Annotated in this window: 54 protein-coding genes (2 of these 54 running past the window's edge); 23 read left to right on the forward strand and 31 right to left on the reverse strand. The window is 61.6% G+C overall.

Going from position 1 to position 57,671, the window contains the following annotated elements; all coding sequences use genetic code 11:
• The 4 genes from otsB to BM348_RS22580 form a co-directional block, all read right to left on the reverse strand.
• On the reverse strand, positions 1-664 hold the 5' portion of the coding sequence (gene otsB, locus BM348_RS16535) for a trehalose-phosphatase (protein WP_092906563.1). Its footprint begins 188 nt before the window's first position; the window shows 664 of its 852 coding nt (coding positions 1-664); the start codon lies at positions 662-664; the stop codon falls past the left edge of the window.
• A gap of 2 nt (positions 665-666) precedes the next feature.
• Complete coding sequence (locus tag BM348_RS16540; RefSeq protein ID WP_092906565.1) at positions 667-2,352, reverse strand: alpha,alpha-trehalose-phosphate synthase (UDP-forming); 1,686 nt, start codon at positions 2,350-2,352, stop codon at positions 667-669.
• Positions 2,353-2,573: 221 nt separating this feature from the next.
• On the reverse strand, positions 2,574-3,782 hold the full coding sequence (locus BM348_RS16545) for a Cdc6/Cdc18 family protein (RefSeq protein ID WP_092906567.1): 1,209 nt from the start codon (positions 3,780-3,782) through the stop codon (positions 2,574-2,576).
• 1,428 nt (positions 3,783-5,210) lie between these two features.
• The gene (locus tag BM348_RS22580; RefSeq protein WP_139231219.1) at positions 5,211-5,393 is read right to left on the reverse strand and encodes a hypothetical protein; all 183 of its coding nucleotides are present in this window, start codon (positions 5,391-5,393) and stop codon (positions 5,211-5,213) included.
• A 762-nt stretch (positions 5,394-6,155) separates the two neighbouring features.
• Between BM348_RS22580 and BM348_RS16555 the strand changes: the two genes are divergently transcribed.
• Positions 6,156-6,713, forward strand: a complete 558-nt coding sequence (locus BM348_RS16555) for a TlpA family protein disulfide reductase (protein WP_092906571.1) — start codon at positions 6,156-6,158, stop codon at positions 6,711-6,713.
• Between the two features lie 6 nt (positions 6,714-6,719).
• Positions 6,720-7,391 carry a cytochrome c biogenesis CcdA family protein gene (locus BM348_RS16560; RefSeq protein WP_245779511.1) on the forward strand — a complete coding sequence of 224 codons (672 nt, stop codon included), beginning with the start codon at positions 6,720-6,722 and terminating at the stop codon, positions 7,389-7,391.
• Between the two features lie 404 nt (positions 7,392-7,795).
• Here the strand turns inward: BM348_RS16560 and BM348_RS16565 are convergent, their stop codons facing one another.
• Positions 7,796-7,969 carry a DUF5786 family protein gene (locus BM348_RS16565; protein ID WP_092906575.1) on the reverse strand — a complete coding sequence of 58 codons (174 nt, stop codon included), beginning with the start codon at positions 7,967-7,969 and terminating at the stop codon, positions 7,796-7,798.
• A gap of 652 nt (positions 7,970-8,621) precedes the next feature.
• Here BM348_RS16565 and glmS (BM348_RS16570) point away from each other — a divergent pair.
• Positions 8,622-10,436, forward strand: a complete 1,815-nt coding sequence (gene glmS, locus BM348_RS16570; protein WP_092907206.1) for a glutamine--fructose-6-phosphate transaminase (isomerizing) — start codon at positions 8,622-8,624, stop codon at positions 10,434-10,436.
• Positions 10,437-11,083: 647 nt separating this feature from the next.
• Positions 11,084-11,293: a DUF7563 family protein gene (locus BM348_RS16575; protein WP_092906577.1), complete on the forward strand. Its 210-nt coding sequence runs from the start codon at positions 11,084-11,086 to the stop codon at positions 11,291-11,293.
• 97 nt (positions 11,294-11,390) lie between these two features.
• Here BM348_RS16575 and glmM read toward each other — a convergent pair whose 3' ends face one another.
• The 3 genes from glmM to BM348_RS16590 form a co-directional block, all read right to left on the reverse strand.
• Positions 11,391-12,704, reverse strand: a complete 1,314-nt coding sequence (gene glmM / locus BM348_RS16580) for a phosphoglucosamine mutase (RefSeq protein WP_092906579.1) — start codon at positions 12,702-12,704, stop codon at positions 11,391-11,393.
• Positions 12,705-12,936: 232 nt separating this feature from the next.
• Complete coding sequence (locus BM348_RS16585; RefSeq protein ID WP_092906581.1) at positions 12,937-13,947, reverse strand: lipid II:glycine glycyltransferase FemX; 1,011 nt, start codon at positions 13,945-13,947, stop codon at positions 12,937-12,939.
• A 1-nt stretch (position 13,948) separates the two neighbouring features.
• Complete coding sequence (locus BM348_RS16590; RefSeq protein ID WP_092906583.1) at positions 13,949-15,568, reverse strand: alkaline phosphatase family protein; 1,620 nt, start codon at positions 15,566-15,568, stop codon at positions 13,949-13,951.
• Positions 15,569-15,791: 223 nt separating this feature from the next.
• On the opposite strand from BM348_RS16590, the gene BM348_RS16595 reads away from it, so the two are divergent.
• From BM348_RS16595 to BM348_RS16620, 6 genes are all read left to right on the forward strand, one after another.
• Entirely contained in the window at positions 15,792-16,910 is a 1,119-nt protein-coding gene (locus tag BM348_RS16595) for a DegT/DnrJ/EryC1/StrS family aminotransferase (RefSeq protein WP_092907208.1), read from the forward strand.
• A gap of 252 nt (positions 16,911-17,162) precedes the next feature.
• Positions 17,163-18,323: a sugar phosphate nucleotidyltransferase gene (locus BM348_RS16600; protein ID WP_092906585.1), complete on the forward strand. Its 1,161-nt coding sequence runs from the start codon at positions 17,163-17,165 to the stop codon at positions 18,321-18,323.
• Position 18,324: 1 nt separating this feature from the next.
• Positions 18,325-20,130, forward strand: coding sequence for a glutamine--fructose-6-phosphate transaminase (isomerizing) (glmS, locus tag BM348_RS16605; protein ID WP_092906587.1), 1,806 nt, complete (start codon positions 18,325-18,327; stop codon positions 20,128-20,130).
• Positions 20,131-20,257: 127 nt separating this feature from the next.
• Positions 20,258-21,511 carry an NAD-dependent epimerase/dehydratase family protein gene (locus tag BM348_RS16610; protein WP_092906589.1) on the forward strand — a complete coding sequence of 418 codons (1,254 nt, stop codon included), beginning with the start codon at positions 20,258-20,260 and terminating at the stop codon, positions 21,509-21,511.
• Position 21,512: 1 nt separating this feature from the next.
• Complete coding sequence (locus BM348_RS16615) at positions 21,513-22,466, forward strand: NAD-dependent epimerase/dehydratase family protein (protein ID WP_092906591.1); 954 nt, start codon at positions 21,513-21,515, stop codon at positions 22,464-22,466.
• A complete protein-coding gene (locus BM348_RS16620) occupies positions 22,463-23,476 on the forward strand; it encodes an NAD-dependent epimerase/dehydratase family protein (RefSeq protein WP_092906593.1) in 1,014 nt (337 codons plus the stop codon). The genes BM348_RS16615 and BM348_RS16620 overlap by 4 nt, the downstream gene beginning before the upstream one ends.
• Positions 23,477-23,671: 195 nt before the next feature.
• Here the strand turns inward: BM348_RS16620 and BM348_RS16625 are convergent, their stop codons facing one another.
• The 5 genes from BM348_RS16625 to BM348_RS16645 all read right to left on the reverse strand — a co-directional run bounded on the left by BM348_RS16625 (position 23,672) and on the right by BM348_RS16645 (position 28,522).
• Positions 23,672-25,498, reverse strand: a complete 1,827-nt coding sequence (locus BM348_RS16625) for an ArnT family glycosyltransferase (protein WP_092906595.1) — start codon at positions 25,496-25,498, stop codon at positions 23,672-23,674.
• 124 nt (positions 25,499-25,622) lie between these two features.
• Entirely contained in the window at positions 25,623-26,663 is a 1,041-nt protein-coding gene (locus BM348_RS16630; RefSeq protein ID WP_092906597.1) for a lysylphosphatidylglycerol synthase transmembrane domain-containing protein, read from the reverse strand.
• A complete protein-coding gene (locus tag BM348_RS16635) occupies positions 26,660-27,499 on the reverse strand; it encodes a polysaccharide deacetylase family protein (RefSeq protein ID WP_092906599.1) in 840 nt (279 codons plus the stop codon). Before BM348_RS16635 ends, BM348_RS16630 begins: the two co-directional genes overlap by 4 nt.
• Complete coding sequence (locus tag BM348_RS16640) at positions 27,492-27,845, reverse strand: DUF2304 domain-containing protein (RefSeq protein WP_092906601.1); 354 nt, start codon at positions 27,843-27,845, stop codon at positions 27,492-27,494. Before BM348_RS16640 ends, BM348_RS16635 begins: the two co-directional genes overlap by 8 nt.
• Before the next feature lie 2 nt (positions 27,846-27,847).
• Positions 27,848-28,522, reverse strand: a complete 675-nt coding sequence (locus tag BM348_RS16645; protein WP_092906603.1) for a glycosyltransferase family 2 protein — start codon at positions 28,520-28,522, stop codon at positions 27,848-27,850.
• Positions 28,523-28,687: 165 nt separating this feature from the next.
• On the opposite strand from BM348_RS16645, the gene BM348_RS16650 reads away from it, so the two are divergent.
• The gene (locus BM348_RS16650; RefSeq protein WP_092906605.1) at positions 28,688-30,232 is read left to right on the forward strand and encodes an alkaline phosphatase family protein; all 1,545 of its coding nucleotides are present in this window, start codon (positions 28,688-28,690) and stop codon (positions 30,230-30,232) included.
• A gap of 30 nt (positions 30,233-30,262) precedes the next feature.
• On the opposite strand, the gene BM348_RS16655 is transcribed toward BM348_RS16650, so the two are convergent.
• The 4 genes from BM348_RS16655 to BM348_RS16670 form a co-directional block, all read right to left on the reverse strand.
• Positions 30,263-31,636, reverse strand: a complete 1,374-nt coding sequence (locus BM348_RS16655) for a DolP-mannose mannosyltransferase (protein ID WP_092906607.1) — start codon at positions 31,634-31,636, stop codon at positions 30,263-30,265.
• A 145-nt stretch (positions 31,637-31,781) separates the two neighbouring features.
• Positions 31,782-32,231, reverse strand: a complete 450-nt coding sequence (locus BM348_RS16660; RefSeq protein ID WP_092906609.1) for a GtrA family protein — start codon at positions 32,229-32,231, stop codon at positions 31,782-31,784.
• The gene (locus tag BM348_RS16665; protein ID WP_092906611.1) at positions 32,221-33,027 is read right to left on the reverse strand and encodes a glycosyltransferase; all 807 of its coding nucleotides are present in this window, start codon (positions 33,025-33,027) and stop codon (positions 32,221-32,223) included. The genes BM348_RS16660 and BM348_RS16665 overlap by 11 nt, the downstream gene beginning before the upstream one ends.
• Before the next feature lie 267 nt (positions 33,028-33,294).
• Entirely contained in the window at positions 33,295-34,965 is a 1,671-nt protein-coding gene (locus BM348_RS16670; protein WP_394328109.1) for an ATP-binding protein, read from the reverse strand.
• Positions 34,966-35,187: 222 nt separating this feature from the next.
• Between BM348_RS16670 and BM348_RS21480 the strand changes: the two genes are divergently transcribed.
• Positions 35,188-35,358, forward strand: a complete 171-nt coding sequence (locus BM348_RS21480) for a hypothetical protein (protein ID WP_175507228.1) — start codon at positions 35,188-35,190, stop codon at positions 35,356-35,358.
• Between the two features lie 91 nt (positions 35,359-35,449).
• Positions 35,450-35,674, forward strand: a complete 225-nt coding sequence (locus BM348_RS16675) for a hypothetical protein (RefSeq protein ID WP_092906615.1) — start codon at positions 35,450-35,452, stop codon at positions 35,672-35,674.
• Between the two features lie 145 nt (positions 35,675-35,819).
• Here the strand turns inward: BM348_RS16675 and BM348_RS16680 are convergent, their stop codons facing one another.
• Positions 35,820-36,962 carry an AI-2E family transporter gene (locus BM348_RS16680; RefSeq protein WP_092906617.1) on the reverse strand — a complete coding sequence of 381 codons (1,143 nt, stop codon included), beginning with the start codon at positions 36,960-36,962 and terminating at the stop codon, positions 35,820-35,822.
• Positions 36,963-37,055: 93 nt separating this feature from the next.
• Complete coding sequence (locus tag BM348_RS16685) at positions 37,056-38,402, reverse strand: cytochrome P450 (RefSeq protein WP_092906619.1); 1,347 nt, start codon at positions 38,400-38,402, stop codon at positions 37,056-37,058.
• 134 nt (positions 38,403-38,536) lie between these two features.
• Here BM348_RS16685 and BM348_RS16690 point away from each other — a divergent pair, with 134 nt between their 5' ends.
• Together BM348_RS16690 and BM348_RS16695 are read left to right on the forward strand one after the other, a co-directional pair.
• Positions 38,537-39,196, forward strand: a complete 660-nt coding sequence (locus BM348_RS16690; protein ID WP_092907210.1) for a helix-turn-helix domain-containing protein — start codon at positions 38,537-38,539, stop codon at positions 39,194-39,196.
• Between the two features lie 68 nt (positions 39,197-39,264).
• Positions 39,265-40,251 carry a hypothetical protein gene (locus tag BM348_RS16695; RefSeq protein ID WP_092906621.1) on the forward strand — a complete coding sequence of 329 codons (987 nt, stop codon included), beginning with the start codon at positions 39,265-39,267 and terminating at the stop codon, positions 40,249-40,251.
• A gap of 216 nt (positions 40,252-40,467) precedes the next feature.
• On the opposite strand, the gene BM348_RS16700 is transcribed toward BM348_RS16695, so the two are convergent.
• Complete coding sequence (locus BM348_RS16700; RefSeq protein ID WP_139231220.1) at positions 40,468-40,671, reverse strand: hypothetical protein; 204 nt, start codon at positions 40,669-40,671, stop codon at positions 40,468-40,470.
• Positions 40,672-40,837: 166 nt separating this feature from the next.
• Between BM348_RS16700 and BM348_RS16705 the strand changes: the two genes are divergently transcribed.
• Complete coding sequence (locus BM348_RS16705) at positions 40,838-42,007, forward strand: hypothetical protein (protein WP_092906625.1); 1,170 nt, start codon at positions 40,838-40,840, stop codon at positions 42,005-42,007.
• 79 nt (positions 42,008-42,086) lie between these two features.
• Here BM348_RS16705 and BM348_RS16710 read toward each other — a convergent pair whose 3' ends face one another.
• The 3 genes from BM348_RS16710 to BM348_RS16720 form a co-directional block, all read right to left on the reverse strand.
• Positions 42,087-42,743 (reverse strand): hypothetical protein, encoded by a 657-nt coding sequence (locus BM348_RS16710; protein WP_092906627.1) that lies wholly within the window; start codon positions 42,741-42,743, stop codon positions 42,087-42,089.
• Positions 42,740-43,369 (reverse strand): hypothetical protein, encoded by a 630-nt coding sequence (locus tag BM348_RS16715; RefSeq protein ID WP_092906629.1) that lies wholly within the window; start codon positions 43,367-43,369, stop codon positions 42,740-42,742. The genes BM348_RS16710 and BM348_RS16715 overlap by 4 nt, the downstream gene beginning before the upstream one ends.
• A gap of 66 nt (positions 43,370-43,435) precedes the next feature.
• Positions 43,436-44,569 carry a metal-dependent hydrolase gene (locus tag BM348_RS16720; protein WP_342714188.1) on the reverse strand — a complete coding sequence of 378 codons (1,134 nt, stop codon included), beginning with the start codon at positions 44,567-44,569 and terminating at the stop codon, positions 43,436-43,438.
• Positions 44,570-44,702: 133 nt separating this feature from the next.
• On the opposite strand from BM348_RS16720, the gene BM348_RS16725 reads away from it, so the two are divergent.
• Both BM348_RS16725 and BM348_RS16730 read left to right on the forward strand, forming a co-directional pair.
• A complete protein-coding gene (locus BM348_RS16725) occupies positions 44,703-44,972 on the forward strand; it encodes a hypothetical protein (protein ID WP_092906634.1) in 270 nt (89 codons plus the stop codon).
• A 110-nt stretch (positions 44,973-45,082) separates the two neighbouring features.
• A complete protein-coding gene (locus tag BM348_RS16730; RefSeq protein ID WP_092906636.1) occupies positions 45,083-46,000 on the forward strand; it encodes a hypothetical protein in 918 nt (305 codons plus the stop codon).
• Between the two features lie 27 nt (positions 46,001-46,027).
• Here the strand turns inward: BM348_RS16730 and BM348_RS16735 are convergent, their stop codons facing one another.
• The 5 genes from BM348_RS16735 to BM348_RS16755 all read right to left on the reverse strand — a co-directional run bounded on the left by BM348_RS16735 (position 46,028) and on the right by BM348_RS16755 (position 49,457).
• Entirely contained in the window at positions 46,028-46,465 is a 438-nt protein-coding gene (locus tag BM348_RS16735) for an SHOCT domain-containing protein (RefSeq protein ID WP_092906638.1), read from the reverse strand.
• A gap of 22 nt (positions 46,466-46,487) precedes the next feature.
• Positions 46,488-47,306 carry a 2-phosphosulfolactate phosphatase gene (locus tag BM348_RS16740; RefSeq protein WP_092906640.1) on the reverse strand — a complete coding sequence of 273 codons (819 nt, stop codon included), beginning with the start codon at positions 47,304-47,306 and terminating at the stop codon, positions 46,488-46,490.
• Between the two features lie 135 nt (positions 47,307-47,441).
• Positions 47,442-47,885, reverse strand: coding sequence for an arsenate-mycothiol transferase ArsC (locus BM348_RS16745; protein WP_092906642.1), 444 nt, complete (start codon positions 47,883-47,885; stop codon positions 47,442-47,444).
• A gap of 17 nt (positions 47,886-47,902) precedes the next feature.
• Positions 47,903-49,066, reverse strand: a complete 1,164-nt coding sequence (arsB, locus tag BM348_RS16750) for an ACR3 family arsenite efflux transporter (protein WP_092906644.1) — start codon at positions 49,064-49,066, stop codon at positions 47,903-47,905.
• Positions 49,059-49,457 carry an ArsR/SmtB family transcription factor gene (locus BM348_RS16755; protein ID WP_092906646.1) on the reverse strand — a complete coding sequence of 133 codons (399 nt, stop codon included), beginning with the start codon at positions 49,455-49,457 and terminating at the stop codon, positions 49,059-49,061. The genes arsB and BM348_RS16755 overlap by 8 nt, the downstream gene beginning before the upstream one ends.
• A 547-nt stretch (positions 49,458-50,004) precedes the next feature.
• On the opposite strand from BM348_RS16755, the gene BM348_RS16765 reads away from it, so the two are divergent.
• Complete coding sequence (locus BM348_RS16765) at positions 50,005-50,535, forward strand: HTH domain-containing protein (protein WP_245779513.1); 531 nt, start codon at positions 50,005-50,007, stop codon at positions 50,533-50,535.
• A gap of 348 nt (positions 50,536-50,883) precedes the next feature.
• Here BM348_RS16765 and BM348_RS16770 read toward each other — a convergent pair whose 3' ends face one another.
• Genes BM348_RS16770 through BM348_RS16780 form a run of 3 tightly spaced genes read right to left on the reverse strand, consistent with a single transcriptional unit; the run spans position 50,884 to position 54,286 of the window.
• Entirely contained in the window at positions 50,884-51,693 is an 810-nt protein-coding gene (locus BM348_RS16770) for an energy-coupling factor transporter transmembrane component T family protein (protein WP_092906652.1), read from the reverse strand.
• A complete protein-coding gene (locus tag BM348_RS16775; protein WP_092906654.1) occupies positions 51,690-53,438 on the reverse strand; it encodes an ABC transporter ATP-binding protein in 1,749 nt (582 codons plus the stop codon). The genes BM348_RS16770 and BM348_RS16775 overlap by 4 nt, the downstream gene beginning before the upstream one ends.
• Positions 53,435-54,286: a hypothetical protein gene (locus BM348_RS16780; RefSeq protein WP_092906656.1), complete on the reverse strand. Its 852-nt coding sequence runs from the start codon at positions 54,284-54,286 to the stop codon at positions 53,435-53,437. Before BM348_RS16780 ends, BM348_RS16775 begins: the two co-directional genes overlap by 4 nt.
• A 226-nt stretch (positions 54,287-54,512) precedes the next feature.
• Here BM348_RS16780 and BM348_RS16785 point away from each other — a divergent pair, with 226 nt between their 5' ends.
• From BM348_RS16785 to BM348_RS16800, 4 genes are all read left to right on the forward strand, one after another.
• On the forward strand, positions 54,513-55,298 hold the full coding sequence (locus tag BM348_RS16785; RefSeq protein ID WP_092906658.1) for a sugar phosphate isomerase/epimerase family protein: 786 nt from the start codon (positions 54,513-54,515) through the stop codon (positions 55,296-55,298).
• Between the two features lie 177 nt (positions 55,299-55,475).
• Complete coding sequence (locus BM348_RS16790; RefSeq protein WP_092906660.1) at positions 55,476-56,309, forward strand: phosphoenolpyruvate hydrolase family protein; 834 nt, start codon at positions 55,476-55,478, stop codon at positions 56,307-56,309.
• Positions 56,310-56,311: 2 nt separating this feature from the next.
• A complete protein-coding gene (locus BM348_RS16795; protein WP_092906662.1) occupies positions 56,312-56,755 on the forward strand; it encodes a cupin domain-containing protein in 444 nt (147 codons plus the stop codon).
• Positions 56,752-57,671 carry the 5' portion of a Tm-1-like ATP-binding domain-containing protein gene (locus tag BM348_RS16800; RefSeq protein WP_092906664.1) on the forward strand. Its footprint extends 307 nt past the window's final position, so 920 of the gene's 1,227 nt are visible here — the first part of the coding sequence; the start codon lies at positions 56,752-56,754; its stop codon lies beyond the right edge, outside the window. Before BM348_RS16795 ends, BM348_RS16800 begins: the two co-directional genes overlap by 4 nt.

The raw sequence follows: 57,671 nt of genomic DNA on the forward strand, positions 1-57,671 counted from the left end.
CGAACGCTAATTCGTCCGTCGTATCATCGCCGAGATAGACTACCAGCGAGTCCGCGGGGACGGACCGCCGGAGGACTTCGACCGCGTTTCCTTTCCCCCAGGGGATTCGCGGCGAGATCTCGAGGATCCGTCTGCCGCGCGAGTACGTCAATCGGCCCTCACCGACTCGGTCGAGGACCGATTTCGTTACTCGCCGGATCGTCTCGCGTCTGTCTGGCGAGTTCGACCGCCGGTGAACGGTCGCCGTCAGTCGCTTGTTTTCGACCCAACAATCATCGAACGAATCGAACGCGTCCGAGAGTTCGATACAGGAACGGTCGACGAGCGTCGAGCGTTTCCGAGCGATCGGGTGGACCGAAACCGAACCGCGACGCTGAATCTCGAGGCCGTGATTGCCGGCGAAGAGACTCGGGCCGTCGAGTCTCGAGCGGACGTCTGCGAGCGAGCGCCCGCTCACGACCGCCGTTCGAACCGTCGGATTCGATGCGAGAGACTGCACCGCGTCGACGGCCGTCGTCAGCGGGGTCGCCTCCGACGGGTCGTCGACGATCGGAGCCATCGTTCCGTCGAAATCCAGACAGAGCAAGACGGAATCCGTCTCGCGAAGCGCCGATCGGATGCGTGGCAACTGCTCGTCGACGGGTATCGGGCTGTCCTTCGACATCGTTAGACCGGCGACTGGTGTTCGTTCGTCAGTTCGTCGAGAGTGTCAGCGCCGTCTCGAACACGCTGCATCTGGGCGAACTGGTCTCGCATCCACGAATCCAAATCGGCGTCGAAGACGCGCTCGCGAAGCACCGACATCCGTCGTCGCTTCTCCCCTCGCGCCGTCGTCAAGACACGCTCGAGCGTTTCCGTGAACTGATCGGTCCTGTTGGGAGCGATCGAAAACGCGTGGGAGCCGAGCATCTCGTGTGCGCCGACGCGATTGCTCAACAGCAGCGCTCCCAGTTCGTCGACGCTGGCGGCCAGATACTCCTGTGCGACTAGATTCATCCCGTCGCAGACGGGACTCACCAACATTACGTCGGCGTTGCGGTACAATGCGCACAAATCCTCCTGTGGAAGGATGTCTTCGGTGTAGACGATCGGTTGCCACTCGTCGGTGCCAAAACGTACGTTGATCCGTTCGACTTGCTGTCGGACAGCAGACCCCAGTTGTTGATAGGCAGGAATAGTAGTTCGCGACGGCGTCGCTTTCTGGACGAACGTAAACGACCCCCGCCACTGCGGATTCCGTTCGAAGAACGTTTCGACCGCGGCGAGTCGTTGGGGAATACCCTTCGTGTAATCGAGCCGGTCGACGCCGAGTCCGACCGCGTTCGACTGGGGAATCCCGTACTCGTCGCAGATCGATTCCCAGTTGCTCGAATCTGTCTCTCGGGACATCGTCGCGTACGACGACGCATCGACGCCCATCGGCGTCGCGACGACTCGAGTCTCGTTTCCGTCGTACCTGATCGTTCGGGTAGATCGGTCAACCGTCGCGGACGGGAGGAAGACGTCGACACACTCGAGGAACGTATCCGCGTACTGATCGACGTGAAAACCCAGCAAATCGTTCCCGAGCAAACCGTCGAGTAACTCGGACCCTATCGGGCAGTGGTCGAACGTCTCCGGGGATGGCCACGGGATGTGCCAGAAGTGAGCGACCGTCACCGAATCGGGAACGCGGTCCCGGATGAGTCGCGGTGCGAAACCGAGGTGATAATCCTGTAACCAGACGACCGACTCCTCGGACGCGTGTCTCGAAACTGCCGTCGCGAACCGGTCGTTGATCCGTCGGTACCACTCGAGATCGCCCGGCCGGTCGTCTATCAGCTGTTCGAACCCGTGACAGAGCGGCCACAGTACCCGGTTGCTAAATCCGTAGTAGTACGAATCTACGGCTTGCTCGGAAAACCAGAGCCGTCGAAGCGTGTACTCTCCCTCGTCCGGCGGAACGCGCACGCAGTCGTTCTCGTCGACGACCGCCTCGTCAGCGTCGCCGTCGCCCCACGCGATCCACGTCCCGTTCGATCGACGAAGGACGGGATCCAGTCCAGCAGTGAGGCCGCCAGTCGGTTCGTCGACCGTGATCTGTCGGTCCGACGCATCGGTAGCGTCTTCCTCACCGTCCGATACTGATTCCACTCCGGATTCGTCGGGCTCATCGATCTCCTCTGCGAACTCGTGGCGATAGGGCTGGCGGTTCGAAACCACGATCAGCGATTCGGGACACACGCTCGAAAGAGACGGCAGCTGCGTATCGCGGTCGGTCCGTCCACCGGACCGATAGTCCGAGTCGATTCGGTTGGTAGTAGAGACACTTCGTCGCCCGATCGATCGCCCTCGCTTCTCGAGATTTCGCATTCGCTGAAACAGGACAGGGTCCCCACGCGTTGGTTCGCCGCCTGCAACCGCATGGTAGTCTAATAGCGCCCGATAGTAGTCAGTCTCGAGAACTGGTCAGTCGACTGGTGAACGAGTTCGTGTGCCGAGTAACCGTATGGGCGGACACCACGTTTCCGGTGAATAGAGGAGTCGGAAAAGCGGTGATCGATCCCGAGGCGAGTGGCTGCCGAGATGGACTGTTACTCGGATTCGACGGTTTCGACGAGGACCTTCTGTACTACGTCCGGATCCTCGAGCAACTGGTGTTCCGTATAACTTCCCTCGGCGCTACCCCCGCTCTGTCGGGACTGCTCGATGATATCGAGGAACGCGTGTTCTTTCAGCAGGTCCCTGACCCGCCGCAACGAGAGCGTGTCCGATCCCTCCTGCCGGCAGATCTCCTCGTAGACGTCGAAAATTCGGGTCGTCCGGAAACCGTCTTCGTCCGTTTCGTTCAACGAAAGTACCGCAAGCGCCTGCAGAACGTACCGCGAGTGTGGGGTCGACCCGCGGATGAGCTCGCGGAACCGATCGGTTTCGGCCCGCTCACGGGCCTGCACCACGAACTCCTCGCGAACGGTTTCGCTCGAGTTCGACTGGGCGATCTCACCCGCGTACCGGAGAATGTCGATCGCTTTCCTGGCGTCTCCGTGCTCTCTGGCGGCAAGGGCCGCCGCACGCGGAATGACGGAGGGCTCGAGCACGCCGTCTTTGAAGGCGTCGCTCCGGGCCTGCATGATATCTCGTAGCTGGTTCGCATCGTAGGGCGGAAAGACGAACTCGCGCTCACACAGCGACGATTTGACGCGTTCGTCCATTCGATCCTTGTACTTGATCTTGTTGCTGATGCCGATGACACCAATCTTGCAGTCCGTCAGCTTCCCGGCTTCGCCCGCGCGCGAAAGTTGCATTAGAATGTCGTCGTCGTCGAGTTTGTCGACTTCGTCCAGGATGATGAGAACGACGCCATACTGGGAGTCGAGAACCTGCCAGAGACGCTTGTAGTACGTCGACGTGCTCAACCCTTTGTCCGGGATTTTGATGTCGGTCGCCTCCGAGTTGTTCATCGAATAGGCGATCGTCTGGACGGCCTGCGTTTCCGTGTTGTCCTGTGCGCAGTCGACGTAGGCGAACTCCGCGGTGACACCCTCCTCTTTGGCGACCCGCACGAGTCGTTCGGAGATATGTTTGGCACAGAGCGATTTCCCGGTACCCGTTTTTCCGTATATCAATAGATTGCTGGGGCTTTGTCCGAAGATAGCGGGGTTGACGGCGTTCGCGAGGTCCGCAATTTCGTCGTCTCGACCGACGATACGGCCTTCCTCTGGCAGATGGTTGATCTCGAGGAGTTCTTTGTTCTCGAATATGTGGTCGTCTCTCGTAAAGAGATCGTCACCGGAACTCGACATGGGTCACTGACACCACGTTTCCGGTGAATTATCTTTACTGTTTGGATCGGATGGAATCGGTCGGCAGCGAATCGCGGATCTCGTCTCGAGGGAGGGATCGGCGTTCCCAGAGAAGGACCACCGGTGGGCGAAGCGTATTCTCGAGCGCGCACACACCGAGTTTCCGGTGAAAGGGATCGAAGGGCGGCCGATCGCCAGAAACACTGGATACGGAGATAGTGGACGATAGGTACAGCGGAGACTGACAAACACAGTGGAGATAGTTGGTGGAGACAGACACACCGTGTTTCCGGTGAAAGGCGACGAAAGGGCGGGGTTGTGATCGGCCCGGTGGATTTTGTCCACCTGACTGATCTTGTTCGTTCGTCAGATCTCATTTTCCGGCGAGTTCCGTTCGGGGGGTTATATCGGAGTAGTTCCGGATAATGGAGTGTTCTCAGAAGAAGGTGTGTTCCGCGTTAATTTCCGCAACAACCGATCGTCTGAAGTATAAAAGTTGGAGAAGAAAAGTTGGAAGAAAACAATATTGAGTGTTGGATTAAGCCGGCTTTGGATTGCTGTATCTATACTAACTCACTGTTCTTACTACAGCAAATTATTAATATTAGTAGTGAGTATAGCCCATTGATTGGATCGGTTTGAAAAGAAGACGGTAGTCGGTTTGCAGCCGTTTTCACCGGAACTTGCGCTGATCGCCTCTTGTTCGGCGTTTCATCCCGGTGTTTCTTCTCGACGTTTCCCTTCGATTTTCTCTCACTTTGTTCCGCTCTCGTTCGTGAGCAATTGTAAGTGTGATCGGATATGGGTTCTGAGCCCTTCTCGCTCGAGTTTCACAGAGAACACCTCGAGAATTGACTACTGGTACCGACCGTTCGACTATCGGTACGAATCATTCGACTACTGGTTCTGATCGTTCACACTCTCCTCGCACACCGTCTTTCCGGTGAAATACACCGCCCCCTCACCCGCCCCACCCCCCTTCAGACCCGTTTCACCGGAAACCCGGTGTGTGCGCGCTCAAGAAAAAATCACCCACCATACGCGAGTATCGTTCCTCCGTGTCGCTCTCAGCCAACCGATCCGATCGAAATTCGCTCGGGTATCGCGGGCGTTCACCGATCAGGACCGGTGTTTCACTGGAAACCCGGTGTCTTCTCTCTCGGTGCACTCTCGTCGCCGCTTCACCGGAAATCTGGTGTGTTCTCCGCCGATCACGCGGATGACCCACGCCGGCTCTCGACGATCGCTCTCTCCACCGGAAACCCGGTGTGTCGATTTCGCGCGTGTGTCGTTTACACCTCTCGCAGTATCCCGTGTCGAGTATCGGATCCTGTTACCCGTTCCACTATCCAGCGATCCGCCACAGCATCACGAACTCACACATGGATTCGTGGTGAGTTGCACCCCTTTTCAACCCTGTTCGCCCCCTCAGTAGAAGTATACCTCGAGTTCGTGTCCACACGACCGACATTCGGTTTCGGTCCCGCGGAGTTGGCTCCGGCTGTCAGATGCTGTCGCGTCGATCGTCGTTCCTCGCGGAACACTGGCGCTAATTATCGTCTCACATTTGGGACAGCCGACCTCCATCGTGGTTCGATTCACGCTCGCCATATGTGGCCGTCAGACAGCCACTGGGTTAGTTATCCCAACCGTACTTTCCGCATCGTCGCATTCGAGTTCGAAATCGGCCTGAACCGAGCGATGCGCTTCGTTTCTCACAGTTTTGAAACAGCCGCGTCTATTTCTCGCGATCTCCACAGTACCGATTCCGTATCGCGCTCGAGTCGCCGTTATTTCGCTGTTTCGTTCGCTCCTCCAAGCGCTTCGGTCGATTTCGAACAGTTACTATCGAAAATCTGACGCCCCCAAACCGGGTCAATCGTCGGTTTCGCCATCTGCTCTCAGGAGATGTCGGTCGTTACTCGTCTACACTCTCATCGCAACGAGAACGTTCGTCGATGCAACGCGTTGGATTCGAGTTCAGCGGCACGATTTGCTCGAGCTGATGGTTCACCGCCGGCGATTCCCAGTCACCCGTAACGAACCAACGAGCATTTGATACTGTGGTCGAAGGAGTATACATGGACGGACGGTCGTCTCTCGGTTCGCTGGCGAGAAGCGATATCTTCGTCCCCGGAGTACGCTTCGACAGCACCGGCGGTAACCGGCCTTCCGATAGTACCGCGACCGTCGGTAGTAGCGAGACAAGCCATCTCGAGTTTCCCCCTTCGAATCACGGTTCGAAACTGACGGTCCCAACGTCGCGTTCGTTCCCGAAACAGCGACCCCCCACATCGAAGCGATCGTCTTCGCGATTTCGAACGCCCGCATCGATTGATTCGTCCGCCGACGGCCGAACGGAGGTCGGACGCGATGCGTAGACGCGAGTTGCTCGCCGGCATCGGGAGCATCGGTGTTCTCGGGACCGCCGGTACCGCGGCAGTGTACGGCGTTCCGTCGATACCGGGGTTGACGGGCGACGAGGGCGAACGCCGTCACGATCCGGTCCCGATTCAGACCCTCGACGCGCCGGGGAGCGAATCGGGCGAGATCTTGGTTCCGAACGAAGAGCGGGTGATGTTCGTCGATCTGTTCGCGACCGACTGTATTCCGTGTCAAGACCAGATGCCGGAGCTGCGAGAAGCCCACGACCGAATCGGCGACGAGGTGCAGTTCGTTTCCGTCACCAACGAAAGCGAGGACATCGTCACGGACGAGGACGTCGCCGACTGGTGGAACGAGTACGACGGCAACTGGACCGTCGGACGGGATACGATGTCCGATTTGATCGTCCACTACGGCGCGGCGACGCCGATCGCGATCGCGTTCGATTCCGACGGCCGCCTTCACTGGGAGGAGTCCGGAAAGAAGACGGCGGACAAAATCGTCACCGAACTCGAGGCCGTTCTCAGAGCCGACAGGAGGTCGTAACTAGTCGTGATAGATCCCGCTCTGGTGTCGATGGTCGGGTTTGCGATTACAGCAGGAGTCACGACGTTCTTCTCGCCCTGTTCGTATCCGCTCCTTCCGGGGTACGTCGGATTTTACGTGAACCAGACGGAGGGCCAGGGCTCGTCGGTGTCGGGCTCGGTCCTCCGTGGACTCGTGGCTGGTATCGGGGTACTGGTGACCTTTACGGCGCTTTTCGGCGCGGCATACTGGCTCGGCCAGAACCTCCTCACTAACATCACGATTCTCGAGACGGCAGTGGGCGTCGCGTTGGTCGCGTTCGGGCTCCTCGTCGTGTTCGACCTGGCACCGTCCCTTTCGGTTCCCCTTCCCAAGCGCAGAAGCGGTCTCGCGGGATTCGGCATCTTCGGCGCGGGGTACGCACTCGCCGCGGCCGGTTGCGTCGCACCGGTCTTTATCGGCGTCGTCAGCCAGTCGATGACGATGGATCCCGTTCCGGCGATGCTGGTAGTGGGATCGTACATCGGGATCGTCGTCGTTCTGATGGTCGCGCTGACGGTCGCGACGGGCGTCGGCCTCGTCGCGAACGCCGGCTGGATCGCCGGGCACACGAAAACGCTCGAGCGAATCGCCGGGATCGTAATGATCCTCGCAGGTCTCGGGCAGATCTATCTGACACACTTCGTCAACACGTACTGATTTCCGCCAACACGTACTGATTTCCGCCAACACGCACTGATTTCCGCCAACACGTACTGATTTTCTCGCGGCTTCCACCGGTCCGCTTGGTCCTTCGGCCCATCGAGAGTTCCGACCCGTTCCGTCTTCGAGAACTGGTTCGGGACACGCTACACGGCGGCATACCACGCGGGCCCCCACACCTCGCTTCCGGTGAATTTCTCGCGTAGAGATAGCTTTCGAATCCGTTACTCTCGACCCGGTCGCGAACCCGGCTCGAGCCACAGCGCTCCCGTCTCGAACGTCTGATCGGCGTTTCTCATTGCGATGAATCACTCGATAAAGTAAATCTCGCTAGACGATGCGGCGGCTCGAGCAGATCGAACGTTTTCTCAGAATCGGGACCTCTGGCCGACCGACCCAGTCTATTCGTCGTCTTTCATCTCGCCGAGTTGCGAGATGAGTTCGTCCGTCGAAGCGTCCGATTCGACGGTAAGTTGTCCGTCGTGGTCGTGTTCGTGGACGTTTACGGCTTCGCCGTCGTCTTCATCCGTCGTTCCTTGCTGTTGCTCGGACTCGTCGTAGCTTCCAAAACCCATGACTCACCCTTCGAACCCACTCTCAAAGAAGTGCCGATTCCTGATCGGCGGCACTTCACCGGAACTCCGGTGTGGTCGACCCGTCTCGCTCGAGAGACGGCGCTCACGAAATCCGAAACCACTCCCAACGGGAGAGTAGGCTGATCGAACGGCGCTTACCGCCGATCCGGCGCTCGGTTTGTCGATCCATACTGGTCGCACTATGCAGTCGCTACAACCGTCGATCACTCCTTGAGTGGCGCTCTGTCAGCGCTCCAGTTGGTATCGCGGTCGACACGACACGCTGTCTCGTCAACCCGATTCCCGTCCGGGTTCTCTTCGAGCACCGAACTGGACCACATATCGACAGTGATGGAAACGATTCCGTTCGAATCGAACGATCGATAGGCCCGTACTACAGGGTCCGTACAGTCTGCGTTAGCGGATCTATAGTAATGGGCCATGTCGGTTTGTAGTGTATCCATGTCCGTGCCATGTTCGCATCTCGGACAGCGCTCACGGACACCTATCCGATCATGAAACGAACGACCATTGGTGGCGCTCACACGACGGGATTCGCTCTCGAGTCCCGTCTCGCTGACCGGTGCCCGCCCTCGAAATCGCAGACCCCTCCCGAGATCGACCGTCGACCCAGTTCGGAGGTGAGCGACGGATGTGTGGAATAATCGCGCGCGTCGGCGACGGAAGCGCGATAGACCCGCTGCTCTCGGGACTCGAGAACCTCGAGTACCGCGGCTACGATTCGGCGGGCGTCGCGGTCCAGAACGGCAGCGGTATCGACGTACAGAAACGGTCCGGTAAGGTTTCGGACCTGAAGCGATCGATCGACGACGTGACGCTCGAGGGCGCGGTCGGAATCGGCCACACGCGCTGGAGCACGCACGGGCCGCCGACCGACGAAAACGCCCACCCCCACACCGATCAGGTGGGAGACGTCGCGGTCGTCCACAACGGTATCATCGAGAATTACGCTCGGCTAAAATCCCGGCTCGCCGCGGAGGGCCACGAGTTCACCAGCGAGACCGACACCGAGGTGATTCCCCACCTCATTCAGTCCCACATCGACGACGGACTCGACACGGAGTCGGCGTTTCGACGCGCGATCGCGGAACTCGAGGGAAGCTACGCCGTCGCGGCGATGCGGTCAGGTGAGCACGTCCTCTACGCGGCGCGGCAGGGTTCGCCCCTGGTCGTCGGGATCGAGGACGACGGATACTTCCTCGCGAGCGACGTCCCCGCGTTTCTCGAGTACACCGATACCGTCGTCTATCTCGAGGACGGCGACGTCGTCGTCGTGGACGAAACTGGGATCGAGTACACGGACCAGGACGGGAACCCGATCGAACGCGAACGCGAAACCGTCGAGTGGGATCCCGAACAGGCCGGGAAAGGCGAGTACGACCACTTCATGCTCAAGGAGATCAACGAGCAACCGACCGCGATCGCCCAGGCGATCGAGGGCCGGATCGATCCGGCCCGCGGCGCGATCGACCTCGATGGATTCGAACCGGGAGCGTTCGAAGACATCGACGAGGTCCAGTTCGTCGCCTGCGGAACCTCGTACCACGCGGCGTTGTACGGGGCGACGGCGCTCAACAGGATCGGGATTTCGGCGACGGCGATGCTCGCCAACGAGTACTCGGTGGCGGCCCCGCCGATCGACGACGGGACACTCGTGGTGGCGGTCACGCAGAGCGGTGAAACGGCGGATACGCTCAACGCGCTCAGGAGCGCGGCGGCTGCGGGCGCCGAGACGTTGACTCTGACGAACGTCATCGGCTCGACGGCCTCGCGCATCGCTGACAAGACACTACTCATCAGAGCAGGCCCCGAGATCGGCGTCGCGGCGACGAAGACGTTCTCCTCGCAGGCGCTCATGCTCGTGTTGCTCTCACGCCGGATCGCTGCGGACCGAAGCGGCGAGCGGAGCGGGGACCGACGATCGCTTCTCGAGGCGGTCGAATCGATGCCAGAATCGATCGAACGGGTACTGGACCGATCCGGCGCGGCGGCAGTCGCTCGTCGGTACGGCGACTCCCAGTCGTACTTTTTCATCGGTCGCGGGTTCGGCTACGCCGTCTCTCTCGAGGGCGCGTTGAAGTTCAAGGAGATCACCTACGAACACGCGGAAGGGTTCGCATCGGGAGAGTTGAAACACGGTCCGCTTGCGTTAGTAACCCCGGAAACGCCGATCTTTGCGGTCTTCACCGGCACCGAAGACGAGAAAACGCTGAAAAACGCCGAGGAAGCGCAAACGCGCGGCGCCCCCGTGATCGCGCTCTGTCCGCCGGGACACGAGGCGACCGAGATCGCGGACGAGCACCTGGAAATCCCCGAAACCGACGCCACGCTGGCTGGCTTGCTTGCGAACGTGCAACTCCAGCTAGTCTCCTACTATGCGGCCACCCAGCTGGATCGTTCGATCGACAAGCCTCGAAACCTTGCCAAAAGCGTAACCGTTGAGTAGGGAACCCTGCAGTCTCGTTTCTGACGGTATCGATTATAGTCACTCGGCACACGCAGCGAGTCGTAGCCACGCACATCGAGGCGAGGACGTACTTGAACACAGCAGGACTCGAATCTACCCCCATAGACTCACGTCCACGCTGTGTCTGTGCGGGGTTTGCCGTCCTCGTTCGACGTCGGATCGCAACTGGAGAGATTCTCCCGGGAAAATCGGGCTCTCTCCGCTAGTAAGTGGCTCCTACCTGTCCATAAACGTAACACCTGATAATCGAACCAGTTCGTTCGATATCACCGGACGGGGCAGGGTGCTGGCGAGCCGCGATCGCTCGGCCACTGTTCTGTCGACTGTCCACCAACCGGCCGGTCGCCTCGTTCGCGACTCGATACGCACCCATTTCCGTTCGATCGGAACCAGCGTTCCAGCCGGCCACGCCTCGGGCTGATATCGCGGGTCCTTTCCCTTCGCACAGTCTGTGAAACAACAGATTACCCGTCGGTAATATAGAATTTCGGCCGATAGGGACGGTAGCAGTCCGGAAATACTGACACTCTTTCGGTGCGGTTAATGACACATGAAACCAACCCTCGAGCGCCCGCGCCATGTTATGCAGCCTATAGTAAATAGTATACTGTCACAATGAGTTGACGATGTCGACGGAACCAACCGAAACCAAGTGGACGCCGATGACCGCCGGCCAACAGACGACCGCCCCTCGCTGTGTCACCTGTGGCAACCAGGTAACACGTCAGTTCGCACGCGTCTTCGGGGATAACCGCGACGTCGTCCACGCCTGCCCCGACTGTTCTACGTACCGCGAAATGAAAACGTCCGATTACATCCCGAAGGAAGTCCGATAGCGAGTCGCCGACTGCGGCCGGTCTACGAGTCACCTCCGTCGAAGTTCCCGGTCGAGCGGCCGGTGTGGCGCTCTCGATACCGTCTGCAGGAACGCCGTCACTCTCGAACGAGTTGCGTCGCCGTCTCGAAGAGATCCGCGGTACGATCGGTACGACGCGCCTCCGCCGTGACACGGACGATCGGTTGGGTCCCACTCGCGCGGATCAAAAACCAGCCGTCGTCGGTTTCGACGCGGACGCCGTCTCGAGCGTCCACGTCGTCGTAGGTCTCGAGAACGCGCCGTTCGACGCGTTCCATCTGCCGCGATTTGTCGTCGGACTCGATGGCCCCGCGGCGAATGGGATACGAGTCGATCTCCGACTCGAGACTCGAGAGTGGCCCGTCGGCGGCGACGAGCTCCGCGAGTTTGCAGGCGGCGAGCGGGCCGTCGGGGCAAAGGGTCTCGTCGGGCCAGATCCACGCCCCGCTCGGTTCGCCGCCGAAGACGACGTCCGCGTCGGTCGCCCGCTGTGCGACGTAGACGTCCCCGACTTTGGTTCGAACGAGCGATCCACCGCGGTCGGTCAGCGCGTCTTCGACAGCCAGGCTGGTATCGACCGGCGCTGCGACGCGGTCTCCCTCCCCGACCTCCTCGCGAGCGAACAGCGCGAGGAGAGAATCCTTCGGGACGAAGGTTCCGGTCTCGTCGACGGCCATCATTCGGTCGGCATCGCCGTCGTGGGCGACACCGAGATCGGCGTCGCTTTCGCCGACGAGCGTCTCGAGGGACTCGAGGGTCTCCGCGGTCGGCTCGCTCGGTCGCCCGGGGAACGAACCGTCCGGCTGCGCGTTCAGGGTCCGGACCGTACACCCAAGCTGCTCGAGCACCGTCGCCGTGATCTGACCCGCGCCGTTTCCGACGTCGACGATCACCGACAGCGGTTCCCGAAGGTCGACGCTCGAGCGGATCGCCGACGCGTGCGCCGCCGTGGCTCCCGAAAGCGTCGTTCGATCGCCCGTCTCGTCCCAGTCTGCGTAGTCCACCGCGTCCGACTCGACTCGCTCGGCGATAGCGGCCCGGCGATCGGGGCCGAACGCTTTCCCCGACGGCGTCCAGAGCTTGATTCCGTTGTCCTCTGGCGGATTGTGCGAGGCGGTCACGACGACCCCCGCGTCGGCGTCGGCCCAGTCGACCGCTCGAGCGATCGTCGGCGTGGCCGCGAGTTCCCCCTCGATCTCGAGGACGTCGCTCCCGCACTCACACAGCCCGGCCGCGAGGGCGTCGAGCAACATCGAACCGCTCTCTCTGCTGTCTCGCCCGACGACGACCCGTTCGTACCCCTCAGAGCCGAGCGCACGCCCGACCTCGAGTGCCAGCGATGCCGTTACGTCCTCGCCGACGCGACCGCGGATGCCGCTCGTTCCGAACATACCTGTGTCTCTGTCGGGGCGGCCCTTACTATGTTCTGACTACTCCCTGCGTGCTGATCCAATGTGGCCGATACTCGAGCACCGGATGGAAAGACGGCCCGTCAGGGGGTGCAAAACGAGACCGATCACCGACCGCTCAACCACTCGACCACCCGACCACTCGACCGATCGACCGCTCAACTGCTCGAGCGTCTCGAGGCAGACAGGGTCAGGGTCTAGTAAACGAAGCGATTCACCTAAATTTCCGATACCGATCGATCAGGAGGTTCACGCCGTAGGATCCGTTCGTGATGGTAAACTGCGATCGAAGCTCCGGGTTGAACTTCGCCTTATAGCGGTTGATACTCGGCACACCCGCCCCGACGAGGTCGTACCGTTCGAGCCCGTTTTCGGCCCCATCCCGAATCACGTGCCAGTCCAGTACGTCATTGATCGAGACGTCGACGTCCGCGTCGGGTTTCACCCCGCCTTGCCACCGGTAGCGCGTCGTCTCCGATTCGACGACGAGGATGCCCCCGACGAATTCGCCGTCGACGCGGCAGACGTACGGTCGTATCGCGCCGTCTGGCAGCAACTGATATAGCGACCGGGCGAACCCGTTGTTCATCTGGTAGGACTGGCCTTGACTCTCGTACCGCGCTCTGACCTGGTCGACGATCCGGTCGATGTCGTCGATCGTGCCCTCTTCGACGACGTACCGGTCCTCCGGGGCGTTGCGGATGTTAGATCGCGCGTCGCTACTGAACCGATCCAGCAGGTCGTCGGTGGACCTGTCGAGATCGAGTACGTAGGTGTATCCGGGCTCGACCTCGTAGCCGTTCCAGGTGAACGGCCGAACGTCGGGAAACTCCGCCGCGACGAACTTGGTATAGACGGGCGATAGCTCCGACTCGATCCACTCGAGACAGCCCTCGAGGAACCGTTTCGTTCGGCGATCGGCCTTTCGCTGTTTGAGCTTGTCGACGTTCAATAGCGCCGGCCCGAGATAACACGACCACGAGAACGGCGCCGGCGAAAAGACGCCCGTAATCGGCCCCTTGTTGTACTCGAAGACCGGGAAGAGCCCGACGGCTTCCTGGCCTTTGAACCCCGCGAGCAGGTGCGGTGTGGTCTCCGAGTCCGCGGCCTGCAACTCGAGGGCTTCGGCTCGGAAGAACGGGTTCGTCCCCGGCGACCGTTCGACGTACCGATTCCACTCCTCTGCGTCCGTCTCCGTGTCGAGAACGCGGATATCGATACCCATCTTAGAGATATCCGAGGTCGGAGAGTCGATCTTCGACGGCGGCGTCGTCGGTCGTTGCGATCGGACTCGGCTCGTAGGCGGGGTACTCCGCTTGCTCGCCGGCGTCGACGATCGGAAGGACCTCCCCGTCCATTGCCGCGTCGATCGAGACGTCGAAAAGCGAGCAGATCGTCGGCGCGATGTCGAAGATCGTCGCCTCCGAAAGCGTCGCGCTCTCGTCGAACGCCGTCCCCGCGGCCGCGACGATTCCCGTCCGCTTGTGATTCCAGGGCTCCATCGGCTCGCCGAAGGTCTCCTTCTCGAGGTCGGCGACGATCGCGTTGTCGAACCCGGCCGGAACGGTGAGGATGTCCGGCGCGTTCCCGAGTTCGGGGCCGTGGAAGTACGTCTCACGCGGCTCGACCGCCTCGAACATCGCCTCGCCGTCGGGCGTTCGAACCTCTCGTAACTCCTCGATCAGGGCCGCTCGGAACGACTCGTACTCCGACGCCGGCACCTGCCCGTTCGGTTCGCGGCCCTCGAGGTTGATCCGTAAGCCGAGCTCGCTCTTCGAACGGACGTACACCGCCGACTCGGGGAAATCCACCTGTTCGCTCGCCGCCCGGATCATGTCGTTCGGAACGCGCTTTCCGATCGGTTCTTTCAACCCGACCGTGTCGAGCGTGTTCGCAATCCGCTGGGTTGTAATCCCGAACTTCGCGGCGACGTTCATCGCGCGTTCGACCGCACCGGGTGAGTGATCGCCTGCCTCTTCGCCGTCGAGAAGGTCGTTACGCCAGGCCTGCGACCAGTCGGGCATCCCCTCGCCGCCGCTCCGTGCGACGAGGTCCCCGCGGTCGCGGAGGAACTCGTTGACTCTGAACTCGTGGCCCTCGACCGTCCCCATGCCGTGATCGCTGACGAGCAAGACGTTCTCCGGTTCGACCGCCTCGATCGTCGCCTCGATCTCTCGGTCGACCGCGCCGTAGACCGCTTCGATCGCCTCCGTATCGCCCGGGCGTTCGTGAAACACCGAGTCGGTCTGCTGGAACTGGACGAACCCGAACTGGGGTTCGAACCGCCGACAGAGGTATCGAAACGCCTCGCCTCTGCGCTCGATCGTCTCTTCGTACCCCTCGATCTCCCCGTCGGCGTAGTTTCCGCCCTGCGGGTAGACCTGGTAGCCGCCACACTCGGCTTTGATGTCCTCGAGCACGCCGTTGGGGTGGCAGTCGGGATCTTCCGGAGCCGTCATTCCCGGTACGAGCGCCCCGTCGAACGATCGGGGCGGATGCGTGACGGGGACGTTGACGACCACGCTCGTAACGTCGTTCTCGCTCAGCAGTTCCCACACCGCTCGTTCGCGAACGTGGGTCGAATTGACGACGTCCCACTCGTAGCCGTCGAAGGACAGAAAATCGAACACGCCGTGTTTGCCGGGGTTTTTCCCGGTGTACATCGAGGGCCACGCGCTGGCCGTCCAGGGCGGGATCTGGGACTCGAGCGGGCCGCTCGAACCGTCCTCGACGAGTCGTTGCATCGTCGGTGCCGTTCCGGAATCGAATACCGGCTGCAACACCGGGAGACAACCGGCATCGATGCCGATGACGAGAAGTTTACAATCGCCGTCCGTACCTTCCATGGACACGCAGTTGATCGGTTTCGGCTTTGTTATGCGATGACTGGGTCGGCGTAGGAACCGCCTTCCAAATCGGCGTTCGCTCTATCTCGTCCCCAACATTCGCGAGTAAGCACCGCCTGTTTCGCCGGATCGAATCGGTATCCCCTCCATCACTAAGTCGGTGATCGTCCAGTACCGCGAACGTGGTGGGACGCACGCACGCCGATCGTCCGGAGGCCGATCGATGATCAGCGCGACGCCGTCGCTGTCTCTGTGGGCCCTCTCGAGCGCTCGCCCCGCGGATTTCGAGTCACTTCTCGAACAGTATGTAACCGCGTACGCTTTCTACGGCTCGGGAAAGGTCGCGCTCCGTGACGGGCTAGAAACCGTTTCGAATGCGGGACAGAACGTTCTCCTTCCGGCGTACCTCCCGGATGCCGTCGCCGAACCGATCGTCGAACTCGGCCTCGAGCCCCGATTTTACGCGATTACCGAGACGCTCGGCCCCGACGTAGACGATCTGCGCGACAGGATAGATTCCGACACCGCGGCGGTCGTCTCGGTCAACTACTTCGGCTTTCCCCAGTCCGGCCTCGAGACGATCTCGTCGATCACCAGCGAGTACGGGTGCTATCACGTCGACGACAACGCTCACTCCCCGCTGAGCATGGACGGGGACACACTGCTCGGTACCGTCGGGGATATCGGGATCACGAGCCTCTGGAAACAGCTTCCGGTCCCGAACGGCGCTCTCTTGTACCTCAATACGGATACTCTCGCGGAATCCTACACCCCCTCGAGGTACGAGGGCGTCCGCGACCGCTTCGACGCGACCGATTGTCGATTCCTCCTGAAGTCGATCGCGTTCGAGTTGTTCGATCGGAACGCCCGACTCCGCGAATCGATCGACACGCTCGTCAGCGGAAGCGGCGTCGGCCGGGTAACGGCCTCCCCGCGAGAGCGCTACGAGAACGGCAAGTCCCAACTGTCGAATCTCACACATCGGGTCTTCGTCGACGCCGACCCCGACTCGATCCGGGCCAGCCGACGGTCGAACTTCTCGGCGTGGCAGCGGGTCCTCGAGACGCGATCCGACGTCGCCCCCGTTTTCGACACGCTGCCCGACGGCATCTGCCCGCAGGTGTTCCCGGTCCGCGCCGGGGCCCCGACTCGGCTTCTCCGGCAACTCGATCGCGTCGGCGTCGACGGCGCGCACACCTGGCCGCGGCTCTCGGCGTCAGTCGAGAACGATCCGACCTACGAAACGTCGAGAAAGCTCTCTGAGACGACGGTCGTTCTCCCCGTCCACCAGCACATCGATCCAACTGCGATCGAGGCGGTCGGGGACGCCCTCTCGAGATGAAATTCAGGACGAAATCGAGGGATCGAGGTCGTGGCAGTTCCGATAGTGGTACACCAGTTTTCGAGAGTGGTACAACAGTGAGTGTTGCGTGTGCGAGAGAAGACGAGATTAGCGTGTCGAACGCGGCTTGTACGCCTGTGAGGCGTGTAATGTGGCGTTCAACGTGACGGATACGAAATATAATCCTATCATGAAAGTAAAAAGAGCGCTGCATCAGCAGGTATTCAAACCTCCATCATCCAAGCAGGTGGTATGGAAGCGGAAACCGTGTCAGCTGTCGTACTTGCAGCTGGCGAGGGACGCCGGCTCGAGCCACTGACTAACCGGCGTCCCAAACCGATGATTCCCGTTGCGAACCGTCCGATACTCGAGTACGTCGTGTCGGCGATCGCGGATGCGGGACTCGAGAAGATCGTCCTGGTCGTTGGCTATCAACAGGAGCGAATTCGGAATTACTTCGGCGATGGCGACGACTGGGGGATCGACATCGAGTACGTCGTCCAGAAGAAACAGCTCGGAACGGCTCACGCGGTCTTACAGGCCGAATCCGCCGTTTCGAATTCGTTTCTCGTCCTGAATGGGGACCGACTCGTCGACGCGTCGCTCGTCGAACGCGTTCGAAGCGAGACCGAAGGGAGCGACGGCCCGGTGATGGCGATCACCCGAACGGAACACGCGAGTGACTACGGCGTCGTGACGGTTGCGGACGATCGCGTCACGGCGATCACGGAGAAACCGACCGACCCCGTCGCGTCCGAACTTATCAACGCTGGCGTCTACGGATTCGAGCCGTCCATCTTCGACGCGATTCGATCGACGCCGACCGATCGTGGCGAACTGGCGATCACGACGACACTCGAGCGCGTCGCGGCCGACCAACCGATCCGCGCCGTCAGATATCGCGGCCGTTGGCTCGACGTCTCACACCTCTGGGATCTACTTGCTGTCAACGCAGCAACCGTCGATGACGACAGAACCCCCTCGCGGGAGGGGCGCGCGATCGCCGCAGATACGGCGATCGGGTCCGACGTGGCGATCGGTCCGCACGCGACCGTCGGCGGCAGCACCGCCATCGGGGACAACGTGACGATCGAATCGAACGCAGTGCTCTCGAACGCGGTCGTCTTTCCCGATGCGGTCATCGAGTCGGGGGCCGTCGTTCGCGACGCGATCATCGCGGAGAACGCAACTGTCGGCGCGAATGCGACTATCGCGGGCGGCAGCGCGACGATCACCGTCGACGGTACGGTCCACGACGCCGTCAATCTCGGTGGCGTCGTCGGCGACAATGCGTCCGTCGGAAGCGGCGCGACCGTCAATCCTGGGACCGTCCTTGGCGATGGGGCAACCGTCGATCACGGTCTGAACGTGAGCGGTCGAATTGAACCCGACGCGGTCGTTAGGAGGGGATAACATGTGTGGGATCGTCGGCTCAGTTGGTACCGAATCGGCCGGCCCGATCGTCTACAGCGGCCTCGAGAATCTCGACTACCGCGGCTACGACTCCGCCGGGATCGCGCTCGTCGGCCGCGAACTGACGGTCGCGAAACAGGCGGGCGAAGTGAGCGAGCTACGCGTTCCGGACGTCTCGGACGCCACCTGCGGGATCGGGCACACTCGCTGGTCGACTCACGGGCCGCCGACTGATGCGAACGCTCATCCACACATCAGTCAAAACGGCACCGTCGCCGTCGTCCACAACGGTATTATCGAGAACTACGAGTCACTGAAAGCGCGGCTCCTGAAGGCTGGCTACGAGTTCTCGAGTGACACCGACACCGAAGTAATCCCGCACCTGCTCGAGCGAGAACTCGACGACGGCCACGACCTATTGGCTGCCCTCGAACGCGTCGTCGACTTTCTCGAGGGCAGCTACGCGATCGCCGCCGTCCGCGCCGGCAGCGACCGAATCGTCGCGACGCGTCACGAGAGCCCGCTCGTGGTCGGTCACGGTGACGAGGCCGCGTTCATCGCGAGTGATGTGACGGCATTCCTTGATCGGACCCGCGACGTAACCTATCTCGAGGACGGCGACATCGTATCACTCGAGGACAACGGTGTGTCGGTGTACCACGACGGTGAACGAGTAAACCGAGCTATCGAAACTGTCGACTGGGACGCCGACGCTGCAGAGAAGGGAGGATACGAACACTACATGCGAAAGGAGATCCACGAGCAGCCATCAGCACTTCGGCAAACACTGTCCAGTCGGCTCGACGTGGATCGAGGCGAGGTCGATCTCGACCTCGACTTCCCGCAGGGCTATCTCGAGTCCCTCGAGGAGATCCAGTTCGTCGCCTGTGGCACGTCCTACTACGCGAGCCAGTACACGGCGCAGTTGCTCGAAGAGTTCGCGGATGTCCGCGCGACAGTGACAATCGCCAGCGAATACGAGTTCGAGGGCGGGCGCGATCCCTGGCGGACCCTCGTCGTCGCCGTCACCCAGAGCGGCGAGACGGCGGATACGCTCGGTGCGATTCGCCGCGCCGCCGGTGCGGGGGCGCGGACGCTCGCTGTAACGAACACGCTCGGAAGCACCGTGACGAGAGAGACCAACGATACGTTGTTTATTCGCGCCGGCCCGGAGATCGGTGTCGCCGCGACGAAGACGTTCGCCTCACAGGTCGCGACGCTCGCACTGCTCACGGTCGCGATCGGACGCGGTCGGGGGGCGCTCTCGACGGCGGATGCGCGTGATGTTCTGGAAGATTTACGCGCGTTGCCCGGAGCCGTTCAGCAGGTCCTCGACGAAGAAGAGCAGGTGCTCGCGGCCGCTCGAGAATATCAGGACTCGGACGCGTTCTTTTTCGTCGGGCGGCGGTTCGGCTACCCCGTTGCGCTCGAAGGAGCGCTGAAGCTGAAGGAAATCTCGTACGACCACGCGGAAGGGTTCGCTGCGGGCGAGTTGAAACATGGGCCACTCGCACTGGTCTCGGACCAAACGCCCGTGCTCGCTGTCCTGACGACTGGTGCGGACGGGGATGAGACGAGGAATAATCTGACCGAAGCACAGACTCGACGTGCACCGGCAATTGGTGTTGTCACAGCGGGAATTCGAACGAAATCGTTAGATTGGGCGCTCGAGGTCCCTGCAGTCGGCGTATTTGAGCCGCTCGTCGCGAACGTCTACTTCCAGATGTTTGCGTATCACATCGCGAATTTAAAAGAGCGGTCGATCGACAAACCGCGGAACCTGGCCAAGAGCGTGACAGTCGAATAAGCCACCACACTCGCGGAGGATCGTCTGTCACGGTCGCCTCGAACTCGTCGTATCGAGAGACTTTCAGCCAACCGTGATCTACTGAACAGAAGAACTATAACGACGCTTTACTCAGATTCTGAGTAACATGAGCATCCTCGTCACCGGGGGAGATGGATACCTCGGATGGCCAACGGCACTGCGTATCGGAACCAACACCGATTCCCGCGTCGTTCTCGTCGATAACTTCGGCCGACGGGACTGGGTCGAGTCAGTCGGCTCGACGAGTGCCGTACCGATCGCGTCTATCGACGAACGATTGGATGCCGCCGAAGAGACGCTCGGAGTCGACACCCTCTCGTTCGTCGAAGGGGATTTGACCGACCGAGCGTTCGTCGATGAACTCCTCTCTATTCACGAACCAGAGACCGTCGTCCACACCGCAGCACAGCCGTCGGCCCCCTACTCCCAGATCAACGGGGAGCGTGCGAATTTCACCCAGCACAACAACCTGCAGTCGACGCGGAATCTCCTGTGGGGGCTCAGTGAACATGGTCTCGAGGACACCCATTTCATCGAAACGACGACCACCGGCGTGTACGGCGCACCGGAGTTTCCGATTCCCGAGGGCGGTGCGACGATGGAGAATGCGGGGGAGCGCGACGAGGTTCCCTTCCCGGCGATGGCGGGCAGCTGGTACCACCTGACCAAATCCCACGATGCGGCCAACATGCGGTTGGCTCACAAGCAGTTCGGTATCCCGATCTCGGACGTTCGGACGGCGATTACGTACGGGACTGAAACCGAGGAAACGGCGGCCGATTCGCGTCTGTCGACGCGGTTCGACTTCGATTACCACTTCGGCGTCGTTACCCACCGATTCTGTGCACAGGCGATTGCCGGCTATCCAATGACCGTCTACGGCAGAGGCGAACAGCGGAAACCGTTCATCTCACTCGAGGACGCGGTCGAGGGGCTGGCTCGCCTGGCGCTCGCCGATCCCGATACGAGACCGTCGGATCACGTCGTCTACAATCAGGTGACGCGGTCGATTAGCATCGTGGAAATCGCGGAAACGATCGCCAACGTCGCCGCCGAGTTCGATCTCGATGTCGACGTCAAACATTTCGAGAACCCGCGAGAGGAGGACGAAACCCACAAATTGGAGATCGAGAACGACCGATACGCCGCCCTCATCGACGGACAGTCGACCACGTTCGAGGACGGCGTCAGACAGATACTCGAGACAGTACTCGAGTACGAAGACACGGTCACGGCCCACGAGGACCGATTCCTTCCCGGCGTGTTGACCAGCGACGAACCCGACGAAACGGTACTCGAGTTCGAGGATTCGGGTCCGGACGAAGACGTGCACCCGGCAGCGAACTCCGAGGAGAAGTGAGATGCGCGTTCTCGTAACTGGTGGGTGCGGGTACATCGGAAGCGCGCTCGTCCCGATGCTGCTCGACGATGACCGAGTTAGTGCTGTCGCCGTCCTCGACTCGCTCGCGTCGGGAACGCCGGCGAATCTCAGCGGCTGTATCGGCGAGACGTTGCAGTTTCGACGCGGCGACGTCAGAGAGTACGGTGACGTCGAACGTGCGATGCGCGAGGCCGATGTCGTTATCCATCTGGCGGCGATCACCGGCGCGGCCTCCACGCACGACCGTCGCGAGGAGACGTTCGCGGTCAACCTCGACGGGACGAAAAACGTACTCACTGCCGCCGGAAAGTTCGATGTCGAACACGTCGTGTTCGCCTCGTCTTGTAACAACTACGGCCGAGCGGCCAGTACGGACATCGACGAGGAAACCGATCAGGACCCGCTCAATCCGTACGCCGAGACGAAAGTCGAGGCCGAACACCTCCTCGCGGAGGCGATGGACGAATACGGATTCGACGGAACCGCACTCCGGATGAGTACGAACTACGGATGGTCGCCGGGGATCCGATTCAATCTCGTGGTGAACCACTTCGTGTTTCGCGGGCTCACCGATCGACCGCTAACCGTCTACGGCGACGGAAACAACTGGCGTCCGTTCATCCACGTCAACGACGCGGCGCGGGCGTACGCCCACGCCGCGTTGAACCCCGCGTCTTGGCCGAAGGCCGTTTATAACGTCGGTTCTAACGACGGTAATCATCGCATCTCCGAAATCGCCGAGATCGTCCGAGACGAACTCGACCGAGAGTTAGACATCACGTACCTCGAGGACGAACACCCCGGCCCGTCCTATCACGTGAACTTCGACCGGCTCGAGGAAACGGGGTTCACCACGGAGTTGACGCTTCGTGATGGTGTCCGAGATCTAGCAAATCGAATGCAACGGCGTAACACGAGGCTGATCGAGGCATGACGCTTGGATCCCGTTCTGGCAGAAAAGACGTCGACGCGTCGGAATCACCAACGATTGCGGTGACCGGTGCAGCCGGATTCATCGGCAGTCGCGTCATCCAGCGATTTCAGTCGGTCCACCCCGAGTGGACCGTCCGTGCACTCGACAATCAGTATCGCGGACAAGTCGAGTCAGTCGGTGATGTCGACATCGCACACATCGATATCAGGAACCGCCGTCGGCTCGAGACGTTCCTCGACGGCGCAGACGTGGTCCTCCATCTGGCCGCATTAAGCGGCGTCGACGATTGCCAGGAGCATCCGGATCTGGCCTACGAGGTCAACGTCACTGGAACGAACAACGTCGCCTGGTTTTGCCGAAAGACCGGTGCTGCGCTCGCGTTTCCGTTCAGCATGACCGTTCTGGGGGATCCAGAGACGTTCCCGATCACCGCGGACCTCCCTCGAGATCCGGTCAACTGGTACGGACGAACGAAACTCCTCGGCGAGCGGGCGATCGAGTCGCTCACCGACGGCTCGTTCCCGGCCCACCTGTTTCTGAAGTCGAATCTGTATGGCGACCACGTCGTCGGCGATACGGTCGTCTCGAAGTCGACCGTGATCAACTTCTTCGTCGACCGAGCGACGGCCGGCGAGTCGCTGACGGTGTACGAACCGGGGACCCAATCGCGAAACTTCATCCACGTCAAAGACGTCGCCAGAGCGTACGTCCGGAGCACAGAACGGCTCCTCGAGCAATTGGCCGCCGACGAAACGGGTACGGAGACGTACGAGATCGCGGGCACCGAGGATCCGTCGGTGATGGCAGTTGCTGAGACGGTACAGGAACTCGCAAGCGAGGAACTCGGCGCATCGACCGATGTCACACTCGTCGAAAACCCACGGAATGGTGAAACGATGGTCGAGGACTTCGCGGTCGATACGTCGAAAGCTAACGAGATACTCGGATGGGAGCCGACCCACGGAGTCGACGAATCAGTACGCGAGCTGTTACGACGAGACGCCCAGTGAGCCGGTGAATGGCCCCTCGGCCGTCACCCGTTCTACCGGCTGCGACTGGCCGAGGTCGCTATCTCTGATGGGAGTTGTACTCGTCGCGTCGGTACGCCCCGAATGCCGTGTTTCACGATGCAGTAAATAGTTGCGTTGGCTGAGAGCATCGGATGAGGGACAGTTTGCGGTCCGAGAACGGATGCAGCCACGAAGCTACCACGGCGGATTGCGATCCTCGATACACGTGCCCTCGTGTTTCAATATCGCGACGTACTGGTTCGCCCTGAGTTCCTGTTCGTCACCGTACTGGTCGCTGTGTGGGTTGATACCCAGCGCAACGAGATCGCGGACTGAACCGGGTTCGGCTCTGCTCGGGACGAAATTCGGGGGCCGGTCACCGAACTCGGCGACGATCTCGTAGTTGTACTCGCCGTCGAGCAGCGCGCGGATGTACCGTGCTCGTTCGTCGACGCGCGAATCGATGTCGTACCCCCGCTGATCGTCCGGGATATTCTGCAGATACAGGAGTTCCTTATACCCTACCTGTATATAGGTCGGACAGGCTTCGACGGTGGGATCGTCCATGCCGCGCCAGATCGGATTGATCTGCATGTCGTGCGGGATGGCGTTTTCCAGAAAGCCGTGGTAGTACGTCTCCATCGTGGCGTTGTCGTCGGCGTTATCCGACAGCCACTCGGTCGCTTCGTCCCGCGGCATCGAAGAGTACATGCCGACGCCGACGGCAGCGTAGAGCGTCGAACTGACCAACAATACGGCGACGAGGACGCGTCCGACCGTCCGTCGACGGTCGCGGAGCCGCCACAGCGAGTCGGCGAGCAACACCACGAGAAACGGTATCGTCGGTAGCAAGTGATGGACGCGGAAGTCGTGCCACGTCGAAAACAGTAGCCAGAAACACCCGAGTCCGGCTATCAGCAGGATCCGCTCGTCGAACTCCGGTGCAGGCGTCCGGATCGTCTCCGGTGCTAGTCGCCACAGGGCCGCGAGCGTTGCGAGAACGCCTCCGGTGGCCGCGACGAGCAGCGGCCAGCCGAACGCGCTGACGTAGGTGCGCAGATACCACCACCACAACGGTGCCGTCGGACCGACGGCGGTACTCGTTCGGCCCGCGCCACCGCCGATTCGCAACGCGACGAGATCGACGTGGCCGACGAGTGCGGTCGGGAATCCAAGGAAAATCGTCACGGCACCGATCCCGGCACCTTTCAGCAGGAATCTCGGTTGGGAGAGGACCTCCCGCCAGGACCCGTCGTCGGTTCGGGCCGACAACAGGAAAGCGAGGCCGAACAGCAAAACCAGCGGGGCAATCGTGAGTTTGAACGCGATCGCCGCACCGCCGGCGACGCTCGCGAGGTAGAACTGGCGGCGCCGACCGGTTCGGACGTATCGGAGTAAACACAGGACAGCGAGAACGAGACACATCGTCGCAGGGATGTCCTCGCCCCCTTCTTTCGCGAGTTTGAGAAATCCGAACGTGACGGTCAAAAGCGCCGCGGCGAGCCGTCCGGTCCATCGGTTCCGGAGCTCGGTCCCGAGTCGGTAGACCAAATAGACCGTGACGACGGCGAAAACCACGTTCGTCAGCCGGACGAAGACGAGACTCCAGGTCCAGACCCACTCCGGCGTCGACGCCCAGACCGGGTAGTGAGCGTACGTGTCGGCGGGGAAGCCGATCCCGGTGATTGCTTCGACGTTGCCGGTCAGCACCGCCGCAAGCACGACCGGCAACACCGCGATGGCGTAGACGTAAAACGTCGCCCCGAACGGGGCCCGTCCCCACGAGACGCCCTCGTGGAGGCCAGCCGGCGACGGGTTCGAGAGGACCGAACTGTAGGCGACCAGCGGATCGAGGAGGCGGTTGTGTTCGTCCCACGTGGCGAAGTTCGGAATCCGGTGCCAGAAATAAAAGCCGGCGAGTACGAGCGCCGCGAGCAGGATGTATCGGAGGTACCGATCGTTCCGGAGATCCGAGAGGAACTGGGATTTCACTGCGGCTCCGACGCCCTGCCACCACGTCATCAGATCTAGGTGATAGGAACGTATCGATAAGCATTGTGATCTCCGGTAGCCTGCCGTCGCGGGTCGTGGTCCCGCGGTGTGATCTGGAAGTCCTTCCGATTGTTACAGAGCCGGAAGTACGAGTCTATTCACCCGCATCGGTGTCGGTCGACAGTTCCGAGAGGTCGAGGTGGATCGAGGGGTACCAGCCACCCAGTGCCGGGAGATAGACGCCGAGAAAGCGGTCGACGAACACGACGGGGACGATAACGGCGTTGGGAACGCCCAGCGCGACGAAGACGACCGTCGCCGTCGCTTCGGTGACGCCGATACCGCCGGGAGTAAGCGGCAGCAACGTGACGCTGTAAGCCATCACGAGAACGAGAGGTAACAGCACTGCCGGCTGGAAGGAAACGCCGAACGCCTCGAGCAGGAGCCAGACTCGAGCGGCCGGTGCGAGCGCGAGTGCGATCGTCCAGCCGGCTGCGTAGCCCAGCCAGACGACGGGCGAACCGGAAAGCGCCCGGAAGGCCGCCGTCGACGCCGCAGTGAAGTCGACGGCGTCGCCGATCTTCGCGACGATCGCGTCGCCGACCCGGGGGAGTCGCCCCAGCGGTCGTTCGAGGGTGGCGATCAGGTAATCGAGAAGCGTCAGGTTCGTCCCGCCGAGCAGTACGACCGCGCCGGCGGCGAGATACAGGCCGGTCGACAGCGCGATCAGCAGCAGGATCTCAGTCGACAGCGCGGTCGCGGCGACGGCGATCCCGATGGTCGCGACGAGCCCGTAGAGTACGGCGTAGATCCCCGTGTGGACGCCGGAAGCCGCGACGGCGTCGGAATACGAGAGTCCGGTCTCGCTCCGGAGGACGAACGGGGCCGCGACCCGTCCCGAGAGACGCGACGGAAGGAGCTGGTTGACGAAATTGACGATCAGGTCAGTCCTGGCCGCGTCCCAAAAGGAAACCGGCTGCAGGCGGTTCAAGACGACGTGCCAGGTGTAAAACCGACCGCAGAAACCGAGCACGCTCACCAAGACGATGAGACCGACGGTGATCCCGTCGAGACGCTCGAGCAGTGTGAGCAGCCGTCCGAACCGGACCTGCGTGAGCAGCCAGGCGAGCGCCGCCAGTCCGATGCCGTACTGGACTGCAGTGACGAGGACGGCCCGGGGTGACGGACGGTTCACGGCCGATCACCGTCGACCGTGTCCGCTTCGATCACGTTCCGCGCGGTCGTGAACTCGAACGGTTGGTCGAGGATGTACTCGACCGCGCGCCGCATCCACGACCCGGTCCGAAAGTACACCCGCTTTGGGACCCCGTCGACGGCCGGGAGATCGACCAGTTCCCAGGGGTGGACGTAGAGGACGGGCGTAATGTCACGCCTGGCGAGCAGTTTCATCCCCATAACCGTGTATCGAGGACCGAAAAACCGAAGCCAGGTACCGGTCAGCGGGAGTCGGATGCCCGGACAGACGCTGGCCGGAAGTTCGCTGATCGCCGCCGGCGCGTCCGGATCGACGGCCGTCGCGGGCGACGGGCGATGGATATCGTGTTCACCGCCGTACCACCCGGGAATCCGACGGCTCGACACCACGCTCGAGTCGTACGCGTAGCCCGCGTCCGCGAGCGACCGGAAGTGATCGTCGGCGATGTCGAACGCCGGGGCCCGAAACCCGGAGACCGTCTCGCCGGTGACCGATTCGAGAACGGTGCGGGAGTCGGCCAGTTCCACCCGGCGTTCCTCGCGCCCGAGGTCCGTCAGCAGCCTGTGCGTCTGCGTGTGCGAGGCGATTTCGTGTCCCGCGTCGGCCAGCGCCGTCACCGCTTCGGGATAGTGCTTTGCTACCTCCGCGACCACGAAGCAGGTCGCCGTCGCGTTCCTATCCGACAGTGCCGCTCTGAGAAAGTCGCCGCCGTCGAGCCCGATCGCCTCCTCGGCGGCGGTTCCCGCCGCGTTGCGGTACGCCGGCGTGTGCTCGAACAACTCAAAGTCGATCGAGAAGACGGCGCGGTCAGTCATCCATCTCCTCGAGTTCGGTCCGGAGGTAGCTGACCTGTTCGTTCAGCCGCGAGAGCTTGTCGTAGAGTCTCCCGATCCGATTCAGGAGATAGGTCACGACCACGAAAAGTGTCAGGTTCGAGATAACGAGGATCGCGCGCGCTTTCAGTTCGAGTCCGAGAAGCGTCGCGATAAACTGGAAGAGATCTGGGTAGAGCCCGACGACGATGAGTCCGGTACCGACGACCAGCGACATGAGAAACAGAAAGATAGCCTCTCTCCCTTCACGAACTATATACAGGCCGTTCGCGAGGAAGACGAGCCCCACGAGAACGGCGATCACGTTGACGAACGTATACTCAACCATGGTTATCGGAAGACGAGTACGCGGAGGATCACGTCGGTCATTCGGAACGGATACAGGAGGAAGGTATCGAGCGTAAACTGCGATTCGCCCGCTTCTCTGGTCGGCATCTCGATGGAAACCTCCGTGATACGCTGGCCGTTTTTCGCGGCTTCTAGGGTCTGTTCGACCGCCCAGTGCTTGTCTGAGCGGTGCAGAATTTCCCGGAGGGCCGAGACGCGATACACTCTGAACCCACTCGTGACGTCTGTAATGTCGACGCCGCCGAGAACGTTAACGATTTTCGTGAAAAACGTGATGCCCAGTTTGCGGACGAACGAGTACTCCTGAAAACTCTCGTTGAGGTAGCGACTGGCAATGACCATATCGTGATCTTCGGCCCGTTCGAGCAGCGTCGGGATGTACTCGGGATCGTGTTGCCCGTCACCATCGATCTGCAACACGAAATCGTAGTCACGCCGAATGGCGAACTGATACCCCGTCCGGACCGCGCCGCCGACGCCGGTGTTGAAGACGTGTTCGATGACCGTCGCCCCGTGTTCACGGGCGATTGCCGCCGTGCCGTCGGTCGACCCGTCATCGACGACCACCACGTCGTCGACGTAATCGGACGTTTCGGTTACCACCTCCGCGATAGTATCGGATTCGTTATATGCGGGGATAACGGCGACTACTCGCATCGAATAGGGATCGGAGGGGGGTGTACTTATTCCTTATTCTTGATGATCTCTATGGGCTGAGAAAATGTGATTGCGTAACATTACCAGTCGATCTCTTCGGCCGAAGCGTTCAGCGTGGTGACGAAAGCGAAACGTACTAGTTCGTTGGTCTGTTTCCACAGACCGATGACCAAGACCATGGTCGTGGGTCTGGACGGTGCGAGCTGGGATCTTTTGGAACCCTGGCTGGCCGAGGGGGCGCTCCCGAATCTGGCCGCCCTCCGAGAGTCGAGTTCGTGGGCCGAAACGGAGAGCTGTCTTCCTCCGGTAACGTTCCCCAACTGGAAGTGTTACTCCTCGGGGAAGAACCCGGGCGGATTCGGTGTCTACTGGTTCGAACGGGTCGATCTGGAAGCCGGAGAGATCGAGGTCACCAACGGGAGCGATTTCGAGACCGCCGAACTGTGGGATTATCTCAACGACGAAGGGCAACGCGCCGGCGTCGTCAACATGCCGACGATGTATCCGCCCCGCGAGATCGACGGTCCCGTCGTCTGCGGCGGTCCCGACGCCGTCGCGGGCGAGTACCGTTCGATCGACGGCGGCTACGCGACCCCCGACGGGCTGGTCGCGGAACTCGAGGACCGGTTCGACTACCGCGTCCACCCCGAACCGCTCCTGTCGTCCAACGAGGAACGCGGCGACGAAGTCGACGAGATCCTCGACCTCCTCGACCTTCGGTTCGAGGTCGCGTTGACACTGCTCGACGAACGCGACCTCGAGTTCGTCCACGTGACGCTCTTTTATCTGAACGTGTTGCAGCATTTCTTCTGGAACGACGGACCGACGCGACGCGCGTGGGAGCGCATCGACGAGTGGATCGGTCGGCTAGACGACCGCGAGGACCTGAATCTCGTCTTGATGTCCGATCACGGCTGCAGTGCGACCACCACCGAGTTCTACATCAACGAGTGGCTGGCCGAGAACGGCTATCAGCAGCGTGAGACGAGCGTCGACAACGTCTTTCAGCGCGTCGGGCTGGACCGGGAAAACGTCCTCTCGGTCGCGAAACGACTCGGAGCCGTCGATCTTCTGGCGGCGGCCGTACCGGAGCGCATCCAACAGATGGTCCCACAGCGAGCGGGACTGAAACGCGACCGGAAGCTCGAGGCGATCGATCTAGCGGCCACGAAGGCGGTCGCGAGCGCGCAGGGACCGATCTATCTCAACCCCGCCTTCGACACCGAGACCGTACGCGAGGAACTGATCGCCGATCTCAGGGGGCTCGAGGACGAACACGGGCCACTGTTCGAGAACGTCTACAAGGGCGAGGAAGTCTACAGCGGCCCCTTCGTCGACGAGGCTCCGGAGGTCGTCCTCGACCAGCGCGTCGGCGTTCACGTCAACGACGGCGTCGGGGGCGGACGGATCACTGCCGGCCCCGATCGCTGGGCAGCGGAGAATACGCTCAACGGACTTTTCGTCGCCAGCGGTCCGGATTTCGAGGCCGACGGACGGATCGATCAGATCAGCATCCTCGACATCGCGCCGACCCTGTTGACCGCCCACGACTGTGCCGTGCCGACTGACATGGAGGGCGACCGACTCGACATCGTCTCCGGCGAGCCCACCACGTCGAGCCGCGAGCCGATCTCGCCGGGCGAAACGGGGCGACGGGACAACACCGTCGCGGTCGAGGACCGGCTCAAGGACCTCGGCTATATGGAGTGACCGCGACCCCGGCCCGGATGGGAGTGCCGATCAGGGCGTGAGAGCGTCACCGAACCACTGAACCGGCGGTTGTTCGAACGGCCACTGTCCGCAGGTCGATTTCTCTAACGTGCCGCCGGTCTGTTGCTCGAAGTACTTCTGTTTGTGTCCGAGCCGGTAGTGACACTGTTCGGGCTGGAGTTTCTCCCAGTAGATCGTGTCCATCGACGGCCACCCCTCCGGATCGTCCGGCAGCGAGTCGTACGCGGGGACGTCCCACTGCTCGTACTCCGCTTCGACCGCGTCTTGAAGCGGCGGTTCGGGGGCGTTCGAGACCCCGGGGGCCATGTGCCAGGCGCCGCTGGTCACGACCAAGAGGATGATGAAACCCGCGAGCAGCGAACGCTGTGAGGGCGCCGATCTGTCGGCGACGACCAACCCGACACCGAGCGACAGGAAGACGAACACGAGGACGAGTTCGATCGCCCCCTGAAACTCGAGAAACAGTTGGAAGAGATAGAGTCCGCCGCCGGCTGCCACCCACCAGTACTCGCGGTAATCGTCCGCGACTGCGAGGGTCCAGCCGTACACTGCTACCGGGACGATCAACACGCCGTAACCGATCTCGAGGACGAACCGGAGCAGCCGACCGACCGCGGTGTACCCCTCGACACCGTATACCGGTGCGAGGACGACCTCGACGAACAGCGGTATCGTATGCCCCTGGACTACGAACGGGGCGACGGTGAGTATCGTCACGGTAACGCCTCCGCCGATCGTTCGTAGCAGTCCCTCGCGCCCTCCTCGCTGGAGGCCGATCCCGACAGCCAGCAAGGCGACCGGAGCGCCGAGTTGCCAGAACCCGGCGCTCATCGCTCCGACTGCACCCGCGAGGAACGGCCGCTCGTCGACGGCCAGAAGCAACGCGCCGACGGCACAGAGGAAGGCGAAATACTTCGGTCTGATCCCGGCGTAGGGGAACGAGTAGATCGAAGCGAGCACGAACATCGTCGCTCCCGCGACGACGCTCGCGAAGCCATCACCTGTCAGCCGGTGGGTGAGCACGCCCAGCAGCGTCACACCAGCGGTGACCGCTCCAGCGGCGACGATCACGCTAAGGACGTGCAACACTGCCATGTTTCCGAAGGAGAGCGCAGCCAACAGCGTCGTCACGAAGTAGATAAGCGGCGGCTTTAAGTCCCAGATATCGACGTAGAGGTCGGCGCCGTTGAGAATCGACCAGCCCGCGTGCTGAAACAGCGCGGAATCCTTGTGGACGTAAAACGGCGACCGAGCGAACTGGACGAGCGTCGCCACCGCCACCACGAGCCCCGACCCGACGAGAAGCACCCAAAACCAGTGCGTGTCGATCCGTTCGTAGAGTTCGGATTTGCTCTTCGGGATCTGCCCAGCGTGTGCTCGCATTCTCTATCCATGCTTCACAGTATGTCGATACAAAGGTTATTATTCGGAGCCGATGAGAACATGTCGCAGGATCGGATACGGGGAGGTCGACACGAGATCCAACGAATTCACGCTGGCAGAGCGGCCCGTCGAGAGAGACGGCGAGTCAGGCCACTTGCCAGGTGTACAGACTCTCGGCGACGTAGTTGAAGACCATCCCGACGCCGATGCCGATGGCGTTCGCGACGGTCGGCCAGGCGTCGATGCCGGCCACTGGCAACGAAAAATCCGGGATTCGCACTAACAGGATGAGTACGACGAACCCGACGGTGAGTCCGACCGCCCGAACGAGGTGCGATTTCCCCCACCGCCGGAGAAATGCCCCCTGTGAGAACGTCCCGCTAGTCGTGAAGGTCCACCGGTCGTTGAGGAGAAACATCGTCGAGATTGAAAGCTCCGCGCCGACGCCTTTCGCTGCGATCCAACCGAACCCGACGACGGTCGTGAGTACCGTAAAGACGACCGTCTCGATGCCCGCTCCGACGATGCCGACCGAGACGAACCTCTTGAACCTGTCGAGATAGATCAGCGAATCGATCGTCGAGTCAGCGCTCATCGTTCTCCGGGTAGTACACCGTCGAGGCGGTGGTCGGCTGTCTGTTCGTGGCTGTGGCGTCTCTCCCGTCGACCTGTGACCGATACCGGATCGAACAGACCGCGACCGCGAGCTCGACGGTCGTCCAGAACGGATGGACAGTCGAGTCGGGGCGGTCGTTCCACTCGACGGGGACCTCGGCGATGTCGTACCCGAGCGAGCCGGCGACCGAAACGAACTCGAGATCCCACGCGAATCCCTCCTTCTGACAGCGCTCGCGGATCTCCCGCCACGCGTCGGCCCGGACCGCTTTCGCTCCGCACTGGTAGTCATAACAGGTCGTCGTGAGTAGCTTTCTGGCCACGAACGCGAAGGCGTCCCCCAGAATCCGACGACCGGTCGTCTGGTGGCTGACGATCCGCGAGTCCGGGTGGCGGCGGGAACCGATACTCACCGCCGCGGTCCCGTTTTGAATGCGCTCGACGACGGTCTCCATCGAGCGAGCGGGGACGGAGCCGTCGGCATCGGCGAACGCGAGAACGTCGGTCGAGAGGGCATCGAAGCCGTCCGCGATCGCTTTGCCTTTCCCGCGTCGCGCGTCCGCGGCGTTGACCTCGTCGGCGACGGACTCGAGCCGACCGACCGTCGATTCGGTGGGGGCGTCGATCTCGACGCGTACGGTCGAGGGGGAGAGCGTATCGCGAATATCTTCGATATACGTCGTCAAGATATCCACGTCGGGGTCGTATGCCGGGATGACGAAGCCGAGCGATGGATCTCGGGCGTTCGTTGGGTTCTTCCCGTGCGGATCGTCCATGTATCGCCGGAGTGGCTCCTTCGGTGTTAATTCTGTCGTCTATGAGTTATCGCGTCGTACTAGTAACCGGACTGGTCGTAGCTGGTCTCGGCTGATAACAGGGTCTCACAGCCGTCTTCCCGTCCGATCGGTCCCGCGCCTCTTCATCCGGTCCGAGTCCAGCAGCAAGCGACGCATGGTTCTCAGGGGTATCGACGTGACCGCTTATCGGCGATTCGCCATCGCCGTGTTCGAGCTCCTATCCTGACGATTCGACCCCGTCACAGGTTAGTCGTCCGTTCCCGTTGCAGACAGTGCCTCGAGAATCTCGGACTCGAGTTGGTACGTTCGCTCGGATGGCCGACAGAGGATGCCCTGTGTCCTGAGTTCAGAAAGCAAACTCTGAACGGCAACTGTGGATCGATCGACCCGATCCGCCACCTCGACGGTGGTTAGCGGTCCGCCCTGGGCCAGCGTTTTGACGACCCGGCGACTCGTCTCGAGCGAACAGCGCGACCGCTCGCACGCGGCGGTGAGTCGATCGTCGATCGGCGTCGTCTCGAGGAGTTCGTCGACGTCCTGTTTCTCGTCCGCAACAATGATCTGTGAGTTCGCGACGGTCAGTTCCTCCGGGACGTCAGCGTAACCGAACTCGAAATCGTCCCCGCCGGCTTGTACGATCGGTTGGTCGGAGGAATCTCCCTCGAGCGACTCGATCCGATCTTTGAGTGCTCGATTTCGCTTGGCGAGGTTTTCAGTTCTGCCGCGCTGGGCCTCGAGTTTATCCTGAAGGATGTCGATGACGTGATCTTTCTCCTCGAGTTGCGATTCGAGCTCTTCCTGCGTGGACTCGAGTTCGACGAGTTCGTCGTGTAACCGTCGGATTTCGTCGTTCGACTGGGGTAACTCCGTCTGGACCGTATCGGGATTCTGCAAGGCCTCTGCCATCTGCTGGGCGACGCTCGAGATGTCGCGTGCATTCTGCAGTTCCTCTTCGAGCTCTTCGATTCGGTCGCCGCGCTTCTCGAGGTTGCGCTCGAGTTCCTCGATCCGGCTCTCCTCTCGTTGCTTTCGCTCGGAAATCTTCTGGAGATCCCCCACCAGCGCGTCGGAGACCGATTTGAGCTCCGGCCGCTCGAAGTCGTCGAGGCCGGGCGTCGCGCCGGCGTCGAACGTCCGTTTGCGGCGGAACTGGATCTTGCGCACGTCGACGTCGTTCCAGTCGGTCTGGACGTACGCCTGTCCGTCGTCGAGTTCCGAGACGAGTTCGGAGTACTCGCTGTCGATGATCCGGCCGACGACCTTGGTGTCATTTTCCCACGTGAGACGATGCCAGACGAGCCAGTTGGCCTGCGTGATGAAGTCCTTCTTGACGTCCGCCGGTCGCTGGCTGATTCCCAGGATCCCGAGTCCGTGCTTTCGACCGCGCTTGCCGATTTTGATCAGCAACTTGCCCGTCTCGTCCATGCCGCCACCTTCGGGAATGTACTCGTGAACTTCCTCGACGACCAGCAGGAACGGTTTCTTGAGCTTCTTTTCCTTGACGAACAGCTGTCGGGCCGTCTCCCGGAGGAGTTCGTTCGCGACCTCCTCGTCTAAGTATCCCGACACGTCGAGGATAACCGGGACGTTTTCCTCGAGTGCGAGCGTCGCCATCTGCTCTGCGTGTTCCGGGCCGATCTGGATGTCACACTCCTCGTCCGCTCCGGCGTGAAGCATCTCGTACTCCTCTTTGAGCCCGTAGTACTCGCCGTCGGTGTCGACGATCAAAAGCGGGAATCCGGCCTCGAGGAGTTCCTCGGCGATCACCGACGCCGTATTCGACTTCCCGCTGCCGGACTTTCCGGTCACGAACCCCCGTCCGGTCAGCAACTCGACGACCGGAATCGTGACGTCGGTACCGTCCGACGCTTCGCCGACGACGACCTCACGCTCGTCACTCACTGCAGGGCACCCCATTCGCGTGCGCCACGTTCATTATCTGTACACTTCTGTCACGGACCCTTGAATATTCGCCTCGTGGATTTATCGTTTCTTCGAGGTGACTTGTCAACTCGAGCACGCACCGGCGCCAACGATCGCATAGTTCGGGGCTTATCGGCGAGATTTTCGCGCTAGACCGTCCGGAGAGAACTCTCGATTGATCCGCGCGCTTATTCTACCGCAAATCGAAGCGAATCTATGGTCGATGGAGAAAGCGATCAGCTGGATGCAGACAAACTGGGTACGGGAATAGCGATCGGGCTTCCGATCGGCGTCGCGCTGGGAGTCGCGGTGGACAATATCGGAATGGGAATCGCCATCGGCGTCTCGATCGGCGTCGCTTTCGGCGTCGCGTGGGGCGACTCGTAGGCGAGTCGAGCCAGTTCCGTCAGCGTCCGCTCGAGCGCGGACCATCGTCCGGATATTCAGTTTTTAATACCACAAGTACGAACGGGGCGGTATGGACGAACTGCTCGACGTTCTGGATCTCGTCGCGGACTCCGAACTCGAGGGTATCGTAACGTGGTTGTTCCGCCTTCTCGGCGTCCTCGCCGTCCTCGCCGGGATCGGCGTCCTGTTGTTCACCGATATCACCCTGCTCGTTCCCGCCGTCCTCATCGTCGTCGGACTCGTCCTCATCGCGATTCCCAGTCTCCTCCTCGAGCTAGCCGAACTCGCTGGCTAACCTCCCGAATCCCGGATCGAACCGCTCGAACGCAGTATCTTTACTGGCAGTCACCGCTCCGATCGCGTGTCGTCCGCTCGAGCGCTCGAGAAACTGCCGCGGACACAACTCTCGAGCGCTCGGTTCGTACGGCCTGTAGATACGCTCACTCGGACGACGAGTGATCGTTCCCGTCCGAGTCGACGGAACTGTCTCCCCCTCCCGCCGTCTCCGGTTCCGTCGACCGAGGCTCCATCCACTCGACCGACCGTTCTGCCTTCGTGTCGGTGGTTCGTTCTCGAGCGAAGCAATCGAGGGTGAGTTTTGCGCCGCCGAGGACGACCGGGCCGATAAACAGCCCGACGGCTCCGAAGACGATGAGCCCCCCGAAGATACCGATGACCACGATCGCGGAGTTAAACGCCGCGGTCTGCCCGATCAAGGCCGGTCGGAGGTACGTATCCGAGAACGTGACCAACAGTCCGTAGACGATCATCGCGACGGCGGCGGTCGGCCGTTGAACTGTCACGAGATAGACGGCTGCCGGAATCCAGATCCCGAACGCGCCGACGAGCGGCAACAGCGTGAGGATGAAGGTGGCCACGGTGAGAAAGATGACCGCCGGGACGCCGGCGACGGCCAGCCCGATCCCGAGCAGTATCGACTGAATGCCCGCCACGGCGACGTTCCCGACGACCGACGCCCACATGAGTTGGTCCAGCCCGACGCGCAGTTCCTCGAGGATCTCGTCGTCGATCGGCAACACCCACTGAAACCACGCGACCAATCGTTTGCCGTCCCGCAGGAGGGCAAACAGCACGAACACCGTTACCGTCAGTCCGATAAACATCTTCGGGAGGCTTCCGACGAGGCCGAGTGCGGCGTTCGTCACCTCCTGAATGCCGGAGGCGATTCGACCCTGGTTCGCCTCGTACAGCGAGACGAGATCGACGGCGTAGCCGTTGGTTTCGAACACGTTTTCGATCGTCTCCACGTTGATATCCCCCTGTCTGATAGCGCGAACGATACTCAGTGATTGTCGTGTCGCTACCGTGATGGTATAGACGAGCGGGATGAGTACAGCGAGGAAGGTCGCTACAACTACGGTGGTCGCCGCGATCGTCGGCCTGAGGTACTGCTCTACGCGGTCCTGAACGGGAAGGAGAATATATGCGAGCACGATGCCGAACAGCACGTACTGGAGGTACGGCAGGAGAACGAACACGGCGAGCAGCCCGGCCAGCAGGGCGATCGCGGTGAGGCCGGGCTGTTCGGCGATCCAGTCCGGCGTGTTCGGTGTATCGGTCATGCAGGGCATAGGGACACCTGACAGATTAGTCCATTGATACACCAACACACGCCCGTTTCTCGAGGTGCCAGTGACTGATGGATCGACCGCGACTCAGTCAGTCGATCGTTCGTGGGCGACCATCACGACGTCGTCTTTCGGTCGCGAGGTGACGGTCGGGACGACCTCGAGATTCCGGTCGGAGACCAGTTCGAGGTGGTATCGCTGGTAGATCGTCGCGAGCAGGAGCCGGGCCTCGAGCATGGCAAAGCGGTCGCCGATGCACCGTCTCGGCCCGGCCGCGAACGGGAAATACGCCAGCTTCGGAAGCTCGCGTTCCATCTCGCTGGTCCAGCGCTCGGGTCGGAACGTGCGGGCGTCGTCGTACCAGCGCGGATCTCGGTGGACGACCCACTGGCTCAGGTGGACCGTCGCCCCCGCGGGAATCTCGTAGCCGCCGACGGTATCGGGCGAGACCGCCTCGCGGACGATGGCCGGCACCGGCGGAAACAGTCGCATCGACTCCTTGACTACCTGTTCAGTATAGGTCAACTGTGAAAGATCGCTCATCTCCGGCGTCCGTCCGCCAAGCACCGCCTCGAGTTCCGCTACAAGTCGCTGTTCGACCTTCGGGTGCTGTGAGAGGAGGTACGCCGTGTAGGTCAGCGAGACGGCCGTCGTCTCGTGACCGGCGGTCAGCAGCGTGATGATCTCGTCGTGGATCTGCTCGTCACTGAGGGACGTTCCGTCGTCGTCGGCCGCCGAAAGGAGCGCCGAGACGACGTCGTCGCCGGGATCGGCCCGTCGCTCCCGGATGATGTCCTCGACGACGTCGTCGAGGGTCTCGCGTGCGTTCGCCATCTTCCGACGGGACGGGAGAGGAACTTCTTCCGGAAGGAGGACGTTCGGGAGGCTCGAGGTCGCCGGGAGGAAGGTGTCGATGGCCGAGGATATCTCCTCGAGGCGATCCTCCACGTCGGCACCCAGGAGGGCCTTCGCGACGATCCGTAGCGTGAGCTCCATCATGTCGTCGTGGATCAGTCGTCGCTCGCCGTCGGACCACCGCTCGCAGAGATCCTCGGTGAAGTCGGTCATCATCTCGGCGTACACCTCGATCCGATCGGGGTGGAACGCCGGCTGTACGAGGTGGCGGTTTCGCCGCCACTCCTCGCCCTCGCTGTTTAAGATCCCGTTGCCGGTCAGCGGCCCCAGAATCTTCTGGAAGCTCTCGCCTTTCACGTAGTTCTGGTTGTTCTGGACGAGGACGTGTTCGATATCGTCCGGGTGATTGAGCTGGTACATATCGCCCCGGATCCCGTCCCAGTGGACGACGTCGCCGTACTCGTCCGCGATTCGCGTCCTGAAATCCAGACCGTCCCGTACCATCGCTGGATCCGCCCCGAGGACCGGTAGTCCGCTCGGGCCGGGCGGCGTTTCGTCCCGTCGCGTCTCGTCTGTCATCGGTTAGATCGAGGGGCGGAACGGATTAGGATCTAATTCCTAGGATACTAGAGCCACTCTTAGGGTGCTCCGTCTCGAGTGCTCGAACGACCCATGTCCACTCGCTCCGTCGTCAGACCGGAGGTGTGCAGCCGGTGAGATACGCCACGATCGTTCTCGGGGGCGAAAACGTTCAGATATCGCCTATCCTGAATCGATTCGTCGGCTCGGACGCCGTCCGTATCGACTCCACGCGCCACATCGGACCGATCGAGGACGGCCAACACGTCGTCCTCGTCGACCTACAGGGCGATCTTTCCACCGCCGAGGACCTGCTCGCCGACTCGAGCAACGTCGTCCGTTACGACGTGACGGGGACGAACGGACGCGGCGTCGCGTACCTGCGCTGTCGGAGCATCGGGTTGATCGGCGACCTGCTGTCGATCCTCTACGCCCACGACATCGTTCTCGACTGGCCGATACACCACGCCGAAACGCCCGCCGGCCGGCGCTATCGATTCACCGTGATCGGAACCGAATCCGGAATCCAGCGCGCGATGGCGCAGGTTCCGGACGAGATCTCGATCGAACTCGAGAAGATCGGCCCGTACGGGACGCGGCCGGACCAGCGTGAGGCTGTCCTGACCGATCGGCAGTCGGACCTGCTCGAACTCGCCGTCGAGGAGGGCTACTACGAGGTCCCCCGCGAGACGACTCATCGAGCGCTCGCCGAGGAACTCGGCCTGTCGGTGGGAACGGTCAGCGATCGCCTCCAGCGAATCGAGCGCCGGCTGGTACTGGCTGCGACCGACTGACGTCCCCTCTCCGAACGCCCGAGTATCGCGTGGTTGCTTTAAGCACGCTCACGTCATCAGCTAGCACTGTGAGTTCGAATACGCTCGATGCGCTCGGACGTGCCATCCTCGAGACGCTCGACGAGGGCCCCACCTCGATCGATACCATGGAGGCGACCTTCGACACCGCTCCAGAGACGCTCGAGTCGCACTTACAACAACTGATCGACAACGCGTTGGTCCGAGAGGCACCCGACGGTAGGTACGAACTGACCGACAACGGCCGTCGGCTGTTGCGCGCAACGCCGACCGGCGAGTACGTCGACCGAACCGATATCCCCCCGCCCGTCGAGCGAGCGATCGCCTCATTCTCTCTGCCCCCGGACGAGGAGCAGGCGGTCCGAACCGCCTTCTCGTTTCTCGCCTACTGGGGCGACGCGACGACCGCAGAACTCGTCGACGGCTGTTACAGCGAATCCCCGGCGGGCTACGAGACGCCGGAGGAGTGGTGGGCCCATTGTATCGAAGACCGACTCGAGGGAGTACCACTCGTCGACGCGCCGGAACTCGACTTGGGCGACGCCGACTCATCGCCGTCGTCATCGTCCGACTCATCGCCGTCGTCATCGTCCGACTCGTCCACACCGTCGACAGATTCGTCCCCGTCGTCGCCCCGGTCGATCACAACGTCTGACTCGTCGGCGGTAACTCCGGTCGTTTGGACGTACGAACGAACGCCCGTCGTCGACCGATTCGCCGGCGGAGACGGCCGGAACATTCCCGACTCGGGACCGCCTTACGGGAGCGTCCGCCACGGCCTCGAGAGCCGAACGGGAAGCGAGGACGAACGGGCCGCCGCCCGCGTTGCGTTCGCCATCCTCTTCGAAGCGGGGACCGTGAGCGAGGCCGATCTGGTCGAGCGGGCGTACGACAACTATCCGGCGGGGTACGACTCGAGTACCGCGTGGCTGACGTGGCTCTCTGACCTCTTCGAGTCGCTCCCCGGGATCGAACGGGGGGCGGAGGCGGCCGACGAACCCGGGTGGCAGTACAGTCCAACGTTCGATCGAACGTAACTCGCCGTCGAATCATCCACAACACGCGCAGTTTCGTTCGCTTTGTCCCGACGCGATCGCTTTGTCCCGGCGCGTTCCCGTTTGTTTCGGCATGATCACCTCTTACGGGCGTACGCGCTCGAGCGAGTCGCCGGGCCCACATCTGGTAGAACGAGGAGGGTTAGTCCGTAGCCGGTAGAACAGGTGTATTTAGTCCGTATCCGTTCGAGCCGGTGGTTATCGACTCGTGACCGCTCGGTAGAGCAGCCATCCGCCAGCGACCGCGGCGATGGCTCCGCTCGCGGACCTCTTTTTGAGGCCTGTCAGCACGAGGCCGGTACCGAGTACGGTCGCGGCGATTCGTTCCCCTCGGAAATTCGCTGTCGCCTGCTCGCGTGTCGTGTCTCGCTCCTGATTTTTGAAGGCAGCTGTAAGTGACATCGGTGCCAGTCTCACCTCGTGTCGCGAGATACTGAAGCTTGGTCGTTCGGCGAGCACTTGCAACGTGGTGTCGTATTACATCGCGATGCAACGTCGGCAGAGACCTAGCTCAAATAGTAATTTCACTCTGCGATAGTGCTTTTTCTATGTGCAGTGACTGGTGGGTATGGATAGACGAACGTTCATAGCTGGAACGACGACAGCGGTTGCGCTGACGGCCGGTTGTCTCGCATCGGGCGAGAAGGGATCGGATGATAACCCGTCGAACGAGTCGGACGACGACGGAGCGGACGATTCGAGTACGCCGCTCTCAGCCGATACACAGTCGTACGCTGCCGTCGGAGGTGACAGTGTGAGTGGGTCACCGCTGGAACACGAAGTAGCCGTCATCGGCGGCGACCTTCGCTCTCCCGACGCCCCGCTGCGAGTCGAAGTGACGGTCACGAACACGTCTGACGACACACTCACTTACGGGGAGCGCCGCTCGACGCTGTTCTGGGGGAGTCGCTCGGAGAACGGCTTCACCCTCCTTCCCGAACTGGATTCGGGGACGACCAGTTCGATCCGCGAGTTCGATACGGAAGCAGAATACTGGGTCGCCACGGGTCCGTTCGTAACGACTGACGACTATCAGGTCGGCTCCCTCGAGCCTGGCGAGTCCCACTCGGAGACGTTGAGCGTGGTAGTCAGTCACCGAGAAGACCCACCCGCGGACCCGCCGGGGGAGATATCGTTCAGCACCAAGTTCCGGGCCCCAAGCGGCGTGGGTTCGGCGGCGGAATCCGAATCAGTGTCATCGAAATGGGGATTTACGCTCAGTCGCGATGCCGAGACGGGGTCGTACGTTGCCGACGGCGATGCGGCCGGTCGCGAGGTTCCCCTCCAATATAGCGTCGACGCGGTGCAAGCAGACATGCGGTCGCCGGAGGGTCCACTGCGAGTCGAGGTCTCGCTCACGAACGTGGGCGATGCCGTCGTCCACTACGGCGAGCGTCGAACGGCACTGTTCTGGGGAGCCCGATCCGAGGAGTTCGTTCTGTATCCCGACCGAGAGGTACCCGCGGACCGCTACGAGCGAGATCCTGATACCGGCCTGTGGGTCGCAACGGAGGGATTTGGGATGACGATGGACTACCAAACAGAGTCGCTCGAGCCGGGTGCGACCCGTTCTGAGACGCTTCTGGTACTGGTCCAACCGGACAAAGGGTCAGTCGGCGAGAATCTCCCATCGGAGCTGTCTTTCGAAACGACCGTCACAGTCACCCAGATCGGCGGGGAGTCCGTCGATGATCGATCCACGAACTGGAGGTTCTCTCTTCAGGCGGGCGCAGAATAACGGCCGCCTACCACGTCGGGTGACGGTCGCACGGACAGCACCGACGAAGCGATGCAAACAGTCACCGGGTGAGCCGTCGTCACTCTCTTGTAAACCGTTCGCCGATCGCCGACGACAGGTCCGTGAGGTAGACCCCGCCCCACAGCGCCACGATGATGGCACCAATCGTGTTGTAGACGACGTCCCAGAGCGTGTCGTAGACGCCGTACTGAGTGAGTACCGAACGGGTTCCGAGCCAGTCGGCGGCGATTCCGATCCCGAACTCGAGGAGTTCCCACAGCACCGCGAACGCGAGTACGAACAGCAGGATGATCACGCTGATGAACTTCGGGGGGAGATAGACGTCGTCGGAGTGTTCGTCGATCGCTCGGACCGTCGCGTAGCCGACGGCCGCGACGACTGACGCCGAAAGCGCGTGGGTCAGGTGGTCCCACCACTCCACCCCGGAGTAGAAGTTCGACCCCATCCCGGGGATGCCGACGGTCCCGAGCGCGTGGAGGAACGCGGCGCTGGTGACCCAGAGCGTGATCCGCGGGTCCATCGGGATCTCGAAGTCCCGCTCTAGCAGCGGCGGGAGCTGGGTCACGATTAGACAGACCACCGTGTTGACGATGATGCCGGCGCTCCCGCGTTCGATGCCGACGAAAAGCAGTCCGACGAGGCTGATCTCCATCAGGTACGTGAGCTGGCGCTGTCGGCGCGGGGATGCGAGTACGCTGGTTATCGCGTTGCTCATTCGCTCTCACCCCGCCGATCGTGTGCCAGTTCGTCCGTGAGTTCGGCGGGAACGCGGTCCGCCATGGTGATCTGTCGGCGGAAGTAGACGGTGAACACGACGCCGGCGAAGAGCCCGGCGATCGTCGAGTAAATCCACTCGTACATGAGCGCCTCGTTGGTCGTGATGAAGTCGGTTCCGAGGTAGACGTCGGATCCCCACCTGACGATTCCCCACAGGGCGGCGGACGCCAACGTGCCCATCACGACGAGGACGACCGCGAATCCGGGGGAGAGTCGAATCGGCGTAAACGACTGGAGTTCGACGGCTATCACCAGCGAGATCGCCGCAACCGCGAAGTATGCCCCAAATTGGCTGGACAGCAACTCGGAACCGAGTGCCAACCCGACCACCGGCAGCGCCGCCATGAGTAGGACTTCCCAGGGTAGCATGACGTAGGCCGTTCGGTAGGCGAGCGGCGGGATCACCGCCAGCACGACTAACACCAGCGCGAACAGCGACCACAGGACCCCCGTGGTGACGACGACGCCGACGCTCGCACACGAAAGCAAACCGACTAGTAGCCACGCGACGATCGCGTTTCGGCGCCCGTCGTCGAGTAATTGATCGAGCTCAGAAAGAGCCATACTGGCCGTATGAACTTTCGATATAAAATACCGGGTGACCACCTGACAGACAGACAGAACGCTACGTCAGGCCGCTACGACGATAGCAGCGGCATACACGGTCGCGTATCCGCCGAGGGCCGCGGTAATCCCGGTGAGTGCGGTGAGTGCGACGCCGAGTGACGGTATGTGACCGTCGGCGGTCGGTCCGCTCCAGCGCCGCTCGAGCGCCACCGATCGTGCACGATGTCGCAGAGTCGTCGCCCCCCACGAGAGATCCGACACGGCCGAGAACCCGGCACAGACCAACCCAACTGCCAGAATCGAGAACACGAAGTGATACGAGACCTCGAGCGTCGGCGGCGTCATCACGACCGCCGCGACGCCGTAGGCGAGACCGGCGCTCGCGCGTCGATCGACCAGTCTCGGCAGCGAGCGGTCGGTGACGCGAGCGACGGCGACGGCCGCGAGCCAGACGACCGCCAACTCGAGTGCGAACGCGCCGAGCAGGTGAGCAGTCGCGTCGTCGTGGAGCATCACCCGGCCGTCAAACACCCGAACGGAGAGCGGATAGAACAACTGCGGCGGTTCGCCCGTTACCAGGTCGCCCCACGGGTGCGAGAGCAGTCCTGCGGTGGCGGCGAGTCCGATCGTCCGGGCCGAGAAGTCCGTCGCGAATCGGGACGCCGCGGCGACACTGACGCCGGCGACGACGAACAGTCCCATCACGATACCGCCCAGCGGACCGCTTACGAGGAACGCGACGCCGACGAGTCCGGCGAGTGCGACGGCACTACCCGTCCGACCGACGGCCCGGACCCGCGGCGAGTGCGGTTTCGAGAGGGTCCAGAGCCCGAACGCGGGGCCGGCGAGCAGGGAGACGACGAGCGAGTGGGTCATCGCCCGATGGACGCCTCGAGTGGCGTCCCAGAACGTACTCGGTCGGGCGACCGACTCGGCGGACAGCGCGCCGAAATCGATCGCTACGGCGGCGTACGCGACGTCAATGTCAGGAATCGCGGCGAAGGCTCCCGCGACTACTCCGAGCGAAAGCGCGCGGCGGGCCGGCCATCCTCGCCAGTCGGCAACCAGCGTGGCGAGGGCGAACGCCAGCAGCGCGTGTCCGAGGAACACGTCGTCGTGAATATGCGTGCGGACGGCATAAGTTCCTCGCCGATTTTGAACCGTGATAGCACGCCCCGAGATAGACGTCCCTCCCATTTCTCGGGAAACAGAGGTACTGGGTGTCGAAACGGGGGAGTAGCAATCCGCGGTCAGTGACCACCTCGACGACTGCCGGCGACCGAGCATATTCAGGGGCCACTGTTAGGCACGTCGCTGGGTTACCCACCCCATGGCCGAAACCCCAGACGTCGAGACGGTCGAAACGGAAGACGAGTACATCCACGTCCGATTTCGCGATCCCGATCGGTACGACGAAATCCGGACGCCCGACTGGGCGGACAACCCAGCGGAGTCGGTTTCCGAGGGCAGTGAAGTCCGGACCGGTCGCGTCGAGAACGGCGACGACTGGGAGGTCACGAGCGTCCTGATCAAAAAGAACGTCGGCGAGGAGAAAGCAAGAGAACAGGCACGGGAGATCGTCGAGAAAATCGAATCGTAACCCGCGACGGTGTCTGGATCGCTTCTCGCCCTCGAACGCCGACGCGATTGGTCCACACCCGGCGTTTTCGTGGTTGCACCTTTTTCATCCGGCTCGGTGGCGAGACTCGTATGGACGCGTACTGGAAATCGCTTCGTACGGTCTGGGAAGGGCTCGAGCCTGGTTCGGCCCTCGTGACACCGGTTTCGGAGCGCCTGTTCGATGTCGAATCGATCCGTGACGACCGTCTCGAGGTCAGGTTTCGAGACAGCGGCGAGCGTCGATCGCTTCTCCGGGAGCAGTTCGACGTCCTCGCCGACCGGCTCGAGGAGAATCCGATCCCGGTGGCGACGCTCGCCCCGGGCGTCGAACCGTACGCGGCCGCGTTGAGTCTCGGCCCTGTCGTCGTCTCCGACGGCGAAACGCTGTCGATGGCTCCCGACGAGGCTGTTGGTGGGGAGAGCCCGCACCTCCGCTCGCCGGAGGAAGCGCGAACGCGGCCCCGACGGGTCCACGACGACGCCGTGTTGCTGGCCGACCTCCTCGATCGGGTGAACGCGACCGATCCGGGGTCGATCGACACCGAGGCGCTGACCGACCTGTACGTCCTCCTCTCGGACGTCCAGCGCGGAGCCGATCGCGTCAGGGGGACGGCCAGAAACGCCTTGCTCGAGCGCCTCGGTCCCGACCAGCGGTTACACGGGCGCTTCGGGACCGTCAGGCGAACGACGCGCGAACGGCGGATCCCGAAGGACGACGAGACGATCTTCGAGGCGCTGGACGAACGCGACATCCCTCGAGCGTGGGTCACCGGCGTCGATCCCGAGAAGCTAGACGTCGTCCTCGCGGTAACCGATCTGGACGAAGCTACCGTCTACGACGTCGACGAGCAGGTCTACGTCCAGAAGACGGGCGTCGACGAGGACGAGAAGTTCGCCCACCTGCAGGGGCTGGCGGAGCGACTCGAGGAGATCGAAGGCGGAGAGGAGATCCACGACGACCTCCTCGAAATCGAACGACGGATCGACGAGGCGCTTTCAGCCGGGTAGCCGGCCGGAAGCCCCGATAGGTGCCCGTTAGTTCGGCTCGCGGTCGAGCTCTGCGTCTTCGATTCGAACGGCGTCCGTCTCTGGCGGGCCCTCGTCGGCTACAGACGGCTCTCGAGTCGGCCCGTCGTCCTTGTCGGGCGCTGCTCCCTCGAGCAGTCGGCCCACGTCTCGCTCGAATTCCTCGTCGGAGATCGTTCCCTCCGCGTACCGCGTTTTGAGCGTCTCTACCGGGTCCCTCTGCTGGCGAGTGGCACCGTCGACTTCGATACCCTGCTTTGGACCCGTCTCGTCGTCGCCCTCGAGGAGGAACGCGAGGGGCGTTCCGACGACGAATCCGATGGCATCGACGAGCAAGAGCCACTCGATCTCGAGCGTCGCACCGACGACCGCCACTCCCATCGAGACGAGGGCGAGGACTTCGGCGAGGTGCTCGGAGGCGCGCTCGAGCGGGGCCGGGCGTTCCATAGCGCATACTTCGCTCGCCGCGTCAATACGTCTCCACTTTTCCGTCGGCATCATCTTCGTCGTCTGCTGTAGCAAGATCGCACGCCGGGAGGCCGAGATCGTTCTCTGCCGAAGCAATATCGTACAATCGCTGACCCTGGAGTTTGGGCACGACGGTACGGCTATCGAACGCGAGGGTGTACTCGTAGAGGTCCGTTCGCTTGATCTCGGGTTTGTTCTCGTACTTCGGTCCTTTGGCGTACTGGACGACCTGTCGAAACGCCTCGCGCCGTTCGTCCGTGATCGCGATCCCGTGGAGGTGATGACCGATGACCAGCGTGCCGACGGTGTCCTCTGGCGAGGGTTTCCCGTTCGATCCGGCGGCGACGAGGTACGTCTCGCGGTCGCTCTCCCGTAGGTGCTCGGCGACGGCCCTGCCGTTGGTCAGGCCGCCGACGTAGATGTCGACATTGTCGCCGCCGGCGAGTCGAAGGTCGGTGATCGCGTTCCCGCCATTCGTCGACGTCATCGCCGTCGGCCGCCCGTCGACGTCTACGTCCTGGACGAAACTCGGCGAGTTGAAGAAGTCGTATCCGGGTTCGCCCTCGTAGTCGGGGCCGGAGCCGCCACCGATCTTCGCTCGAGGATGGGCCGCTTTGAATTCGGGTTCGTTCCCGCGTTGTTCGGTAACGTAGATGTACTCCGCACCGTTTGCGAGAAGTTCGGGAACGGTCGTCGAAAACTGAGCGACGTCGACGACCACGTAGTTTCCGGGACCCGGATCGTCGGGAATCGCTGCCCGCGAGGGGATGATCGTCTCGAGTAGTTTCGATTCCAGCGTGCTATCGGCGAGTTCGTCCATGCCGATGGCTTCGCGCCCGCTCACAATAGGATAACTAAGAGTGATATATAGCCGTCCTGATCGGTATAGTTGGTATATTCTCCAGCGCGTTATAGAACGCTTCCCGTACTCGTTGAAGGGATAGATACAGGTGGCTTAGTTATCGGTCTGTTGTTCACCAGTTATTTCGTTGAACAGAGAATCGACCCTGATCTCGATTTCATCGCGGATCTCCCGTACCGTCCCGAGGTCCTTTCCGTGGGGGTCAGCAAGCCCCCAATCACGGTTTTCACCGCTCCATGTGGCTGGACAGACTCCTTCTGCAGAACACCCCATTGTAATTACGTATTCACAGTCTTGGAGATCGGTGTGTGTGATCTCTCGAGGCGTTCGAGTACGGAGGTCGATATCTTTCTCTTGCATAACCTCAACCACTTCCTCGTGGACGGAATCGGCTGGCTGCGTGCCACCAGTTGTGATCTCGATGGACTCGGCTAACTCTCGGACGTTCCGCTCGCGCTCACCGAAAGCAGACGCCATCTGCGAACGTCCAGCGTTCTGCACACAGACGAACGCGATACGTGTAGTTTCCTTACTCATGATGTATTTGCTGTTGATTAGTCGTCTTCTGAGACGGCTGTCTTGGTCGAATTAACTATCTGCCCCGTCTCAAAGCTGTCCCAATCGAACGCACGCTGGAAGTACAGTGCCACATGGACGAGTGCGAGGAGGACAGGGACTTCGATGAGCGGGCCAACGACGGTCGCAAAGGCAACACCAGATCCGACGCCGAAGACGGCGACCGAGACGGCGATCGCCAACTCGAAATTATTCGACGCCGCTGTGAATCCGATTGCGGTCGTCGTTGAGTAGTCTGCACCAATACCGCGACCCATGCCAAAGCTCACGAGGAACATCACTATGAAGTAAATCGTCAGTGGGACGGCAATCAATAGGACATCTGCGGGAGCCGCGACAATGTTCTCGCCCTGCGTGGCGAACATTACAATGATGGTGAATAGCAGTGCGATCAGCGTCAGTGGATCGATTTTCGGGATAAGTTCGTCATCGTACCAGTCCTCGCCCTTCGTTCGCGTTCCGACGTACCGGGTGAGGAACCCGCCTGCAAAGGGAATGCCAAGGAAAATCACGATCGCTTTGAACACTTGTATCGGCGTGATATCGAAGGTCGTAATCCCGGCAACAAGCGTCTCCATGCCCAATAGCGGCGGAAGGAAGAGAGCAAAGAACCAGACGTACACTCCGTAGGTGATGATCTGGAAGAGACTATTGAACGCGACTAAGCCGGTCACGTACTCAGTCGATCCGTCCGCAAGTTCGTTCCAGACCAGCACCATCGCGATACACCGGGCCATTCCGATGAATATCAGTCCGAGGAAGTACTCGGGACGAGCCGGTAGGCCGGGCACAAGACCGCTGAAGAAGACGACTGCAAGCCCGAACATTAGCGTCGGGCCGATCAGCCAGTTCTGAATGAGGCTCAACCCGAGAACCCGCCAGTTACTGAATACAGTTGGAAGCCGTGAGTAGTCTGCCTTCGCTAACGGGGGGTACATCATCAAGATGAGACCGATCTCGACAAGGTGGAGGTTCTGAATCGGTTGGGTCACTGACGGAGCGGCATAGCCGAGACCGACACCAATTGCCATCGCGCCAAAGATCCAGACAGTGAGATACTTATCGAGGAAGTCCATCGACCGTGGATCGCCACAGCTCTCGCACCCGCAGTTCGGGCCGTGTTCGTGGGTCGTGTTACTCATCGCTCACGCTCCCTTCGAGGACTGTCACGAGCGCGACAGCGCGGTTGGTCGCTCGGTATTTCTTCCAGCGTCCGTCTTTCCGGCTCGAGACGAGTCCCGCCTCGACGAGTGCTGAGAGCGCGTGGCTGAGGCCACTCTCGGTCACATCGACGACAGCGTTCAGTTCGCAGACGCAGAGTTCCGCTTCTGCGGCGACGAGAACGCGAACGAGTGTATAGCGTGTCTCGTTGGCCAGCGCTGAAAGAACGTCGAGTTCGGTGTTGACCTGTTGCGCTCCAATCGCTTCCTCGAGCGTGCTGAGTTCGTTGAGCCGTTCTTCGACATCTTCGCTGCGACACTCTCCGAGTTCGTCTTCGAGATATCGTTGCAGTCGTTCCGTCGCTTGTGCCATCGATAATTGATTGAGCAATCTCTCAATTAATCCTTCCGGTAGAAAGCAACTATATCGGACCCAGCACTCTGTAGTACGGCTATATCACCACACTATCAGAAACCTCCAATGATTTTGGTTGAGAGTCCTCTAAACCCTACTATGAGAAACAAGCAGAGAGTCGAGTCCGGTCTTGTTCGTGTCAGTGAGACCAGCCGGAAGCAACGGGACGGATCAGAGTTCGTTGGTGCGTTCGGAAAGAAAACTGGGAGTTCTGATCTTGTCTTAACAGTAGATAGTAACACAGTTTCTTTATTCAAGGATATGGTTGAAGATAAATCGAGTGATTCGGCAACTACGTGTGCGGATGTGTTATTGTGAACTAGTCAACAGAACAACTATCTAAGTGGAGTCCGTTCATAGACATATGGGCGATCGTATCACGTTGCTTTACGAGAACGACCATTTTCGGACGATCGTTGGTACAGTTGGTATACTGGTTCTTCTCATAGCTTTCACCGAGATGACGCTCCAAACGGCTATTCCGTTATTCCTCATGTTTGGTCTGATGATGGCACACGATGTCGCCGATGAGTTCTACGACTTACCTGAGGGAACGAACTGGTTCGTCTACGGGGCGTCTATCGTCGCTGTCGGGGTATACTGGATGGTTGTGTTCCCCCTTCCGTGGGTCGGCGGTCTCTTCGGTCTCGTTGGGCTCTGGTTCGTCTTCGATGGCGTGACGACCATCCGATACGGGCCGTCGCGGACGACGCCGGGATATATGTCCGACCTCGAAAACGAGCAGTGGGGAGAGACAATGCTCCGGATGCAGACGTTGAACGTCATCTATCAAGCTTTGAAAAACGCTGACGGCCCACGGACCGCCCCGGAGCTTGCTACTGATCTCGACCTTACTGAGTCACGGATCGAACGAGCCCTCGAGTTTCTGGAACACGAAGGCCGTATCGAACACGAGAAGGGCCACTATCGTGCCGATCCGCCCCGGTGGGGTAGATTGACCCCCGTCGTCCAGTTCGTTGTCTGGCTCCCGCGTCGAGTCAGTCGGCCGTTTCGTCGAGTAACCGCCAACGCATAGCTCCGTAACTGAGCAGTACGTAAGTCACCTGTACTTACCGTGAGTTTCACGTCTAACTCTGAATAAAGAAACCGTATTACCAACTACTGTTAATTGAGGGCTTGCTCCCAGAACAGGATGGCGAAGTCGCTCGTAGCGAACCGCCCTCGCGGCAGTTAGAAATTTGTCTCCAAAAGCTCGAGGCGGAATTGAACCGATGATAAGTTCGCAGACCTACTTACCGGCTGATTCGAGCAGAGTGAATTGACATCAACTCACTCGGTTTCGCGGCGACCACGCAGTCGTTTTCCGCCCCAAGCTGTTGCTCGGGTGAGAGGACAACACGGAAGGCGGAATCGGACTGGGACCTTACAGAACGAATGCGATAGCGGCGACGAGGGTCAACGAACCGCCGAAAAAGACGATGTCGATCGGTTGCACTCGGAGGTCTGCTAGCTGGAGATTCTTGCTCGCCTCGTCGTTCAGCGAGTGCGAGAACCCTCTCGTCTCCATCGCTTCGACGGTCACTCGACTGCGTTTTGCGACGTTGAATATCATGGGATAGAACGCCCGCACCGAGAGTTTCAACAGGTAGGCGTAGTGACGCCAGCGCAGTCGTCCCGGGGAATCCGGTGCGACGCTTCGCAACCGGTAGGCGTTCACCAGATCGTGGTACTCCTCAAACAACACCGGCAGCATTCGGTAGCCGTACGTGATGAGAAAGGTGAACTGGCGCGGAACGCCGAGACTGGCGAGTCCGCGGGCGAGCGTCTTCGGCCCCATACTCGAGAAGACGGCGAGGCTCGCCACCGAGATGATCGTCAGCTTCAGCGTAAACGGGATCAGCGCCTGAATTGCGGCGATCGCATCGCCGGTAACAGCGGTTACGACCGCGTACGATGCGAGCGTCGAGACCACGCTGAACCCCATCACCCCGACGAGAAAGAGGCTGACTTGCGAGAGGACCGCGAGCACAGAGACGAACGCTAATAGCCCAAGCAACACGCCAATGTCGTAGAACAGCCACGGAATGAACAGGAAGACGAAGTACCACAGTAACAACACGCGCGGATCGAGGCGATGCAGAAACGATCCCTCGTTTTCGTAGGCCGTACGGAGCAAGTCGCTCTTGATCGCGTCGACCGACGCGGCGTCTCGAAGGCCGTCTAAATAGCTCATCGTGCGCCCTCGGTCATCGCTGATCGTGACCCGTCGGTGACATCGAGTCGATCGACGAACGCCTCGACGGTCAACGGCGCAGGATCGAGGCCGAGTTCCGCGGCGAGTCGAACGACCTGTGGCGGATAGAGGTTCGCTCGCTCGAGGTCCTCGGGGTCCGCAAAGACGGTTTCTGGCGGGCCGTCGGCGATGACGTCGCCACCGTCGAGGACGACGACGCGAGTCGCCCACGAGGCGGCGAGTTCGAGGTCGTGCGTCGCGATGATCACGGTTTCGACGCGCGACCCGGCCCGTTCGACCGTCCGGCCGACCTCCTCACGGCTCGCGAGGTCGAGGCTCCCGGTCGGCTCATCGAGAAGGATGATCGAGGGGTCGGTCGCCAATCCGATCGCCAGCGAGGCGCGACGTTGCTGGCCGACGCTCAAGAGCCGGCCGTCGCGGTCCGCGACCGCCTCGAGGTCGAGGAAGTCGATCACCTCGTCGACTCGCTCGTCCGTGTCCGGATAGTCCCTGTCCGCGAGGTAGTGGGCAATATCCGCCCGTACCGCATCGTCGATGAACATCTCCTCCGGGTTCTGGTGGACGTACACGACGTCTTCGGCGAGTCGTTCGGGAAGGACCGTATCCGTGTCGATACCGTCGACGGTCACAGTCCCTTCGTCGGGCGTTTCCAGTCCGGTTATCAACCGCAGGAGCGTCGATTTACCAGCGCCGTTGGATCCGAGGAGCGCAACTCGCTCGTCGGGATACAGCCCGAGCGATAGGTCGTCGAGAACGTCTCGAGTACCGCTTCGGAGCGTCTGGTACGAGTGGGAGACGCCGTCGAAGGAGACGACGGGATCTGCGTTCCGATCGAGCGATCCGCTGCTTTCACTGGTCGTCGTTGGCATTTCCTCGGGGAGTAACTCCTCGAGTCGGTTGGTACCGGCCCGCAGCGTCACCGGTAGCCGTTGCTCGTCGAAGACGCGCTCGGCGATTCGTGTCACCTGGGGCGGATGGACGTCCTGTGACCGCAAGTCGCCCAGTCTATTGAGCGCTTTCTCGATGGGGAGCTTCCAGCTGACGGCCCCGTCTTCGACGAGAACGACCGACTCGCAGTACTCGGCGATGAATTCGGTCTGGTGCTCGATGGTGACGACGGTCTTACCCAGATCCTCGTTGAGCCGGGCGAGGTGGTCGTACGTCTCGCGGGCGTTGACCGGATCGAGCTGTGCGGCGGGCTCGTCGACGACGAGGATCTCCGGATCGAGCGAGAGCGACGCGGCGAGCGCAACCAAGTGTTTCTGCCCGCCCGATAGCTCCCAGACGAACCGGTCTTCGAGTCCGTCGAGCTCGAGCAAATCGAGCGTTCGATGAACCCGCTCGCGGTAGTCCTCCTTGCCGTAGTTTATCGGCGCGAACGCGACTTCCTCGAACACGGTCGGATTGACGAGTTGGTTGTCGAACTCCTGAAAGACGTAACCGACGTGTCGTGACAGTTCGGAAACCGAACTGTTCGGTACGTCCAGGCCTGCCACCGTAACTGTCCCTTCCATCTGTCCTTCGTAGAAGTGCGGGACGATCCCGTTGAAGGACTTACACAGCGTCGTCTTCCCGGAGCCGTTCCCGCCGACGACGGCGACGAACTCCCCGGGTTCGATCTCGAGATCGGCACCCGAAAGGACCGCGTCTTCGGCTCCGGGGTAGCGAAACGACAGGTCGTCGACGACGATACTCGCGTCGGTGGGTGAATTCGCCGTTCTCATGGGGATCGGCTCGCTCTAAACCAGACGATGCCGGCCACGACTGCGGAGAGGACGATGGGAACTGCCATGAACATCTGTCCGTACGTCTCGAGGAACGCGGGTTCCCAGATCACGTTGATGGCCCCGCCGGATTCGCTCGCTGCTTCGGCGGCGAGCGCAACGGGGAACGCGACGAGTATGGCCGCCAGCGCCGTGACGGAGAATCCGCTTCGCATCGACGCCCCGCGTCTCCCCTCGAACGGTTCCATCCCGAGCAACGGCTCGATTTTTCCGTGAAGCTTCGGATACAAGTACAACGCCGGAATCACGCCGAAGACGATGCCCGTAATCGCCATCTGCGTGATGAAATCGACGCCCTCGAGCACGAGGACGCTCTCTGGCAGACCGGGAACCGCCTCGAGTTGCTCGACGCCGACGTACACCTTTCCGACGTCGATCCACATCGCGAGGAACTCCTCGAGCGCTTCCGCGAGGAAAACCACGATAGCCAACTGCGTGCTATTTTCGGGGTCTTGCAGGAGTTTCGCGGCAAAGTAATAACAGACAGGGATCAACAGCAATCCCTCCATGGCTCCCAGTCCGTCGAACTCGCCGAGCAGTATCTCACCGAACACGATTTCGCCGACCGGGACCGCCAGCGCCGCCCAGTACGTCCGGAACAACAACACGAGCACGATCGGGATGAAGATGAACCCGCCGACTCCCAACTCGAGCGGCCCGAGCGAGAACTCCGGAAGGACCTCCGTGATGGCGTTTTGAAGCCCTGTGAGCGACATGACGAGTATGAATACCATCATGTCGTGCTTGCCGAGTTCGAATCGACTCCCCGTCGCTGTCGATGTACTCATAGACGGTATAGTAGCTCCTGTAGTTGTATTTGAAATATTATAATTGTGGTACGTAACGGGGCAGCGAACGTCTGTTCACTCCGTACCACGACCGATACGTATGTGTGGTATATACCACTCATAGTTCGACTTAACTATCGATTTAGTTATCGTCACACTATGCAACCAGACGACGGCAAACGTCGAACGACGCAGTTGGATCGGCTCAGAGGAGGGACCGAGTCGGATGTCTGAACCGACTCCTCGGTTCGGTGCTTCGATGGACATTCGATTCGCAGAAGACATTGGGGCATTTGCCGAATTTCTAACCGAACTGGGATTGGACCACGTCGAACTCCGCGCTGGGTATCTCGACGCACGCGAGGACGGCCCCGCTCCAGAGATACTTCGAGACGTCGCTCGCACGTACGACCTGACCTACTCCGTCCACGCCCCCCATATCGATGTCGCGCCGGGCAATATCAACGACCAACTCCGATCGGCGGTCGTCGACGCCACGACGGAGGCACTCGACTTCGCCGCCGCCATCGACGCCGTTGGCGTCGTCGTCCACGGCGGAAGCGTACGAACACGGTATCCGGAGCGAGTCCACGCGTACGTCAGGGAACGTGCGGTCGAGACGATTCGTGCGTGCGCCCGTCACGCGGCCGACGTCGACGTTCCGCTCTGTCTCGAGAACCAGCGCACGAGACGGGAGAAGCGCCGGTTCACCGCGACCCCGGAGCGTCTAGCGTCGTTCCTCGAGGCCGTCGACGTCGGGCCCGCAGCGCTCCGAATCACTCTCGACGTCGGCCACGCGAAGGCCAGCGGTATCGATTACGACCGTTTCGTCGATCGGTTTGGCGACCGCATCCATCTCGTTCACCTTCACGACAACGACGGGGAGACCGATGCCCACGATCCGTTACCCTCCTTTCGAGCGGTCGGGGAGTCGATCGGAGCGCCGTATAATATCCTCGAGATGAAATCGCTGGCCGATATCGAACGCTGCGTGCAAGCGGGTTCGCACTGACTTCCTCCCCGCCCTGACCAGTAGTTGCCGCTTCACTGCTGATAGCCGAGCGAAGTTGGGCGATCAAACGGTATGGGTCGTGACGCCCCGACGATATCGTCTGAGATGTGCTCCTCTGTCCACGACCTCTGCAGCCTCGAGGAAAGATTGATGAATTGTAGTGTGGTGTCATTTAGCATGGAGTTCACACGCGAGGAATCAGTACGACGACTCGAGGAGACGGTTTCGAACGACGATCCGATTATCGGCGCCGGTGCCGGAACGGGGATGTCGGCGAAGTTCGCCGAACGTGGCGGGGTCAACCTGCTGATCATCTACAACTCGGGCCGGTATCGGATGAACGGCCGAGGGTCGCTCGCCGGGTTGCTTCCGTACGGCGACGCCAACGAGATCGTTCTCGATATGGGACGGCAGGTGTTGCCGGTCGTGGAGGACACGCCCGTGCTGGCGGGGGTCAACGGAACCGACCCGTTCCGGAACATGGACGTCTTCGTCGAGGACCTCAAGCGACGCGGGTTCTCGGGCGTCCAGAACTTCCCGACAGTCGGACTCATCGACGAGGACAGCCAGTTCCGCCAAAATCTCGAGGAAACGGGAATGGGCTACGACGAGGAAGTCGAGATGATCCGGGAGGCCGCCGAGCAGGGCATGCTCACGTGCCCGTACGTCTTCACCGAGGAGCAGGCCCGCGAGATGACCGAGGCTGGCGCGGACGTGATCGTCTCGCACATGGGACTGACGACGTCGGGCGACATCGGTGCCGAAACCGCGCTCGATCTCGACGCGGCCGCTGAGCGAGTTCAGGCCCACCACGACGCCGCCAAAGACGTCGACGAAGATGTCCTCGTCATCTGCCACGGTGGGCCGATCGCCTGGCCGGACGACGCCGAGTACGTCTTGAACAACACCGAGGGCGTCGTCGGCTTCTTCGGCGCGTCGAGCCTCGAGCGACTCCCGACCGAAGAGGCAATCGAGAACCAGGCCAGCGAATTCAAATCGATCGAGTTCTAACGATGACGGATACGCAAACGTACTTCGTCGAACCGGACGACGTCGAGAGCCTGACGTTCGATTGGGGGGTCCTCAAGTGGCTACACACTCCCGACACCACCGGCGGCGACCGCTTCAGCGCGGGCGTTGTTCGACTCGAACCGGGGAAGGGTCACGAACGACACACGCACCCCGAGAGCAACGAGACCCTCTACGTCCTTCGCGGGGAGGGGAGACAGGAAGTCGGCGACGAGACGCGCGAGATCGCGGCCGGCGAGATGGTGTTCGTCCCGGAGGGCGTCGAACACGGGACGGTAAACACCGGCTGGGAGCCGCTGGTTCTCCTGGCCGTCTACGCGCCGCCGGGGCCGGAAGACGAACTGCGCTCGCTCCCCGAGTGCGAGGTCGTTCCCGCCGGCGAACCGCCGACCACCGGCGTCGCCGAACCGAGGGACTCCGAGCCATGAGCGTCGTCATCGTCGGAACGCTGGACACGAAAACCGAAGAGATCGGCTTCGCCAGGGACGTCCTCGAGGCCCAGGGACTGGACGTTCACATTGTCGACGCCGGCGTCATGGGCGAACCGGGATCGGCGGTCGACCCGGAAACGACCGCGAAGGAGGTCGCCGAGGCGGCGGGGACGACCCTCGAGAACCTTCGCGAGGACGCGGATCGGGGCGAGGCGATCGAGGCGATGGGCGAGGGTGCGACCGCCATCGCCGAGCGACTTCACGAGGAGGGCGTCCTCGACGGCGTCCTCGGACTGGGCGGGTCGGGCAACACTTCGATCGCGACGGCGGCGATGCGGGCGCTGCCCGTCGGCGTCCCCAAACTCATGGTCTCGACGATGGCCTCGGGCGATACGGAGCCCTACGTCGGGCCCCGGGATATCGCCATGCTGTACTCTGTCGCCGATATCGAGGGGCTGAATCAACTGTCGCGACGGATCATCGCCAACGCTGCGCTGGCGATGTCCGGCATGGTCGCGAACGAACCCGACGTAGACGTTGAGGATCGGCCCACGATCGCCATCACGATGTTCGGCGTCACGACGCCATGCGTCCAGACCGCTCGCGAACGACTCGAGGAGAAAGGGTACGAGACGATCGTCTTCCACGCGACGGGGACCGGCGGACGGGCGATGGAGTCGCTCGTAGAGGAGGGCGTCGTCGACGGCGTGCTCGACGTCACGACGACCGAGTGGGCCGACGAGCTGGTCGGCGGCGTCTTGAGCGCCGGTCCGGATCGACTCGAGGCGGCCGGAGACGAGGGGATTCCACAGGTCGTCTCGACCGGTGCGCTCGACATGGTCAACTTCGGCCCTCGTGACTCAGTTCCCGAGGAGTTCGAGGAACGCCAGTTCCACGTCCACAACCCGCAGGT

The sequence above is a fragment of the Halostagnicola kamekurae genome (assembly GCF_900116205.1).
GTDB classification, from domain to species: domain Archaea; phylum Halobacteriota; class Halobacteria; order Halobacteriales; family Natrialbaceae; genus Halostagnicola; species Halostagnicola kamekurae.

Coding starts and splice junctions, on each gene's coding strand:
- BM348_RS16540 (WP_092906565.1), bottom strand. CDS start 2,352: ATGCGAAATCTCGAGAAGCGAGGGCGATCGATCGGGCGACGAAGTGTC.
- BM348_RS16545 (WP_092906567.1), bottom strand. CDS start 3,782: ATGTCGAGTTCCGGTGACGATCTCTTTACGAGAGACGACCACATATTC.
- BM348_RS22580 (WP_139231219.1), bottom strand. CDS start 5,393: ATGGCGAGCGTGAATCGAACCACGATGGAGGTCGGCTGTCCCAAATGT.
- BM348_RS16555 (WP_092906571.1), top strand. CDS start 6,156: ATGCGTAGACGCGAGTTGCTCGCCGGCATCGGGAGCATCGGTGTTCTC.
- BM348_RS16565 (WP_092906575.1), bottom strand. CDS start 7,969: ATGGGTTTTGGAAGCTACGACGAGTCCGAGCAACAGCAAGGAACGACG.
- glmS (WP_092907206.1), top strand. CDS start 8,622: ATGTGTGGAATAATCGCGCGCGTCGGCGACGGAAGCGCGATAGACCCG.
- BM348_RS16575 (WP_092906577.1), top strand. CDS start 11,084: ATGTCGACGGAACCAACCGAAACCAAGTGGACGCCGATGACCGCCGGC.
- glmM (WP_092906579.1), bottom strand. CDS start 12,704: ATGTTCGGAACGAGCGGCATCCGCGGTCGCGTCGGCGAGGACGTAACG.
- BM348_RS16585 (WP_092906581.1), bottom strand. CDS start 13,947: ATGGGTATCGATATCCGCGTTCTCGACACGGAGACGGACGCAGAGGAG.
- BM348_RS16590 (WP_092906583.1), bottom strand. CDS start 15,568: ATGGAAGGTACGGACGGCGATTGTAAACTTCTCGTCATCGGCATCGAT.
- BM348_RS16595 (WP_092907208.1), top strand. CDS start 15,792: ATGATCAGCGCGACGCCGTCGCTGTCTCTGTGGGCCCTCTCGAGCGCT.
- BM348_RS16600 (WP_092906585.1), top strand. CDS start 17,163: ATGGAAGCGGAAACCGTGTCAGCTGTCGTACTTGCAGCTGGCGAGGGA.
- glmS (WP_092906587.1), top strand. CDS start 18,325: ATGTGTGGGATCGTCGGCTCAGTTGGTACCGAATCGGCCGGCCCGATC.
- BM348_RS16610 (WP_092906589.1), top strand. CDS start 20,258: ATGAGCATCCTCGTCACCGGGGGAGATGGATACCTCGGATGGCCAACG.
- BM348_RS16615 (WP_092906591.1), top strand. CDS start 21,513: ATGCGCGTTCTCGTAACTGGTGGGTGCGGGTACATCGGAAGCGCGCTC.
- BM348_RS16620 (WP_092906593.1), top strand. CDS start 22,463: ATGACGCTTGGATCCCGTTCTGGCAGAAAAGACGTCGACGCGTCGGAA.
- BM348_RS16625 (WP_092906595.1), bottom strand. CDS start 25,498: ATGACGTGGTGGCAGGGCGTCGGAGCCGCAGTGAAATCCCAGTTCCTC.
- BM348_RS16635 (WP_092906599.1), bottom strand. CDS start 27,499: ATGACTGACCGCGCCGTCTTCTCGATCGACTTTGAGTTGTTCGAGCAC.
- BM348_RS16640 (WP_092906601.1), bottom strand. CDS start 27,845: ATGGTTGAGTATACGTTCGTCAACGTGATCGCCGTTCTCGTGGGGCTC.
- BM348_RS16645 (WP_092906603.1), bottom strand. CDS start 28,522: ATGCGAGTAGTCGCCGTTATCCCCGCATATAACGAATCCGATACTATC.
- BM348_RS16650 (WP_092906605.1), top strand. CDS start 28,688: ATGACCAAGACCATGGTCGTGGGTCTGGACGGTGCGAGCTGGGATCTT.
- BM348_RS16655 (WP_092906607.1), bottom strand. CDS start 31,636: ATGCGAGCACACGCTGGGCAGATCCCGAAGAGCAAATCCGAACTCTAC.
- BM348_RS16660 (WP_092906609.1), bottom strand. CDS start 32,231: ATGAGCGCTGACTCGACGATCGATTCGCTGATCTATCTCGACAGGTTC.
- BM348_RS16665 (WP_092906611.1), bottom strand. CDS start 33,027: ATGGACGATCCGCACGGGAAGAACCCAACGAACGCCCGAGATCCATCG.
- BM348_RS16670 (WP_394328109.1), bottom strand. CDS start 34,965: ATGGGGTGCCCTGCAGTGAGTGACGAGCGTGAGGTCGTCGTCGGCGAA.
- BM348_RS21480 (WP_175507228.1), top strand. CDS start 35,188: ATGGTCGATGGAGAAAGCGATCAGCTGGATGCAGACAAACTGGGTACG.
- BM348_RS16675 (WP_092906615.1), top strand. CDS start 35,450: ATGGACGAACTGCTCGACGTTCTGGATCTCGTCGCGGACTCCGAACTC.
- BM348_RS16680 (WP_092906617.1), bottom strand. CDS start 36,962: ATGACCGATACACCGAACACGCCGGACTGGATCGCCGAACAGCCCGGC.
- BM348_RS16685 (WP_092906619.1), bottom strand. CDS start 38,402: ATGACAGACGAGACGCGACGGGACGAAACGCCGCCCGGCCCGAGCGGA.
- BM348_RS16700 (WP_139231220.1), bottom strand. CDS start 40,671: ATGTCACTTACAGCTGCCTTCAAAAATCAGGAGCGAGACACGACACGC.
- BM348_RS16705 (WP_092906625.1), top strand. CDS start 40,838: ATGGATAGACGAACGTTCATAGCTGGAACGACGACAGCGGTTGCGCTG.
- BM348_RS16710 (WP_092906627.1), bottom strand. CDS start 42,743: ATGAGCAACGCGATAACCAGCGTACTCGCATCCCCGCGCCGACAGCGC.
- BM348_RS16715 (WP_092906629.1), bottom strand. CDS start 43,369: ATGGCTCTTTCTGAGCTCGATCAATTACTCGACGACGGGCGCCGAAAC.
- BM348_RS16720 (WP_342714188.1), bottom strand. CDS start 44,569: ATGGGAGGGACGTCTATCTCGGGGCGTGCTATCACGGTTCAAAATCGG.
- BM348_RS16725 (WP_092906634.1), top strand. CDS start 44,703: ATGGCCGAAACCCCAGACGTCGAGACGGTCGAAACGGAAGACGAGTAC.
- BM348_RS16730 (WP_092906636.1), top strand. CDS start 45,083: ATGGACGCGTACTGGAAATCGCTTCGTACGGTCTGGGAAGGGCTCGAG.
- BM348_RS16735 (WP_092906638.1), bottom strand. CDS start 46,465: ATGGAACGCCCGGCCCCGCTCGAGCGCGCCTCCGAGCACCTCGCCGAA.
- BM348_RS16740 (WP_092906640.1), bottom strand. CDS start 47,306: ATGGACGAACTCGCCGATAGCACGCTGGAATCGAAACTACTCGAGACG.
- BM348_RS16745 (WP_092906642.1), bottom strand. CDS start 47,885: ATGAGTAAGGAAACTACACGTATCGCGTTCGTCTGTGTGCAGAACGCT.
- arsB (WP_092906644.1), bottom strand. CDS start 49,066: ATGAGTAACACGACCCACGAACACGGCCCGAACTGCGGGTGCGAGAGC.
- BM348_RS16755 (WP_092906646.1), bottom strand. CDS start 49,457: ATGGCACAAGCGACGGAACGACTGCAACGATATCTCGAAGACGAACTC.
- BM348_RS16765 (WP_245779513.1), top strand. CDS start 50,005: ATGATGGCACACGATGTCGCCGATGAGTTCTACGACTTACCTGAGGGA.
- BM348_RS16770 (WP_092906652.1), bottom strand. CDS start 51,693: ATGAGCTATTTAGACGGCCTTCGAGACGCCGCGTCGGTCGACGCGATC.
- BM348_RS16775 (WP_092906654.1), bottom strand. CDS start 53,438: ATGAGAACGGCGAATTCACCCACCGACGCGAGTATCGTCGTCGACGAC.
- BM348_RS16780 (WP_092906656.1), bottom strand. CDS start 54,286: ATGAGTACATCGACAGCGACGGGGAGTCGATTCGAACTCGGCAAGCAC.
- BM348_RS16785 (WP_092906658.1), top strand. CDS start 54,513: ATGTCTGAACCGACTCCTCGGTTCGGTGCTTCGATGGACATTCGATTC.
- BM348_RS16790 (WP_092906660.1), top strand. CDS start 55,476: ATGGAGTTCACACGCGAGGAATCAGTACGACGACTCGAGGAGACGGTT.
- BM348_RS16795 (WP_092906662.1), top strand. CDS start 56,312: ATGACGGATACGCAAACGTACTTCGTCGAACCGGACGACGTCGAGAGC.